Below are 55,367 nucleotides of genomic sequence, written 5' to 3' on the forward strand. Positions count from 1 at the left end.
ATAAGGTTGTGCTTGTGGCAGCGGGGTCGGATTGCCAGCTCGAACGCGATCAAGAGCGAAACTGCACTAGACTAGATTGTGCGCCGCTTGCTCATGACTTCGAGCACGATCTCCGCCGCGCGTGCGCTCGGCGTCTGGTCGCCGGTCGACAGAATGTCGTCGATGCTGGCAAACGCATCGAGCTGGCGCTGTCGTGCAGGCGTGTCGGCAAGTAGTTCGCGCAGTGCCGGCGCGAGCTTCTCGGGCACGCAGTCCTGCTGGATGAATTCCGGCACGACGTCTTGCCCGATCACCAGATTGGCGAGGATCACCGTGCCCGGCCGCACCACCCGGCGGGCGATCCAGATCTCGACGCTGCCGGCCCTATAGGCGGTCACCATCGGCACGCCGGCGATCGCCAGTTCCAGCGTCACGGTGCCGGATTTCGCCAGGGCGGCGCGTGCGCGGCGAAACGCGGCCCGCTTCTCCTGCTCGCCGACGACGATACGCGGCTGCACCTCCCAGCCGGCGACGGCGTCGCGCACCAGCGGCTCGAGGTGCGGTGTGGTCGCCAGGACTGGCTCGAACGCCACGCCTTCGCGGCGGAGTTGTGCCAGCGTTGCGCCGAATGCTGCCGCGTGATGGCGGACCTCGCTGCGGCGGCTGCCGGGCAGCACCAGCAGCATCGGCGGCTCGGCCGCGCGCTGCGCCTGCTCATCGTCGTTCGGCCGCAGCGCTCCAATCTGCGCGGTCAGCGGATGACCGACGTAAGTACATGGTGGGCCGTTCAGCCGGAGATACTCCGCTGGCTCGAACGGCAGCAGCGCCAGCACGTGATCGACATAACCGAGCATCGCGCGGGCCCGACCGGGCCGCCACGCCCACACCGTCGGCGACACGTAGTCGACGATCGGAATCGACGGATCGCGCGCGCGCACCCGCCGTGCGACGCGGTGGGTGAAGTCGGGACTGTCGATGATGACCAGCACGTCGGGTTTGGCGACGAGCGCCGCCTCGGACGCGCGGCGGATCAACTTCACGATGCTCGGCAGCCGCTGCACGACCGCGGCAAAGCCGATGATCGACAGCTCCTCGATCGGAAACAGCGAGATCAGCCCCTCGCCCGCCATCGTGTGACCGCCGATGCCTTCGATCCGAACACCATCGCCGAGCCGCGCGCGCAGCTCGCGCATCAGCGCGCCGCCGAGCCGGTCGCCGGACTCTTCGGTGGCGATCAGATAGATGGTACGGACTGGCTCCGGACGCGCTGCCGCCGTCATGGGCGCAGCCCGATCGCGAACAGACCGGCTCTGTCGGCCGCGGCAATCATCGCCTGCGGCTCGGCCACCACGGTGTGGCCCGCCACCACGGCAACGCCGCCGAGCTGGGCGGCGATCAGGCCCTCGATGGTTTTCGGCCCGAGCGCAGGCAGATCGAAGCGCAGATCCTGTCCCGCCTTCGGCGCCTTCACAAGAACGCCATGGCCAGGCTTGGCGCTGATCCGCCGCGCGACGCGAAGCTGCGCAATGCGGCCCAGCAGTTCGTCGGTGCCGCCGGTGTCTTCGACCGCCACGACATGGCCCTCGATCACCACGCAGCCCTGACCGATATCGAACGGGCTCAGCGCCGCGAGCAGCGCGCGTCCCTTGGCGATATCGGCTTCGACGCTGCTGTCGGGCATCGCACGGGTCAGGCAGCCTTCCGGCATCAGCAGGTCGGGGGCGACATCTCGCAGGCCGAGCAGCCGGAAACCGTGGCGCTCGAACAGGCTGCCGACGCCGGTGAGCAGATGATCGTCGCCGCCGCGATAGGCGGCGAGCAGCGCCGGCAATACCCTGAGCGCGCCCCAGTCGAGCCGCAACTCGGTGAGCGACGGGCGGACCAGCGAGCCGATGAACACGAGGTCGCGGCAATTCTCACTGCGCAACAGCCGCAGCAGCTTGCCGAATGCGCCGAGGCCGAGCCAGTGGTGCCGATACGGCGCCACGCGCGCGTCATCACAGGTGCCCTTCAGCGCGAACAGCACCGGCGTGACTCCCCGCGCGGCCAGCGAGTCGGCGACAGCAAACGGCAGCGTGCCGCCGCCGGCGATGATGCCGACCTTGGCGCCGAGTTGTGGAAGAGAGTCCGTCATGGCCGGAGCGCCGGCCGGTCAGGCGTCGTCGTCGTCGTTGACGCTCGCGCCGCCTTCGCGCGCCATGCACAGCGCGACACGCTGACCGCGGCCGCCGCGGCCCTTGATGTCGTCGATGAAGCCGATGATCTCGGCGATCGCCGGATCGTCAGCCGTGCGCGGGCGCACCCGCTCCAGCCGTTCGGCGAGCGGGCCTGCGCTGTGAAACAACTCGTCGTAGAACGCGCGCACAATCCGCAGCCGCTCCTTGGTGAATTTGCGCCGGCGCATGCCGACGATATTCAACCCGGACAGCTTCGCATAGATGCCGTTGGCGAGCGCATAGGGAATGACGTGATTGCGCAGTCCGGTCATGCCGCCGATCATCACCTGCGGGCCGACCCGGGTGAACTGCTGCAGCACCGTCATGCCGCCTATGAAGGTGAAGTCGCCGATCTCGCAATGGCCGCCGAGCGTCGCCGCGTTGGCGAAGATCACGTCGCTGCCGACGATGCAGTCGTGGCCGACATGACTGCCGGCCATGAAGAAGCCGCGGTCGCCGACCCGCGTCGCGCCGCCGCCGCCGACCGTGCCGGTGTTCATGGTGACGTTTTCGCGGATGGTGCAGGCGTTGCCGATCGAGAGCGTCGTCGGCTCGCCCTTGTAGCCGGTCGATTGCGGGGCGCCGCCGAGCGAGACGAACGGATGGATCGTGCAGCCGTCGCCGATCGTGGTGTGACCGGTGACGTTGACATGGCCGATCAGCTTCGTGCCGGCACCGATCGTGACGTTCGGACCGACCGTGCAGAACGGGCCGATGCTGACCTCGTCACCAAGTATGGCGCCGTCTTCAACTCGTGCGGTGGGATCGATGCTGCTCATTCGGTGCGATCAATCGGCCAGCATCGCGCCGACATCGGCCTCGGCAACGATCTGGCCATTGACCTTTGCCTCACCGTGAAACCACCACATCGTCTTGCGGCGACCGGTGCGGGTCATGTGATACTCCACCGTATCTCCCGGCAGCACCGGCTTGCGAAACTTGCACTTGTCGATCGTCAGGAAGTACACCGCGCGCGGCTGCTCGGTACCAGTCACCGAGAGAATACCGATCACGCCGGCAGTCTGCGCCATGCCCTCGATCATCAGCACGCCCGGATACACCGGCCGCTCCGGGAAATGCCCGAGGAAGGCCGGCTCGTTGTAGCTGACGTTCTTGACGCCGATGCCGCTGTAGTCTTCGCGGATGTTCTTCACACGATCGATCAGCAGGAACGGAAAGCGGTGCGGCAGGGTCTTGAGGATCGTGTTGATGTCCACATCCGCGAAACGTATCGGCGATTCCATCAGCCCCGTCCTTCATCCTTGTCGTGTTCGGGCTGAGACCCGGCCGCGTCCGGGCTGCCGGCCTCGGCCAGCCGCCGCACCGCGAGCATCTCCCGGAACCAGGTCTTGGTCGGCCGCGCGAACATACCACCCCAGCGTTCGCCGGGCGGCACGCTGTCCTTGACGCCGGACATCGCGGCCACCTGGGCGCCATCACCGATCACGACGTGGTTGTTGATGCCGACCATGGCGCCCAGCGCGACGTTGTCGCCCAGCGTCAGGCTGCCGGCAAGGCCGCATTTCGCGGCAATCACACAATGTCGACCAATTGTTACGTTGTGGCCGATCTGCACCTGATTGTCGACCTTGGTGCCCTCGCCGATCACCGTATCACGCAAGCTGCCGCGGTCGACGGTGGTGCCGGCGCCGAGCTCGACGTCGTTCTGGATGATCACCCTGCCGGTCTGTGGGACCTTGGTGTGGCGGCCGGCGAAGATGAAGCCGAAGCCGTCCTGGCCGATGTGGCAGCCGGGATGGATCAGCACGTTGTTGCCAATCAGGGTGTGCTGCAGATGGCTGCCCGGCCCTATGTTGCAATCGCGGCCGATCTTGACGCCCGAGGCCAGCACGGCGCCCGCCCCGATCACCGTGCCGGAGCCGATCTCGACGTCCGGGCCGATCACCGCCAGCGGCTCGACGATCACCTCATCCTCGAGCCTGGCGCTTGGATGGATCACCGCTGTGGGCGCAATTCCGCTCGCGCCGAAATCCGGCTGCGGGCGCAGCGCGTCCGCGTAGATCTGCCGGCTGTAGGCGACGAAGGCGTGGAACGGCCGCTTGCTGCGCAGCACCGCGACATGCGCGGGGACGCGGCCCTCGAATCGCGAGCTGACCAGACACGCGCCAGCACGCGTCGTCGCCAGATCGCTTTCATATCGGAGGTTTTCGAAGAAGCTGAGATGCATCGGCCCCGCCTCGTCGAGCGAGGCGATGCCATTGATGATGACGTCGGCCCGCGCGGGGTCGACCAGCTCCGCCCCCGTCGCCGCGGCAATCTCTGCCAGCGTCGACGAAGGACGCGATTTGAAAAACAAGGTCGAGGTCATCCTGCGGTCGCAGTCCGGACCGCGGGACTTAGAACGAAGTCCCGCCGCCGAATTTGAATTCCTGGACGCGGTCGTACTTACCCTTGGTGATCGGAACCGCGTAGTCGAAGCGCAGCGGACCGAACGGCGAGGCCCAGATCAGGCCGACACCCACCGAGGTACGAACCGTATTGGTGTCGTCGTAGTTCAGGCCGGCACAGGTGCCGAGTGCCGTCTGAGTTGCTTTGACACAACCAGGTGCATTGACCTCGTTGGTGACCGTCCACGACGTCGGGCCCTTGTAGTCGAACAGTGAGCCGGCGTCGGCATACACGGCGCCCTTGAGCCCGACTTCCTTCGGCAGGAACCAGAACGGCATCTGCAACTCGACCGAAGCGCCCCAATAGTTGGTGCCGCCGAGCGCGTCGCCGCCGTAGCCGTAGAAGGCATATTGGCCGATGTCGCGCGGACCGATGCCGTTCGGCGCGAAGCCACGGACCAGGTTCGGACCCATCTGGAAGTGGTCGAGCATGCGCAGCTGGTTGTCGCCATAGCTGCTCAGATTGCCGGCCTGCAGATGGATGATACCGACGACCTCTGAGATCAGCGGAGTGTAGTACTTCGCATCGAACGCGGTCTTCAGGAACTTTACGTCGCCGCCCACGCCAGCGAAATCCTGGCGGAAGTCGACGAGCAGACCGTCGGTCGGGTTCCGCGTGTTGTCGAGGGTGTTGTAGGTCAGGGTGTAGCCGACCGACGACGTCCAGTACGCACCATTGGCCAAACCAATTCGAACAGGCAAGGAAGCTTCGCCATCGCTAAAGCAACCAAGCCCGGGGGTTCCGTTCGGATTGTTAGCAAGGAAATTCATGTACTGCGGCGTCGGATTATAAGCAGCTGTACCGATGTTGTTGTTACAGTTGTTCAAGTACGACGGCAGCGAAATTTCCTGCCGGTACAGCGAGTAGCGCAGCTGCAGCGTCAGGTCTTCGCGCAGAGCGAAGCCGAGGCGCGGGCTGATGCCGAGCGTCTTGGTACCGTAGGAGATGTAGCTGTTGGCGAGCTGCTCGCGCTGATAGATGTCGAGGCCGAGCGCGACGCGGTAGTCGAGCAGATAAGGCTCGACGAACGACAGCGAGTAGCCGCGGGCGTACTGGCCGTACTGCACGGTCGCCTTGGCGAACAGGCCGCGGCCGAGGAAGTTACGCTCCGAGACGCTGACTTCACCAAGCGCACCGTCGCTGGTCGAGTAACCGCCCGAGACCGAGAAGTCGCCGGTCGATTTCTCTTCGAGATTGACCACGAGGATGACACGGTCGCTCGACGAGCCGGGCTCGGTGCTGATCTTCACGGACTTGAAGAAGTCGAGGTTCTTCAGCCGGCGCTCGGCACGGTCGACCAGGGCGCGGTTGTAGGCGTCGCCTTCGGCGATATCGAACTCGCGACGGATGACGTAATCGCGGGTCCGGGTGTTGCCGACGACGTTGATGCGCTCGATGTAAACCCGCGGACCCTCTTCGATCGAGAACACGATCGAGACGGTGTGGGTGTCGAAGTTGCGGTCGCCACGCGGACGAACGGTCGCGAAAGCGTAGCCACGCCGCGACATTTCGATCTGCATCTCTTCGACCGACTTCTCCAGCGCCTCGGCGTTGTAGAGCGAGCCGACACTGACGCGGGAATAGCCGCGCATCGAATTGGCGTCGAAGTTGGCGATGGTGGACTCGAAGCCGACCGACGCGACACGATACTGCTGGCCTTCTTCGATCTTGAAGGTGACCAGGAAGCCCTTGCGCTCCGGATCGTATTCGGTCAGCGCGGCAACGACTTGCACGTCGGCATAGCCGTTCTTCAGGTAGAAGCGGCGAATCAGGTCGCGGTCGGCCTCGACGCGGTCCGGATCGTAGACGTCGCCCGAACCGAGGAAGCTGAGCAGGTTGCTCTCGCGGGTCTTGATGACGTCGCGCAGCCGATAGGCCGAGAACGCGTTGTTGCCGATGAACTCGATCGACTTCACGCCGGTCTTGGCACCCTCTTCGACAACGAAGATCAGGTCGACGCGGTTGTTCGGCTGCTCGATGATCTGCGGATCGACGCGGACGTCGTAGCGGCCCGAGCGGCGATAGATTTCAGCAATGCGCAGCGCATCGGACTGAACCGCCGGGCGGGACAGCGTGCCACGCGGCTTCGACTGGATTTCAGCCTGAAGCTGCTCGTCCTTGATCTTCTTGTTGCCCTCGAACGCCAGGCGACCGATCACCGGGCTCTCGACGACGCTGACGACCAGCCGGCCACCGGCCTGGTTGATCCGGACGTCCTGGAACAGGCCGGTCTCGATCAGCGCCTTGAGGCCGTCGTCGACGCTGCCTTGGTCGAGCCGCCCGCCGGGGCCCGGCTTGAAATAGGAGCGAATGGTATCGGCTTCGACTCGGCGGTTGCCCTCGACCTGAATCGAGGAAGCTGACTGCGCGGCCGCAGGCGACGCCGTGAGAACAGCGGTCGCCGTAGTGGCGATCGGTCCGGCGAAAAACACCAGGGCGGCAGCAAGTAGACCCCCCCGCAACACTCGCATTCCAGCATTCATGCGCTACGCGCCCTTGTCATTCCGTTGCCGACGCGCAGCCCCTGCGCCGACAGAATCCCCAACTTGCCTTGCTTGTAGACAATTTTGCCAAACCGGCAAACGTCCATTCGCAGTGCGATTTCAATTTCATTCCAATACGTTGCCCATTGGCCACGATGGTCCAAAACGTTACGACGATGCCAGATGCAGGATATCGTTGTAGGTCGCAAAAACCATTAACATCAGCACCAACCCCAATCCTATCCGGAAACCCATTTCTTGCGCACGCTCCGACAAGGGGCGTCCCCGTACCGCCTCGATCGCATAGAACATCAGGTGACCGCCATCGAGCAACGGCACCGGAAACAGGTTGAGAAGCCCGATCGAGATCGACAGCACCGCCGCCAGATGCAGCAGCGGCGTGAACCCGATGGTCGCGACCTGCCCAGAGATCTGTGCGATTCGCAACGGACCGCCGAGCTGGTCGGCCGCCTCGCGGCCGGCGAACAGGCCGCCGATATAGGCGAAGGTCCGGTCGACGACGAACCAGGTCTCCTTGATTCCCATCACGAACGCCGACGCCGGGTTGACCCGCTCGGTCGTCACCTCGCCCGCCGCGGTCGACCGGCTGATGCCGAGAATGCCGAGGCGCTGGACGTTGCCGAACCGGTCCTTGATCTCGCGCAGTTCAGGCGTCGCCTTCAAGTCGACCGTCGAGTCGCCGCGCCGCACCGTGAAGCTCAGCTCCCGGCCCGCCTCCGCGCCGACCGTCCGCTGCATGTCGAGGAACGTCTGAATCTTGCTGCCGTCGATCGACAGGATAACGTCGCCCTGCTGGAAGCCGGCCTTCTCGGCGGCGCTGCCCGGCTGGATGTTGTCGACCCGCGGAGACGTGCTCGGCACGCCGAACACCGCGAACAGGAAGGTGAACAGCACGATCGCCAGAATGAAATTGGCGACCGGACCGGCGACGACGATCGCCGCACGGGGGCCGACCTTCTTGTGATGGAAGCTGACCGACCGCTCCGCCGCCGTCATCTGCGACAAAGAGTCGGTCGATGGCGTCGAAGCTTCGCTGTCGTCGCCGAAGAACTTGACGTAGCCGCCGAGCGGAATCGCCGAGATCTTCCAGCGGGTGCCGTGGCGGTCATTGAAGCCGACGATTTCCGGGCCGAAGCCCAGCGAGAAGGTCAGAACTTTCACGCCGTTCCAGCGTGCGACCAGAAAATGCCCAAGTTCGTGGAAGAACACCACGATCGTCAGGACAAACAGAAAAGGCACCACGTAGCCCACGAGTCCGTGGCTCAACGTGTTGAACCCATTCATAAAAAGATCGGCCATTCATTCCTCTCAAGCAGAACCGACGGCCCTGTTCCCAATCCTCTAGGATGCCTTTGCGGCAATTTGAGGCAAGAGGGTGGCAGCCATCTTTCGCGCGCTATGGTCAACGGCGATGGCGTCGTCGGCACTGCCGAGCGGCGCCAGATTGCCGGCGCGCACCCAGCCGTTCATGGTGTCTTCCACCAGCCGGGCAATGGCGCCGAACCGGATTTTCCCGGCGATAAAGGCGGCGACCGCGACTTCGTTCGCCGCATTATAGACGGTGGTTGCGCCGTTTCCGGTGCGAAGCGCGTCGTAGGCCAGGCGGAGCCCCGGAAAGCGTACGAAGTCGGGCGCTTCAAAGGTCAATTGGCCGATGCTGGCCAGGTCGAGCCGGGCTGCACGGCCCGGAATGCGGTCGGGCCAGCCGAGGCAGTGCGCGATCGGGATCCGCATATCCGGCGCGCCGAGCTGCGCTACGACGGAATGGTCGGCGAATTCGACAAGGCCGTGCACGATCGACTGCGGATGCACCAGCACGTCGATCTCGTCCGGCGACAGCGCGAACAGATACGAGGCCTCAATGACTTCGAGGCCCTTGTTCATCATCGAGGCTGAATCGATTGTGATCTTCTGCCCCATGCTCCAGTTCGGATGCTTGAGCGCCTGCGCCAGCGTCGCCTGCTCGATATCCTCGGCCGCCCAGGTCCGGAACGGACCACCCGAGGCGGTGATGATGACCCTGAGAAGTTCGTGGCGATTGCCGGAAGCCAGCGCCTGATAGAGCGCGTTGTGCTCGGAATCCGCCGGCAGAATGCGGGCGTTCGCCGCGACCGCCCGGCTCATGAAGAAGTCGCCGGCGCAAACCAGGCACTCCTTGTTGGCGAGCGCGACAGTGGCGCCGCGATCCACCGCCGCCAGCGCCGGCTTCAGCCCGGCGGCACCGGAGATCGCCGCCATCACCCAGTCGGCCGGCCGCGCCGCGGCCTCGATCAGGGCGCTCTCGCCTGCCCCGCAGCCGATATCGGTGCCGGCCAGAGCCGCACGCAGCTCGCCGAGCCGGGCCGGATCGGCCACCGCGACAAAGCGGGCGTTGAATTCCTTCGCGAGCTTGGCAAGCCCGGCGATGTTGGCGTTACCGGTCAGCGCTTCGACCCGATATTTGTCGGGCGCGGCCCGGATCAGGTCGAGCGTGCTGTCGCCGATCGAGCCGGTGGCGCCGAGGACGCTGACGCTGCGCACGCCATCATGGGCGGGCTGATCATTCTTCAAAGGGACTGCACTCATCGGATCACCACACCATAAGACCGCGGCCAATACCATCCACCGAATCCCGCGCCATCCCGATCAGCGCCGCCAGCGCGACCACTGCGACATAACCGTCGAGCCGGTCGAGCAGCCCGCCATGGCCGGGAATGATGTGGCTGGAATCCTTGACGCCGAACCTCCGCTTGATCGCGGATTCGAACAGATCGCCGAGCTGGGAAACGGTTGAAAGAACTGCCGCAAGAACAAGCAGCGGAAGGAGTTTTCCAAATCCGGCAAGCGCGAAGCCGAGCGCCACCGCTAGGCTGAGAACCAAGCCCCCGATCGCCCCAGCCCAGGTCTTCTTCGGGCTGACGCGCGGCCACAGCTTCGGCCCGCCGATGCCGCGGCCAGCGAAATAGCCGCCGATATCGGTGCCCCAAACGATCAGGAAAATCATCACCAGCGCGACGAAGCCGTAGTCTGGCTCGCGCCGGATCAGCACCGAGGCGATCAGCGCCACCGCCGCATAGCCGAGCCCGCTCGCCGTCCACTGCCGCGGCTGATCATGCAGCACCGCCAGACCGGCAACGCCGAGCACCGCCGCCAACAGCGCCGGCCCCGGCTTGTCGAACATCAGTCCGATCCCGCAAACCGCCAGCGTCAGGCAGCCGATCACCAGCACGCGGAAATCGCGGGCGGCGCCGACGATCGACAGCCATTCGAGGAACAGGCCGATCGCGACGGCGGTCGCCAGCAAGGCCCATGGCCAGCCGCCCACATAGGCGATGCCGATGGCCAGCGGCGCCAGCACGACAGCCGCCGCGACGCGCAGCCAAAAATTCCGGGAGCCCTGCTCGGCCGCCGGCGCCGGCGTCGCCTGATCCTGGCTCAACGTGTCACGATCCTGTTTTCGCGGCCAAGCCGCCGAACCGGCGCTCGCGCCGGGCATATTCGGCGATCGCGCCTTCCAGCGCGGCCTTGTCGAAGTCCGGCCAGTGGATCGGCACGAACACGAGCTCACTGTACGCCGCCTGCCACATCAGGAAATTCGACAATCGTTGTTCTCCGCTGGTGCGGATGATCAGGTCGGGATCCGGGATGTCGGGTGCGTCGAGATAGCGGCCGAGCGTCTCGACATCGATCGTCGCCGGGTCACGCTTGCCTTCGGCGACCTCGCGGGCGAGCCGCTGCGCGGCGTTGGCGATCTCCTGGCGCGAGCCGTAATTGAAGGCGACCACCAGGTTCAGCTTGGTGTTGTTGCGGGTGAGTTCCTGCGCTTCGTCGAGCATCGCGCAAAGGTCGCGGTCGAGCCCCTCGCGTTCGCCGATCACCCGGACGCACACGCCGTCACGGTGCAGCGAGGCCAGATCGTTGCGGATGAACCGGCGCAGCAGCCCGAACAGATCGCCGATCTCGGTGGCGGGCCGGGTCCAGTTTTCGGAACTGAACGAGAAGATGGTCAGATACTGGATGCCGATCTCGTTGGCGGCCCGCACCACCCGGCGCAGCGCCTCGACGCCGCGGCGATGCCCTTCAGCCCGCGGCAGTCCGCGTGCCGCCGCCCAGCGTCCATTGCCGTCCATGATGATGGCGACGTGCGTCGGGATAGTGAGAGGGTCCGATCGGTCGGTCGCGGTAGCGGCAGCTTTCGACATAGGTCCAATCCCGAAGCGTCATCCCGCGAAGAAGTACCCGTTCACCCGCCAGAACTATTTCGGATCAATAAGTTATGGCACCGGCGACCACAAGGCTCCGATGCTGCAGAAGGCTCGTGGCAGTCCACCCTGCCGCACTAGGCCTGATTCGCGTTGCGTAGCGAATTGCAAACTCCGCGGCGAGGCGACGCTTCAGTATCCTCATCAGCGGCCGGAACGAGACCGGCCGCCGGTCCATTGCTCGGTGCCGCAACCCGCGGCGCCGAATGCTAGACGGTCATGATTTCCTTTTCCTTGTTCGCGAGCAACTGATCGATCTCAGCGATCACCGCATCGGTGGCCTTCTGCACTTCCTGATCGAGACGCTTCTGCTCGTCCTCGGAAATCTCGTGAGCCTTCTCGAGCTTCTTGATGGTGTCCATGCCGTCGCGGCGGACATGGCGCACGGCAACGCGCGCCGCCTCGGCGTATTTGTGCGCGACCTTCACCAGCTCCTTGCGGCGATCGGCATTGAGCTCGGGAATCCTCAGCCGAAGCACCGTGCCTTCGGTTGCCGGGCTGAGGCCCAGATTGGAATCGACGATCGCCTTTTCGACGGCCTTGACCATCGACTTGTCCCAGACCTGCACCGACAGCAGCCGCGGCTCCGGCACAGACACGGTGGCGAGTTGGTTGAGCGGCATATGCGTGCCGTAGGCGTCGACCTGCACCGGCTCCAGCATCGAGGCCGAAGCGCGGCCGGTGCGCAAACCGCCGAGCTCGTGCTGCAGCGACTGCGATGCGCCCAGCATCCGGCGCTTCACTTCATTGACGTCGAACTTGTCGGACTGCATGCCAGTCTCTCCTTCCAGAAATCTCATCTTGCGGCGCCAGCAGAGCGCGCGCGCTTAACCTGCCACCACGGTGGCCCTGCCCGCGCCTTCCAGCACGGTGCCGATCGAACCCGCCTCGGCGATGGAAAACACGATGATAGGCAGCGAAGCCTCGCGGGCAAGCGCGAAAGCCGTCGCATCCATGACCTTGTAGTTGCCCGCGAGCGCTTCCGAATGCGTCAGGCTGTCGAACCGCTTGGCATTCGGATCGCGCTTCGGATCGGCGCTGTAGACGCCGTCCACATTGGTCGCCTTCAGCACCGCGCCGGCACCGATCTCGGCGGCGCGCAGAACCGCGGTGGTATCAGTGGTGAAAAACGGATTGCCGGTGCCGCCCGCCAGCAGCGCGATGCCGCCATCGGCCAGCGTCTGCATCGCGGCGGCGCGGGTGTAGAGATCGCAGACTTCCGGCATCAGCAGCGCCGAATAGGTCCGGGCCGGCTGGCCGTGCCGCTGCAGGGCTTCGCCGAGCGCGAGACAGTTCATCACGGTTGCGAGCATGCCCATGGTGTCGCCGGTCGGACGCGACACGCCGCGGGCGGAAACTTCGACGCCGCGGAAGATGTTGCCGCCGCCGACCACCACGGCGATCTCGACGCCGAGCTCGCGGGCAGCGATCAGGTCGCCGGCGACGCGGTCGATGGTGGGCTGATCGATGCCGTAACTCTGGGGCCCGGCGAAATATTCGCCCGAGAGCTTGACCACCACACGACGATAGATCGGCTCACCCATGATGCGGTCGCGTCCTCGGCGGGTTTGCTCCCGGCCGGGCGGCCGGGAGTCCGTCTCGTGAAAAGCGATTACTTCTGGCCCAAGCTACTTCTGGCCCGAGACTGCGGCGACTTCGGCGGCGAAGTCCGAGGTCTGCTTTTCGATGCCTTCGCCGAGCGCGTAGCGGACGAAGCCGGTGATCTTGATCGGCGCACCGACCTTGCCTTCGGCTTCCTTGACCGCCTGAGCGACCGCCTTGCCCTTCTCGTCGTGGATGTAGGCCTGCTCGAGCAGGCAGACTTCCTTGTAGTAGGTCTTCAGGCCGTTCTCGACGATCTTCTCGATCATGTTCTCCGGCTTGCCCTGCTGGCGATACTTGTCGGCCATCACCTCGCGCTCGCGGCGGACCACGTCCGGGTCGAGACCGGCCGAGTCGAGCGCCTGCGGGTTGGCGGCGGCGACGTGCATCGCAAGCTGGCGGCCGAGCGCGGCGAGCTCGTCGGCCTTGCCGGTCGATTCTAGCGCGACGATCACGCCCATCTTGCCGGCGCCGTCGATCACCGCACCGTGGACGTAGCTCGCCACCACGCCCTGCGTCACTTCAAGTGAAGCGGCGCGGCGCAGCGTCATGTTCTCGCCGATGGTGGCGATCGCGTCCGAAATCGCGCCGGCGACGGTCGACGAGCCGACCGGGGCGGCGTTGATCGCGTCGACGTCGGCGCCGACCTTGAGCGCGACCTGGGCGATCATCTTGACCAGGCCCTGGAACTGCTCGTTGCGCGCGACGAAGTCGGTCTCGGAATTGACCTCGATGACGACGCCCTTGATGCCGTCGGTCACGGCGCCGATCAGGCCTTCGGCGGCGACGCGGCCGGCCTTCTTGGCGGCTTTCGACAGGCCCTTCTTGCGCAGCCAATCGATCGCGGCTTCGAGGTTGCCGTCGTTCTCGTTGAGCGCCTGCTTGCAGTCCATCATGCCGACGCCGGTGGTCTCGCGCAGCTCCTTGACCATCGCTGCAGTAATCGTTGCCATGCTCGTAGGTCCTTTGCCTGTCAGGGCGCACCGCACGGCGGGAGCCGACGGCACGCGATCAGGAATTCATCACAGATTTCGACGACCGGAGCATTTCGCGGTGCGCTACTAGGCGCTCCGAATCGAAATGATCGCGATCGATGGATCAGCGCTGCGGCCGGTCGACCGGCCGCAGCGTCGCGCCTTATTCCGCCTCGGCGGTCATGCCCTTGGCCTGGGTGACCCAGCCATCGGCACGGCCCGGCAGACCGACTTCTTCGCCGATCTGGTGCGCGGTCGGCTGATCGAGCTCGGCCAGCTGCCAGAAGTGGAAGATGCCGAGGTCGTTGAGCTTCTTCTCAATCGCGCCGGACACGCCGGTGAGCTTCTTGAGATCGTCCGGGGTGCCGCGCGGACCGGACAGGCCCTGGAAGCCGCTGGTCTGCGCCGGCAGATCTTCACGCAGCGGCTGCGACGCCGCACCGATGTCGAAACCCGAATCGCCCTGGGCGCGCCCGATGCCGTCGATCACCGCGCGGGCGATCAGGTCGCAATACAGCGCGATCGCGCGGCCGGCGTCGTCGTTGCCCGGCACCAGATAGGTGATGCCCTTCGGATCGCAGTTGGTATCGACGATCGCCGCCACCGGGATGCCCAGACGCTGGGCTTCCTGGATCGCAATGTCTTCCTTGTTGGTGTCGATCACGAAGATCAGATCCGGCAGGCCGCCCATGTCCTTGATGCCGCCGAGCGAACGGTCGAGCTTGTCGCGCTCGCGCTGCAGCTCGAGCCGCTCCTTCTTGGTGTAGGCATTGGCGTCGGCCGAACTCAGCACGTCGTCGAGATGACGCAGCCGCTTGATCGAACCCGAGATCGTCTTCCAGTTGGTCAGCGTGCCGCCGAGCCAGCGCGAGTTGACGAAGTACTGAGCCGAGCGCTTGGCCGCATCGGCCACGGCGTCCTGCGCCTGGCGCTTGGTGCCGACGAACAGCACGCGACCACCCTTGGCGACGGTGTCGCTGATCGCCTGCAGCGCGCGGTGCATCAGCGGCACGGTCTGCGCGAGGTCGATGATGTGGATGTTGTTGCGGGCGCCGAAAATGTACTCGGCCATCTTCGGATTCCAGCGATGCGACTGGTGGCCGAAATGGACGCCGGCTTCGAGCAGCTGGCGCATGGAAAATTCAGGAAGTGCCATAGGTGTATTCTCCGGTTGTTCCTCCGGAAGCGCGTGAGCAACGAGCGATGGGACAGGACAATCCTGCCTTCCGGCCCGGTGCCACCGGACGGCTATTAAGCCATGCTTCCGTGTGAGATGGCGCGCGTTATAGCGGGATTCCCCGATAACGCAAGGTGAACCGGCCAGCCCTACGCGAACGCGGCGCCCGAGCGTTGCGTTGGGAACTCCCCCGGCTTAACCCGGGCCGGCTTGATGCCGGCCCTAGGTTCCAATCGTATCCCCGCAACCAAATCGCGGCGGCCGCTCAACATTCTTTGGCTCCGGGGGGACACCTTTTGGGCGGACCGGCCGGCCGCGGCGGCGCGGCGACCCGTGGGGCGACCGGCGGCGGAGCGGCGCGAGGCGGCGCCGGCGGCGCGGCCATCCGCGGCGGAGGTGGCGGCGCCACGCGAGGCGGCGGCGGTGCTGCCATTCGCGGCGGCGGCGGAGCAGCCATCCGGGCTGGCGGCGCCACTCTCGCCGGCGGCGGGGCCGCAATCCGCGGCTCGGGTCGCGGCGGTGGCGCGACACGTGGAGCAACGTGCATGGGCGGCGGAACCGGCCTGGCCACCGTCGGCGGCACCGGACGCGTCACCTGGGGCGGGACCGGCCGCCGTTCTGCTGTGCCGGCCGGCGGGCCCGGCGGCCGCGCCGGCGACACCACTGCCGGCGTCCGACGCATGGCCCCGGCATCTCCGGGGGATGGGGCCGGGTTGGCGGGTGCCAAAGCCGCAGCCGGAGGTGCCGGCGGCGTCGGTCCTGGCGGCTTTCCGCCGGGCGGCGGGGCTGCGGGCGTTTGCGGCGCCCCGGCGCGCGGCGCGGCGGCTGGACCATTGCTGCCCAGCCCCGGCCGAACGGCCGTCGGGCTGGTCGGCGCGCCCGCCGGGGTGCCAACACGCAATGTTTCGGCTGGTGGAGCGCCAAGTGCGGCACTGGGGACCGGCGGCGCACCTTTGGCTCCCGGAACCGGCAGCGCCTGTGCACCCGGGACCGCGACAGTCGGAGAGCCCTGCCCCGGGCGCCCCTGATTTGGAAGCTGCGGAGCGCCAGGACCAGTCGGCCGGCCCGGACTGGCGCCGGGCGCGGTCGTCACCGGCGGCGGCGATGTCACCGGCCCACCCGGCGCTGGCGACGTCTGGGGCGATGCCGGCGGCTGCTGCGCCAGCCGCGGTCCTTGCAACTGCACACCCGGGCGCGCCGCGAAGCCGCCTTGCGGCGCGGTGTTGACCGAAGCGCTCGGCGGCACCGCCGCCTTGCCTTCCTTGATCAGTGCGGCGCGCTGCATCACCGCGGCCGGCAGCGCGGCGCCGATCACGCCGCCAGCGAGCGCGGCCGACGCCAGGCCGGCCCGGCTCGGCACGACGGACGGTGCGCCGCCCGGCGCCGCGACGCCCGGCGGCGTGATCAGCGGCACGGCCGGATTGGCGGCCGGCGGCGGCTGGTTGATCACCTGGTTGATCACCGTGGTGTTGTGGATGTTGGCGAAGATGATGTTGTTCGGCGGCGGCTGGACATAGACCGGCGGCCGCACATAGGCCGGGATCGGCACGAACAGCGGACGCGGCAGATAGAACAGGCCGATCGGCGGCGGCGGTGGCGGCAGCACGACGAAATCGGGCGGCGGTGGCGGCAGGAAGTACACCGGCGCCGGCGGTGGCGGCGCGAAGTCGAACACCGGATCGCTGAACATCAGCACCGGCCGGTCGACATAGACGATCTCGTCCGGCGGCGGCGGCGGTACGTCGTAGTCGATCACCGTGAAGCTCGGCGGCGGCTCCAGCGCCGCGGCGAGGATCGCCAGCCGGCGCCGCGCGTCGGCAGCGTGTGGGCCGCGCGGATAGCGCCGCAGGTACGACCAATACGCGTCCGGCGTATCGACCCGGTAAGTGCGCCGCCAGGTGATCGCCTCGCGCCGCGCCGCGACGATCGCCCTCACCCGCTTGGCCAGCGGATCGTCCGGATAGGCGACGAGAAACTCCTCATAGGCCTGCAACGTGTCGCGATCGAGCGCGGCCGCATAAGCTTCGGACGCGCCGAGATCGCGGATAGGCTTACTCCGCAGCGTCTGATCGACCGCGGCCAGCGGCGGCGCGTCGGGCGCGCGATCGAAGAACATGAAGTTCGACTCGATCGTCCGCGTATCCCACGGCACCTGGGCGCCCTGGGTCGACTCGTTGACGCGCAGGCGAACGCGGTCGAACAGCTGCGGCAACGTCAGGCCGCCGGTCCGGATCATCTCGGCCAGCGCCTGCGCGTAAACGCCGTACGCGCCGCGTTCGTCGGGCGCCACGGTGCCGGGCGCGGCGTTGAAGGCAGTCAGCATCCTGGGATTCGGCTCGACCATCGCCAGCCCCGAAGCGATCGAGCCGGCGGGCACGAACGGCTGCTCGCGCGCCAGATCGAGCGCCACCACGCTCGCCTTCAACGGCAGCGACGCGAGCTGGCGCATGTAGTCGCCGATCCGCAGCCCCTCGATCGGAATGTCCGTGTCGCGAGATATTCGGGAGTCGACCGGGATGAAGTAGTTCTCGCCGGCGTACTGTACGCCGTAGCCGGCGAGATAAATCGCCGCGACGGTGTCGGGTCCCGAGTCCTCGGCCTTCTTCATGAAGTCGCGGAAGGCACCGCGCAGCGTATCGCCGTCGAGGTCGCGGGCGCCGCTGACGTCGAAACCGGCGGCCTGCAGCGTCTGGGCGATCAGGCCGCCGTCATTGGCGGCGGTCGAGAGCGGCGCCTTGGCGTAGGCGGCGTTGCCGATCACCAGCGCAATTCGCTTTTCCTGCTGCTGTGCAGAAGCGCCGTGCGGCGCGGCGATCAGCAAAACGACGAAGGCGGAGAACACCGAGAGGAGCGAAGAACCACGCATGATCGTGACCTGATGCATGAGCGCCATCCGCACCTGCGGATCGCCACGTCGCATAGTTCAGCGCGCCGAAGGATGAATGTCACTTGAACAAAACATGCCCTCACCGCAACGCCAGCGTGCTGCGCCGCACGGACTGCGCACGCAAACCCCGGGGAGATCCTTACAGCGCCTGCACGTCGACCACGCCGGAGACCGCCTTGATGGCGCCGGCGATCTGCGGCGAGACCTTGTAGCGGCCGGGCAGCTTCATCTCGACCTCGGTCTCGAGGTCGAGCATCAGCACCAGCGAGACGTCGCCCTCGCCGCTCGATCGGCCCTGCGCCGGACTGGACGGCGTGGCGCCTTCCAGACGCTTGGCGACCGAGTCGAGGAATTTGGTGTCGCGCAGGAAGATCCGCAGGCCCTTCTGCGCCTTGGCGGCGGCGGCATCGAGCGGCTCGGCGTGCAGCACGCGGGCGCGGACGTCCTCGCCTTGCAGCTCGGCGCCGAGCTGCAGCAGCACCGCCGCGCCGGGCTCGAGCACATCGCGATATTGCGCCAGTCCCTCCGAGAACAGCACCGCCTCGAAATGCCCGGTCGGATCGGACAGGCCCATGATGCCCATCTTGTTGCCGGTCTTGGTGCGCCGCTCCATCCGCGACACTACTGTCGCGGCGACCTTGCCGGCCGTCGCGCCGGATTTCACCGCCTTGCAGAAATCGGCCCACGACTGCACCCGCAGCCGCTTGAGCGCGGTGGTGTAGTCGTCGAGCGGATGGCCCGACAGGAAGAAGCCGATCGCGTCGTATTCGCGGCGCAGCCGCTCCGACGGCAGCCACGCTTCGATCTGCGGCAGCACGATCGACGGCGCATCCGGCAAGCTGCCGAACATGTCGTTCTGGCCGCTGGTGACGGCTTCGTTGGCGCGCTGGCAGGCAGCGACGATCGCATCGGCAGCGGCGGACACGCGCGCGCGGTTCGGATCAATGCAATCGAACGCACCCGCGGCGGCGAGGCATTCGACGACGCGCTTGTTGATGGCGCGCGGGCTGACGCGCGCGGCAAAGTCGGCCAGCGAGGCGAACGGCTTGTCGCCGCGCGCTTCGACGATCTGCTGCACCGCCTGCATGCCGACGCCCTTTAGGCCGGCGAGCGCGTAGTAGATCGTGTTCTCGCCGACCTCGAAGGTTGCGCCCGAGCGGTTGACCGACGGCGCTTCGACCTTGATACCCAGCCGCTGCGCCTCGGCGCGGAATTCCGACAGCTTGTCGGTGTTGTTGATTTCCAGCGTCATCGACGCGGCGAGGAATTCGACGGGGTAATGCGCCTTCATGTAGGCGGTGTGGTACGACACCAGCGCATAAGCGGCCGCATGGCTCTTGTTGAAGCCGTAGTCGGCGAACTTGGCCAACAGATCGAAGATGGTGTCGGCGGCGTCCTTGGCGACGCCGTTCTTCATCGCACCTTCGACGAAGATCGCGCGCTGCTTCTCCATTTCGGCGCGAATCTTCTTGCCCATCGCGCGGCGCAACAGGTCGGCTTCGCCGAGCGAGTAGCCGGCCATCACCTGGGCGATCTGCATCACCTGTTCTTGGTAGATGATGACGCCGAACGTTTCCTTGAGGATCGGCTCGAGCATCGGATGCAGATATTCCGGCTCCTCGTCGCCGTGTTTTCGCGCGCAGTAGGTCGGGATGTTGGCCATCGGGCCCGGACGATACAGCGCCACCAGCGCGATGATGTCCTCGAACCGGTCCGGCCGCATGTCGACCAGCGCGCGCCGCATGCCCTGGCTTTCAACCTGGAACACGCCGACCACATCGCCGCGCGCCAGCATCTGATAGCTCGGCGCGTCGTCGATCGGCAGCGTCGGCAGATCGACATGAATGTCGCGCTGCTTCAAGAGCTTCACCGCGACGTCGAGCACCGTCAGCGTCTTCAGGCCGAGGAAGTCGAATTTGACGAGGCCCGCCGGCTCCACCCACTTCATATTGAACTGGGTGACCGGCATGTCGGATTTCGGATCGCGATACATCGGCACGAGGTCCGACAGCGGCCGGTCGCCGATCACGATGCCCGCCGCGTGGGTCGAGGCGTGGCGGGTCAGGCCCTCGAGCTTCTGCGCGATGTCGAAGGCACGCGCCACCACCGGGTCCTCGTCGCGGAACGCCTGCAGCTTCGGCTCGCCCTCGATCGCTTGCTTCAGCGAGATCGGCGCGGCCGGATTCTGCGGCACCAGCTTGGTCAGCTTGTCGACCTGGCCGTACGGCATCTGCAGCACGCGGCCGACGTCGCGCAGCACGCCGCGCGCCTGCAGCGTGCCGAAGGTGATGATCTGCGCGACCTGATCGCGGCCGTAGCGCTGCTGCACGTAGTCGATGACTTCGCCGCGGCGGTCCTGGCAGAAGTCGATATCGAAGTCCGGCATCGAGACGCGTTCCGGATTGAGGAAGCGCTCGAACAGCAGGCCGAAGCGGATCGGATCGAGGTCCGTGATCGTGAGCGAATATGCCACCAGCGAGCCGGCGCCTGAGCCGCGGCCCGGGCCAACCGGAATACCCTGGGCCTTGGCCCATTTGATAAAGTCCGACACGATCAGGAAGTAGCCCGCGTATTTCATGCGGGTGATGACGTCGAGTTCGAAGGCGAGCCGCTTGCGGTAATCCTCCTCGGTCATGCCCGGCGACAGGCCGTGGACGCGCAGCCGCATCTCGAGCCCCTGCTCGGCCTGGCGGCGCAGCTCGGCGGCTTCGGCAGCGGCGGCCTCCTCGGCGTCGCTGACGTCGGCGCCGACGGTGAACAGCGGCAGGATCGGCTTGCGGGTCAGCGGCCGATAGGCGCAGCGCTGCGCGATCTCCACCGTGGAAGCCAGCGCCTCGGGCAGATCGGCGAACAGCACGGCCATCTCGGCGCGGGTCTTGAAACGGTGGTCGGGCGTGAACTGGACGCGGTCGGCCTCGGCGATCAGCTTGCCCGAAGCGATGCACAGCAGCGCGTCGTGCGCCTCGAAATCGTCGGTCGTGGCGAAATGCGGTTCATTGGTCGCGACCAGCGGCAGGCCGGCGTCGTAAGCCAGATCGATCAGCCCCGCTTCCGCGCGTCGCTCGGAATCAGTGTTGTGGCGTTGCAGCTCGACATAGAGACGGTCGCCGAACGCCTGCGCCAGCCGTTCGCAGCGCAGCCGCGCCAGTGCCGGATCGGACAGCATCGCCAGCGAGATCGGCCCATCCGGCCCGCCGGTCAGCGCGATGACGTCCTCAGTCTCGCCGTCCAGCCAGTCGAACTTGATGTGCGGGGCCTGATTGACCGGCGTTTCCAGGAACGCCCGTGAGTTCAGCCGCATCAGGCTGCGATAGCCGCGCTCGCGCGTCGCCAGCAGCACGATGCGGGACGGCAACGCCAACGCCGCGTTGCGCGAGGTCGGATCCTGATCGCCGAAATCGATCCCGAGTTCGAGACCGACGATCGGCTGGATGCCGCTGCCGGACAGCTTGTCGGAGAATTCCAGCGCGCCGAACATGTTGTCGGTGTCTGTCAGCGCCAGCGCCGGCTGGTGATCGGCCTTGGCGAGTTCCGCCAGCTTGGCGATCTTCATCGAGCCTTTCAGCAGCGAATAAGCCGAGTGAACGTGCAGGTGGACGAATCCGGCTTGGCTCATCGCGCGGCGACTCTCGATCAGGAAAGACGGCAGTCCGGGACGGCCGTCTCACAAAGCATGGGGTGAAGGTGCTCAGCCGGCGCGCGCAGCACAGCCGACTCGGCCTGATGGTGATCCCCGGGAGCCGGCCGCGCAAGCCGGTCGCCTCCCTTGTCCCCGCTATTGCCTCGCCGCCGAGGGTGCGGGTCTGTGCCGTCAGAGCTGCGGAAGCACCTGCGCCCACACCGCAACCATGCTGATGAACAGCACGATCGATGTCAGTACCGCAGCTTCCTGAATGAAAATCTTCAGCATCGTCCGCCTCCCTCTGACTTCGTGAACATATGCAGAACATAGTTCTTCTTTTGTTCTTGAGTCAAGCGAACGGATGCGAGCCGCCCTCGAAGCCCTAACAACTCGTAAACGCCGAGAGGTTGTCCCCGCTTCCCACCGATTGACGGGAACGGCAACACGGCGCACGGGTTGGCGGTCGGAGCCGGCGAGCCCACCGCCTGCGCGCCTCAACCGATTTCAGGCTGGAGATCCATCATGCGCGTTCAATCGATGATTTTGCTGGCGGGCCTGGCGTCGCTCGCCCTGCCCTCGGCCGCCTCGGCGCAGCCGACCGACAACTACCCGGTCTGTCTGCGGGTCTATGGCCCGGTGCGCTACGACGAGTGCCGCTATGTCTCGATCGAGCAGTGCCGGCCCTCGGCCAGCGGCATTGCCGGCCAATGCGTCACGAATCCCTGGTATCAACCACCGAGCGCCCCCGCCCGGCGCCATCGCGGGCGTTGAGCCCGCGGCAACTCATTGGGGTTCGATATGCGCTTCACCATCCTGAGCGGAATGCTCGTCGGTCTCGCTGCGACGTTCGTCGCAATGCCGGCCGCCCAGGCCCGCGACTATCCGGTCTGCCTGCGGGTCTACCTGAACTATCACGACTGGTACGACGAGTGCAGCTACGACACCATGGCGCAATGCCGGATGTCCGCCTCCGGCCGCGCCGCCGACTGCATGACCAACCCGTGGTACAAGGGACCAGAGCCACGCAAGAAGCCGCGGCGGCAACCGCGCAAGAGAGACTGAGGCGCGCCCCTCTCCAAGGTCATCGCCCGGCTCGACTGGGCGACCCTGTATTCCAGAGCTCCGCGTTAAGTAATAGCCGCTGTGGATACTGGATCACCCGCATTCGCGGGTGATGACGGTGATTTGTAACCGCCTATTCCAGCTCCACCACCACGCCGTCTTCAATCGACACGCGGCGGTCCATGCGGCCGGCCAGTTCCATGTTGTGGGTGGCGATCAGCATCGACACCTGGGTGGCGCGGACGAGCTGCATCAGCGCCTGGAAGACATGGTCGGCGGTGTGCGGGTCGAGGTTGCCGGTCGGCTCGTCGGCGAACAGGACACGCGGCGCGTTGGCCACCGCGCGGGCGATCGCGACGCGCTGCTGCTCGCCGCCCGACAGTTCAGCGGGGCGATGGGTGATGCGGTCGCCGAGGCCGAGATAGGCCAGGATTTCCTTGGAGCGGCTGATGGTTTCGCTGCGCTTCAGGCCGCGGATCATCTGCGGCATCATCACGTTTTCCAGCGCGGTGAATTCCGGCAGCAGCCGGTGCGACTGGTAGACGAAGCCGATATCGGTACGGCGGATCTGGGTGCGCTCGGCGTCCGACAGGCCCGACGTCGCGGTGCCGCCGACATAGACCTCGCCCTCGTCCGGATGTTCGAGCAGGCCGGCGATGTGCAGCAGCGTCGATTTGCCGGAGCCCGACGGCGCCACCAGCGCCACCGACTGCCCGGCCCACAGCGCCAGCTTGGCGCCGTTGAGGATCGTCAGATGCGCCTCGCCCTGAACGTATTGGCGTTTGATGTCGTGCAGATACACGACCGGGATGTCTTCCGCGCCCTGCTCCAGATCCTGCGCCATGTCCGCCGCCTCACTCATACCGGAGCGCATCCACGGGATCGAGCCGCGCCGCGCGCCACGACGGATACAGCGTCGCCAGGAACGACAGCGTCAGCGCCATGATCACGACCGCGCTGGTCTCGGCGAAATCGACCTCGGCCGGCAGCTTGGACAGGAAGTACAGCTCCGGCGAGAACAGTTCGGTGTTGGTGACCCAGGACAGGAATTGCCGGATCGACTCGATGTTCATGCAGATCAGCAGGCCGACCGCGAAGCCGGTCAGCGTGCCGACAACGCCGATCGCCGCCCCGGTGATCAGGAAGATCCGCATGATCGAGCCCTGTGTCGCTCCCATGGTGCGCAGGATGGCGATGTCGCTGCCCTTGTCCTTCACCAGCATGATCAGGCCGGACACGATGTTGAGCGCCGCCACCAGCACGATCAGCGTCAGGATCAGGAACATCACGTTGCGCTCGACCTGCAGCGCGTTGAAGAAGGTCGAATTGCGCTGCCGCCAGTCGACCAGGAACACCGGCCGCCCCGCCGCCTCGGTGACCGCCTTTCGGAAGACGTCGATGCGGTCCGGATTGGTGGTGTAGACCTCGATCGCGGTCACGTCGTTGTTGCGGTTGAAGTAGGCCTGCGCCTCCTTCAGCGGCATGAACACGAAGGTCGAGTCGTATTCCGACATGCCGATCTCGAACACCGCCGCCACCTTGTAGGGCTTGATCCGAGGCGTGGTGCCCATCGGCGTCACGGCGCCGCGCGGCGCCACCAGCGTGACGCTGTCGCCGGCGTGCAGCGACAGCTGATCGGCGAGCCGGCGGCCGATTGCGACGCCCTGCCCATCGTCGAAGCCTTCGAGCGAGCCCTGCTTGATGTGGTTGGCGATCGACGACAAATTGTTGAGGTCGTCGGCACGGATGCCGCGCACGAACACGCCCGAAGCGTTGAACGGCGATGACGCCAGCGCCTGGCCGTCGACGACCGGCGCCGCCAGCTTGATGCCGGACACGCCGCTGATGCGGTCCGCGACGTCCTTCCAGTCGGTCAGCGGGCTCTCCAACGGCTGCACCAGCAGGTGGCCGTTGAGCCCGAGGATCTTGTCGAGCAGTTCCTTGCGGAAGCCGTTCATCACCGCCATGACGATGATCAGCGTCGCCACGCCCAGCATGATGCCGAGGAACGAGAAGCCGGCGATCACCGAGATGAATCCCTCACGGCGGCGCGCACGGAGGTAGCGCCCGGAGAGGAGCCATTCGAATGGCGCGAAGGGGGGAGTTCGAACTGGCTCAGTCATGCTGTGATCCATGCTCCGAATTTCACACGATTCGGGCTAATTTCAGCCGAGCCGCCAGTGGATATCTTACGGCGCCAGTCGCGCCGCCGCCTCCGCCAGCGCGACCGACTCTTTCGATCCGTCACTGCGCCGCTTGAGTTCGATCTTGCCTTCGGCCAGCCCGCGCGGTCCGACATGGACCTGCCACGGAATGCCGATCAGGTCCGCGGTCGCGAACTTGGCGCCGGCGCGCTGGTCGGTGTCGTCGTACAGCACATCGACGCCCTTGGCGGTCAATTCCTTGTAGAGCTGCTCGCAGGCCGCGTCCGTCGCCGCATCGCCCTGCTTCAGATTGAGGATGGTGACGCGGAACGGCGCCACCTCCTCCGGCCAGATGATGCCGTTGTCGTCATGGCAGGCCTCGATGATCGCGCCGACCAGCCGCGACACGCCGACGCCGTAGGAGCCGCCATGGATCGGCGTATCGGTTCCGTCCGGGCCGGCCACATTGGCCTTCATCGAGTCGGAATACTTGGTGCCGAAGTAGAAGATCTGGCCGACCTCGATGCCGCGGGTCTGCAGCCGGTTGGCCTCCGGCACTTCGCTCTCGTAGCGCGCGGCCTCGTGGACGTCCTCGGTCGCCGCATAGACCGAGGTCCACTGCTTGATGATCGGGGTCAGGTCGCCGTCGTAGTCGACGTTCTGGTCCGGCACCGGCAGGTTCAGCACGTCCTTGTCGCAATACACGCCGGACTCGCCGGTCTCGGCCAGCACGATGAATTCGTGGGAAAGATCGCCGCCGATCGGGCCGGTCTCGGCGCGCATCGGGATCGCCTTCAGGCCCATGCGGGCGAAGGTCCGCAAGTAAGCGACGAACATCTTGTTGTAGGATTTGCGCGCTGCCGCTTCGTCGACGTCGAACGAATAGGCATCCTTCATCAGGAATTCGCGGCCGCGCATTACGCCGAAGCGCGGGCGCTGCTCGTCGCGGAATTTCCATTGAATATGATAGAGGTTGAGCGGCAAGCTCTTGTAGGACTTCACATAGGCGCGGAAGATCTCGGTGATCATTTCCTCGTTGGTCGGCCCGTACAGCAGCTCGCGCTTGTGGCGGTCGGCAATGCGCAGCATCTCAGGACCGTAGGCGTCGTAGCGGCCGCTTTCGCGCCACAAATCGGCGAGCTGCAGCGTCGGCATCAACAGCTCGATCGCGCCGGCGCGGTTCTGCTCTTCGCGCACAATCTGCTCGATCTTCTTCAGCACCCGATGGCCGAGCGGCAGCCAGGCATAGATGCCGGCGGCTTCCTGCCGCAGCATGCCGGCGCGCAGCATCAGCCGATGCGAGACGATCTCGGCCTCCTTCGGGTTTTCCTTCAGGATCGGCAGGAAGTAACGCGACAAACGCATGGGATTTGCTCGAGAATCAGGGGAAGCTGGATTTGCCGTCAGTGAAACCGGATCGGGCCGCAAAACACAAGGGCGCCGCATGCAACTTTGCGAAAACCGCCGGTTTCACGCTGTCGCCGCAGGCGGACGAAGGATAGCGCCGCCCCCTTTACCGGATCACCACCGGCCCCTCGATGCTGACCTTTTCGAAATCCGAGATCAGGATGCCGAGCGTCAGCGTCCAGTTGCCCGGCAACGGCGCCGACATCCGGACCTGCCACGCCCCATCGGGCTGGCGCCGCGCCTCGGCGCTGGCCGGCTCGATGCCGGCAACCGGGTTGGCCAACGTTACGGTCAGCCCCTGCGCGGCGAGCGGCGCTTCGTCGGCCGTTTGAAGGACGATGCTAAACTCCACGGGCCCGGCGCGGTCCGGCGTCAACGTGACTCCAGCCATCGCCCGCTCGCCGTGAATGTGCACAAACGCACTGTTCGTCACGACCTTGCTGGCGGAGAGGTCGTGGGGCGGAGGCGTGAAGCGCCACACTCCGACCAGCCCCAGAATTCCCACCACCAGCACAAGCTCCGCCGCGATGGTCCGGCGCAGCGCCGAAGTGGCCTCGGGCGCACCAGCGTATAGTCGCGGAGTCAGGCGGGCGCGATTCCACAGCGCGATCAGCAACAGCACCGTGACCAGCACGAGCTTGGCGAGCAGCACGCGGCCGTAGTCCGAGCCCCAGAGCGCTTCGACGCGGCCGAGCTGCAACGCGCTCAGCACGATGCCGCTGATCAGCAAGGCCGCGATGGCCGGCGGGATCGCCCGCGAGAACCGGCGCAATGTTCGCTGCGCCGCCTCCCCGCGAAGGCTCGCCGCCAGCGGCAGCAACGCGCCGATCCACAGCGCCAGGCTGGCCCCGTGGATCAGCACGGCGGATGCCGCCAGCGCCCGCGGCTCGGCTGTCGCGGCATGGCCGCTGACGGCCAGCGCAGCGCCGAACGCGGTGACCGCGCCGAGTGACAGCAGTCGCGCCCGCTTTCGAAGTGACAGCAGCGTCAGTGCGAGCGCGACGGCTGCGAGCAGCGCCGCCGCGCCGAACGATCCGGACATCCCAGCCCGCCACACCGCAAGGCTGGCGAGCCGTGCGAACGGCACGTCGAGCACGTCGAGGCCTTGCAGGCCGACGGACAGCGCCAACGCAGCCAAGCCTATCATTGATGCAGCCGCGCAGGTCACGACCATGCCGGTTGTCGCCGCCGAGGCTGTCATCCAGGCGAGGAAGAACGCGCCGCCGGTCGCGATCAGCAGTGCGAACTGCAGCGCCACGCGCGTCACCCAGATCGCGGTCCGCCGCGCCGGATCGTCGGGCACAATGATCGCTGGCAGCGCCGATCCCGGCGCGCCGACCCAGAACGTCAGCGAGCCGCCGATCGGGTGGCCATCGGCCGAGATCACCCGCCAGCTCAGCACATGGCCGCCCGCGCCCAGTTTCGCTGGCGGCGCGAAGCGCAGGCTAGCGCCGTCGCGCGTGATATCCGTGATGGCGTGCGAGCCGCCCTGCGCGTCGATGAGCGCGAGCGCCAACGGCTCGACCGGTTCGTTGAAGGTCAGCGACAGCGTCGCCGGCGCAGTCGGCAGCACTGCCTCGGCGGCCGGATCGCTGGCGACCAGAGCGGCGTGGGCATGCGCGAGCGCGGGCAGCAGCAGCACGATGGCAAGCGCGGCCAGCCAGCTCCGCCAGTCGATGGGACGGGATCGGGCCATCCGCCCGATCCCGATCGCTTCGCGCACAGCGCCTGCGTTCACGGCGCTTTGGGCTTGAGCCGCAGCCCTGGCGCCGGTTCCTTCAGCGCGTCGGCGGCCTGCTTGGCCGCCGGCAGTTCGATCCAGCGATGCACGCCCTTCTCGCACTCCTGCACGACCGGGAAGTACAAAGTCTTTCCGGCCGCGTCCGGCAGCTTCATCACCAGGCCGAAGGTGTCGTAGAGGTTGTCGGGCAGCGGCCCGCCCCGCCACGACACTTCGTCGACGGTTTCGGAGATGGTCTTGCCGTGCATCTTGGGCTGTTCACCCTCGATCTTGCGGGTCTTGATCTCGACCGTCCAGCCGGGCTTCATCTGCGGCTTGACCGACAGCACGCCGTCCGGGATCTTGACCCGGACCGCGACCGTAGCGGCGCCGTCGCAGCCGTGCGGCACGCTGAGTGCGGTCTGGAAGTAGTTGCCCGCGACGGCCTCGCTCGGCTGCAGCGAGACGTGGGCCAGCGACGGCGTGGCGCCGAGCGCAGCGGCCACGCAGGCCGCCGCGCTCCATGCAACATGCGCGCGCATCACTTCTTCATCCCGTGGCCGCCATGATCCATCGTGCCGTGGTCGATCTTCTTCATGCTGCCGCCCGTATCGCCCGCGGCCTTCGCGCCGACGCCCTCGACGTCGAAGGTCACCTGCACGTTGCCGGCCTTCTCGAACTGCAGCGTCACCGGCAGCTTCTCGCCCTCCTTCAGCGCGCCCTTCAGATCCATGAACATGATGTGGTAGCCGCCCGGGGCCAGCTTGACGGTCTTGCCGGGCTCGATCGGCAGGCCCTTCTCGAGCATCCGCATCTTCATCACGCCGCCGTCCATCGACATCTCGTGGATCTCGACCTTGCCGGAAACGTCGGCGGTGGCCGACACCAGCCGGTCGGCAGCCGTGCCCTTGTTTTCAATGGTGAGATAACCGCCGGCGACTTTGGCGCCGCCCGGCGTGGCGCGGCTCCAGGCCTGGTCGATCACCAGGTCGCCGGCCTTGACCTCGGCGGCCTGCGCCGTGGCGGCAGACAGCAGACCGATGATGGCGGCGGACGCGAAGGTGCGGATGAGTTTGGTCATGATGTGTAGTCCTTGAATGGGAATCACTGAGAGATAAGCCTCGACCGCGTGGCGCCGTGGGCGCCCTGCGGGGTCGGTCTGAATGTGTCTGGTAGAGACGATGCAGCGCGGCGGCTGCGAGCGCGTGACTTCAGACCACGCCCGGCGGAGCGCGCGGCTGGGCATGCGCGCTGAGGCGCTGGGCCGGCGGCTCTGGTTCGCGGTGCGGCCATGAGAACGACTGATAGGTCCTCTCGATCGTAGCGTGAGCGGGCGGCGCCGCGGCGGGAGCTGGCGCACCGCCGAGACCTACGGCGCAGATTGTGCAACAGCCGCCATCATGCGGCAAACCGGAGGCACCCCCGCCGCCCTCGTCGGACGCCATTGCGGAGCACAGGTGGGCGGTGGCGAGCGGGTCGGCGGCCGCGGCGGCGACGAATCGGATGGCGCCGATCGGCGACAGCAGCTGCACCAGCAGCGCCAGCGCGAAGACTGGAATCACCTGCCTCACACATCTGCGCATCGCGGCCCGTCCTCCACCCTGGCGAATTATCATGCAGCAATACCGCTGTCGATCGTGGCTCGGAAGGCGTCGCAGGACGGTTCGCCGGCAAAAAGTGACTGCAAATCAAATGCAGACGGTGAGTTTCCGTTCATTTCACCCCGTGCCCGAAATTTGAACATTCGTTGCCGTAAATGGTGACAAGTCAAAAAACTTCGGCTACCAATACGACAACAGACTTAGCCGTATGCGAAAGTCTGGGTGGTCCAAGTCTCGGGAGGAACCCTGACGCGCAACAATGCCGCGTCGCCCGTCAAACAAAACAATAAAACAAAATAATTCGGGATAATATTAGGGTCGACAAGTTTTCAGCAGGGCGGAAGCCCTGCTTTTTCTTTTCGGGGACATGTACATCGGCGTTCTTCTGGCGAGCGCATCATCGATCCGCGTAGTAGCTCCCGGTTCGGCAGGCAGCGCAGACGGCTCGAGAGCCTGACTGCTGACTCAGGGCCTGCCCTCTTGCTCATCCTTAGAGTCCGACTCAAAATCCGAACTGAACGCTAAGCGACCTTCTAGATCGCTTAGTATGCCTATCCATTCCGTCATGGCCGGGCTTGTCGATCACACCGTCACGGAGTGATCGGCCATGCCTTCGGTGCCGAAGATTTTCAGATAGCGCTGGACTTCGGAGTCCGGGCCGGTTGCCTTGGTCGGGTTGTCGGAGAGCTTCACGGCCGGCAGTCCGGCCGCTTCCACCACCTTGCAGACCAGCGAGATCGGATCGAGGGCATTGCCGCCGTTGGGTGCGCAGCCGCGGAAGTCGTTAGTCAGGTTCGTGCCCCAGCCGAAACTGACGCGGACGCGATCCTTGAAGTGCTGGAAGGATTGTTCGATCGAGTCGATATCCATGCCGTCGGACAGGACGAGCAGCTTCTCCTTCGGATCCCGGCCCTTGGCCTTCCACCACGCGACGAATTCATCGCCGCCCTCGATCGGCAGCTTGCTGTCCGGGCGCGCGCCGGTCCAATCCGCCACCCAGTCGGGCGCGTTGCGCAGGAACGATGTCGTCCCGTAGGTGTCCGGAAGGATCACCAGCAGATTGCCGTCATACAGGTTACGCCAATCGTCGAGCACCGTGTAGCGTGAGGCCGCGACGAGCTCATCGTCGTCGCCGGCCAGCGCCGCATAGACCATCGACAATTCGTGCGCGTTGGTGCCGATCGCCTCCGAGCCGATTTCCATCGCGACGTGGACGTTGCTGGTGCCGATGAAAGCGTCGCCGATGCCTTCCTGCAACGCCTCGCAGCACCACCTCTGCCACAGATAGCCATGCCGGCGGCGGGTGCCGAAATCGCCGATCTTCAGCCGCCCGTTCTCTTTCAGCCGCTGCAGCCGCTCGACCTTGCCCCACAGCTTCGCCTTGGCGCGCGCATAGAGCACGTCGAGTTCGAAACGCCCCATGTTGCGCATCGCCTTGCGGGCGCGCAGCTCGTTGATGATCGACAGAGCCGGAATTTCCCACATGGTGGTCAGCGGCCATGGCCCGGCGAAGCGAAGTTCGTACTGGCCGTCGCGAACGTCCACCTCGTAGTCCGGAAGCGCGAAGGTCTCGAGCCACGACAGAAATTCGGGCCGGAAGATCTGCTTCTTGCCGTAGAAGGTGTTGCCGGCCAGCCAGATCATTTCCCGCTTCGAAAGCCGAAGCGTCCGCGCGTGGTCCAGTTGTGCCCGCAGCTCGCCTATGTCGATCTCATCGGCAATCCGGATCGCCTTGGATCGGTTGATCACGCCGAACGTCACCGGCGTGTCGCGGTGCTTCATCCAGATCAGCTGCAGCATCAGCAGCTTGTAGAAGTCGGTGTCGAGCAGCGTGCGGACCACCGGGTCCATCCGGTAGTTGTGGTTGTGGACCCTGGTGGCGATATCGGTGAAACTCATCTGGGAAGCCCTTGGTAGTCGGGGCTGGCGCTGCCGCATTGCGCAGATCGAGCCACCCCGATCGATCCGCTCCCTTGTCGAGATCCACTCTAGAACCCGAATCTACCAGATTTGAGAACGTGTCAGCGAGTCGGAGATTCGAACCGTTGGTATGAGAGCGTCGACAGGCGAAACCTCGCGCGCCTACAGCGGAATGCCCATCAGCTTGACGAGCCGATCGACGCCGAGCCAGCCGGCCCGATAGGCATACAGCGCGACCGCGAAGATCACCGCCGAGACCAGCGTGGTCCACAGCGCCTTCCGCAGCATCAGCGCCGAGACCGGCGCGCCCGGATCGGTGCCGTCGATCTCCTCACTGTGCCCGGCTTCGGCGCGATTGCGAACGCCAAACGGCAGGGCCACGAACAGCACGACCCACCACAGCACAAAGTAGATCGCCAGCAGACTGCCGATCTGACTGATCATGCTTACGACTGCTCGATCTCGACCAGCGCGCCCGAGAAGTCCTTCGGATGCAGGAACAGCACCGGCTTGCCGTGAGCGCCGATCTTCGGCTGACCGTCGCCGAGCACGCGGGCGCCCTCCTTGATCAGCGTATCGCGCGCCGCGATGATGTCCGGCACTTCGTAGCAGACGTGATGGATGCCGCCGTCGGCATTGCGATCGAGAAACTTGGCGATCGGCGAAGCTTCGCCGAGCGGCTGGATGAACTCGATCTTGGTGTTCGGCAGCGTCACGAACACGGTGATGACGCCGTGCTCCGGCAGCGGCACCGCGTCGGAGATCTCGGCCTGAAAGGCGCCGCCATAGATCTTGGCGGCCGAAACCGCATCCTTCACCGCAATCGCCACGTGATTGAGCCGCCCGAGCATCGCACCGTCTCCGTCGTTACTTCTTGTCGTTGAGGTTTCTTGTCGCATTCGCTGCCTTCGGTTCTGATCGAATCAGCCCCGAAACTCCAGCCCTTATTTTGTCGCGTAACCGGTGCGGTCGGGACGCTCCCGCAATGCGGAAATCGACAGTCCTCCAGGGGATTCATGGCCGGGCTCGTCCCGGCCAGCCACGCCTTCTCTTGGAATATCGGCCGGTCGGCGTGGATGCCCGGGACAAGCCCGGGCATGACGGGCGAAGCTAGGCCGTCAGCACGTGGACGACGCAGAGCGGCTTCTTGCCCCAATGCTGCTGCACGATCGAACGCACGGTGCGGCGGACGGATTCCGCGACCGCCTCCGGATCACGCCGCTTTGCCCGTGGCAGGCCCTCGACCGTTGCCACGATGGCGTCGAACACGATGTCCTCGAGCGGCTCGCCGGCGCTGGTGTTCTCCGGAACGCCGATCAGATCGACGTCCGGATCGTCCACCAGCTCGCCCGCCTCGGTCATCGCCAAAGCCACGAAGGCACAGCCGGCGAACGCCAGCTTGCGGCGCTCACCAACCGCGCGCGACTTCTCGTCTTCGAGGATGTTGCCGTCTTTGTAGAGACGACCGGACGGCAGCTTCTCGACGACCGCGGGCTCGCCCGGGCCGAGCCGGATCAGATCGCCGTTGCGGCAGGTCATCACCTTCGGCACGCCCATCTGCCGCGCCAGCTTGGCGTGCTCGTTCAGATGCAGCGCTTCGCCGTGCACCGGGATCAGCAGTTCCGGCCGCACCCACGAGATCATCTCGCGCAGCTCCTCGCGGCGCGGATGGCCGGACACGTGAACCAGGTGGTCGCGATCGGTGATCACGTCGATGCCCTGATTGACCAGGCCGTTGATGATGGCGCCGACCGCCTTTTCGTTGCCCGGAATGGTGCGCGAAGAGAAGATCACGCAGTCGCCCTTGTTGAGGGTGACTTCGGGATGGTCATCGCGCGCGATCCGTGCCAGCGCGGCGCGTTGCTCACCCTGGCTGCCGGTGCACAGCGCCAGCACCTTGTCGGGCGGGAAATGGCCGTAGTACTCGGGCCCGCGAAAGCTCGGCACGCCATCGAGGTAACCGCACTCGCGGGCGACGTTCGACACCCGGTCCATCGCCCGGCCGACCAGCACCACCTCGCGGCCTGCCGCTTTGGCGGCATCGGCGACGGCGCGGATGCGGCCGACGTTCGACGCGAAGGTCGTCACCGCGACGCGGCCCTTGGCCGACTTGATCAGGCCGGTGAGCGACACGCCCACTTCGGATTCCGACGGCGAGCGGCCGTCGCGCACCGCGTTGGTGCTATCGCCGATCAGCGCCAGCACGCCCTCGTCGCCGATCTCGCGCAGCCGCTTCTCGTCGGTCGGCGGACCGACGACCGGCGTCGGATCGATCTTCCAGTCGCCGGTGTGCAGCACGGTGCCGACCGAGGTGCGGATCGCCAGCGCGTGCGATTCCGGGATCGAATGCGCCACCGGAATGAATTCGACGCTGAACGGACCGAGATCGATCCGGCCACCCGACGGCACTTCGGTGATGGGGATCTTCAGCGTGGTGCGTTCGGCCGCGAGCTTGGCGGCGAACAGCGAGGCGCTGAACTTGGTGGCGTAGATTGGGCATTTCAGCTTCGGCCACAGATCGATGATGGCGCCGAAATGATCCTCATGGGCGTGCGTCAGCACCAGCCCGACGAGGTTCTTCTTCTCTTTCTCGAGGAAGCGGATGTCCGGCATGATCAGATCGATGCCGGGCAGATGCTCCTCGTCGCCGAACGACACGCCGAGGTCGACGGCGAGCCAGCTGCGCTGCTGGCGATTGCCGAGGCCATAGATCGACAAATTCATGCCGATCTCCCCGACGCCGCCCAGTGGCGCGAAATAGAGTTCGTCGGGTCGTGCCATTAATCTGCAGCCTTTGCTGAAGCCGCATCGCCGAAATAGACGTCGCCGGCCGCGATCGGAATGCGTCTCCGATCCGACGTTATCAGGACCATGCAGCCTGTTTCATCGATGGTGTCGAATATCCCGGAAACCACCGACGAGCCTGACCGGATGGAAACCGTCTGACCAAGCCCTGCGGCCCGTTCCAGCCAGAGATCACGGATCTTGGCGAAACCACGTCCGTCATCCCAGATGCCGCGCATCTCGTGCCACGAATCCGACAGCGCCGCAAATACGTCTTCCGCGCTAGCCGTCACGCCGAGCTTGCTCAGGCATGTCACCGCGGTTGGAAGCCCCTCGGGGGCAGCGACCACGTTCGTGCCCATCCCGACCACGACTCCCAGTCGTCCGTCCGGCAATGCCTCGGCTTCGAGGTTCATTCCGACAAGCTTCGATCCGCCTGCCAGGATATCGTTGGGCCACTTCAGCCGATAGTCGTTCGCGGCCGAGTCGGGTGACCGCATCGCAGCCTCGACACTCACCTCCCGCAGCGCCTTCACGAGCGCGACGCCTGCAGCAAAGCCGAGCGTGGCCGCAACCGGAGGGGTGACGTTGAAACACTCGAAGACGGAGCTGGCCAAGTTGCCACGAGGAGCCACCCAGGCCCGGTTGCGACGACCGCGTCCCGCAGTCTGCATCGTCGTCACGAACCAGCAAGGCGTCCGCCCCCCCGCTCGGGCGTACGCCATCGCGTCGGTGTTGGTGGAGCCGGTCTCGTCGAACACCTTCAGGCCGAAACCGGCCGCCCGCGCCTTCGGTCCGAGTGCGAACGCCACCTAGAACAGCGACTTGGCTGCCGCCGTCGCTGCATTCACCAGCGGCGCGGGATAGATGAAGAACAGCATATTGAACAAGGCGGCCACAGCGAGCACGCCGCGCAGTTCGAGCCGCACCCGGTCGATGCCCGGGGCCGGCTCGTCGAAATACATCACCTTGATGATCGCCAGATAGTAGTAGGCGCCGACCACGCTGGTGACCACGCCGATCACCGCCAGCGCGAACAACCCGGCCTTGATGGCCGCCATGAACACGTAGAATTTGGCGAAGAAGCCGGCGAGCGGCGGGATGCCGGCCATCGAGAACAGCAGCATGGCGAAGAAGAACGCCAGCACCGGACTGGTGCGCGACAGGCCGGCGAAGTCGCTGATGTTCTCGACATGCAGCCCGTTGCGGCGCATCGACAGGATCACCGCGAACGCGCCCAGCGTCATCGCCACGTAGATCGAGATGTAGACGATCACACCCTGCGCGCCTTCGACCGTGCCGGCCGACAGCCCGACCAGCGCGAAGCCGATGTGGCCGATCGCCGAATAGGCCATCAGGCGCTTGATGTTCTTCTGGCCGATCGCCGCGAACGAGCCCAGCGCCATCGAGGCGATCGCCACGAACACCACGATCTGCTGCCACTGCGGCACGATGCCGGGGAACGCCGTCAGCGTCACGCGGGTGAAGATCGCGAGGCCAGCGACCTTCGGGGCCGAGGCGAAGAACGCGGTGACCGGGGTCGGCGCGCCTTCGTACACGTCCGGCGTCCACATGTGGAACGGCACGGCCGAAACCTTGAAGCACAGCGCGGCGAGCAGGAACACGAGGCCAAACACCAGCCCGATGTTGCCGTCCTTGGCCGCCGCGGCGATGCCCGAGAACTGCACCGTGCCGGTGAAGCCGTAGATCAGCGAGGCGCCGTACAGCAGCATGCCGGACGACAGCGCGCCGAGGATGAAATACTTCATGCCGGCTTCGTTGGACTTGGCGTCCTCGCGATTGCTGGCGGCCACGACGTAGAGCGCCAGGCTCATCAGCTCGAGGCCGAGATACAGCATGATCAGGTCGCCGGCCGAGATCAGCAGCATCATGCCGACCGACGACAGCAGCACCAGGATCGCGTATTCGAACATCCGCTTCGACGGATTGGTCAGGTTCTCGGCCGACAGGATCAGCGTCACCGCGGAGCCGATCAGCGCCAGCACCTTCAGGAAGCGGGCGAAGTCGTCGACGATGAAGCTGCCGCCGAAGGTGACGAGCTTGCCGGCCGGCAGCATCACGACGAGCGCCCCGGTGACCACCAGCAGCACGACGGCGAGCGTCGCGACCAGCCCTGTGGTGCGCGGGCCGCGATAGGCGCCGAGCATCAGCAGCAGCATCGCGCCGACCACCAGCACGAGCTCCGGCAGGATCGGGACCAGCGAATAACCGGCGATATCGATATTCATAGCGTGTAGTCCTTGCCGGTTACGGAAGCGCGGCTGCCTTCACGGCAGTCACGGCGGCGGCGTATTGGTTGACGAGGTGTTGGACCGAGGCGGCCGACATATCCAGCACCGGCTTCGGATAGAAGCCGAACAGGATGGTCAGCACAACGAACGGCGCGAGGATGACCGACTCGCGGAGCGTCAGGTCCTTGATCGAGGCGAGCGCCGGCTTGGTCAGCGCGCCGAACACCACCTTGCGATACAGCCACAGCGCATAGGCGGCCGACAGGATCACGCCGAGCGCCGCGAAGGTCGCGGTCGGGATGTTGGTCCGGAAGGTGCCCATCAGCGTGAGGAATTCGCCGACAAAACCCGAGGTGCCCGGCAGGCCGACATTGGCCATGGTGAAGACCAGGAACACGAAGGCGTAGATCGGCATCCGGTTGACGAGGCCGCCATAGGCGGCGATCTCGCGGGTGTGCATCCGGTCGTAGATCACGCCGACGCAGAGGAACAGCGCGCCCGACACGATGCCGTGCGAGATCATCTGGAACACGCTGCCGGCGACGCCCTGGGTGTTGCCGGCGAAGATGCCCATGGTGACGAAGCCCATATGCGCGACCGAGGAGTACGCAATCAGCTTCTTGATGTCCTCCTGCATCAGCGCGACCAGCGAGGTGTAGACGATCGCGATGACGGAGAGCGTGTAGACCAGCGGCGCGAAATACAACGACGCGTCGGGGAACATCGGCAGCGAGAAGCGCAGGAAGCCGTAGCCGCCCATCTTCAGCATGATCGCGGCCAGCACCACGGAGCCTGCCGTCGGCGCCTCGACGTGCGCGTCGGGGAGCCAGGTGTGCACCGGCCACATCGGCATCTTCACCGCGAACGAGGCGAAGAATGCCAACCACGCCCAGGTCTGCAGGTTGCGCGGCAGCGCGGTGGTCATCAGCGTCGGGATGTCGGTGGTGCCCGCCGTCCAGTACATCGCCATGATGGCCAGCAGCATCAGCACCGAGCCGAGCAGCGTGTACAGGAAGAACTTGAACGACGCGTAGACCCGCCGCGGGCCGCCCCAGACGCCGATGATCAGGAACATCGGGATCAGGCCGCCTTCGAAGAACAGATAGAACAGCACCAGATCGAGCGCCGAGAAGGTGCCGATCATCAGCGTTTCCAGCACCAGGAACGCCATCATGTATTCGCGGACCCGGAACGTCACCGACTTCCAGCTCGCGAGGATGCAGAACGGCATGATCGCGGTGGTGAGGATCACGAGCGGCAGCGAAATGCCGTCGAGACCCATGTGGTAGGTGATCGTGTTGCCGAGCCAGGGCGCCTTTTCGACGAACTGGAAGCCCGGGTTGGACGCATCGAACCGCGCCACAAGGATCAGCGACACCGCGAAGGTGATCAGCGTGGTCCACAGCGAGATCCAGCGTGCGTTGCGACGCGCGGCCTCGTCGTCGCCGCGGGCCAGATAGACCAGCATCGCGCCGACCAGCGGCAGGAAGGTGACGACCGACAGGATCGGCCAAGTCATGATTGAAGCCGACATTACCGGCCTCCCCCGCCGAGCATGAACCAGGTGATCAGACCGGCCACGCCGATCAGCATCGCGAACGCGTAGTGATACAGATAGCCGGTCTGCAGCTTGACGACCCCGCGGGTGACGTCGAGCACGCGGGCCGAAATGCCGTCGGGGCCGAACCCGTCGATCAGCATGCCGTCGCCCTTCTTCCAGAGCTGCCGGCCGATCCACTTCGCAGGCCGCACGAAGATGATGTCGTACAGCTCATCGAAGTACCACTTGTTGAGCAGGAACCTGTAGAGCAGCGGATGCTGGCTGGCGAGCTCCACCGGCAGATACGGCCGGCGGATGTAGAACAGATACGACACCAGGAAGCCCACCACCATCATCACCGTTGGCAGATAGGCGATTCCGGCCGGGATGTGGTGCATCTCCTCGATGATGCCCGGGTGCATCTTCAGCGAGTCGCGGAAGAACTCCTCGATGCCGTGCCCGGCGAACACTTCCTTGAACGGATAGCCGGCCGCCAGCGCGCCGAAGGCTAGCACGAACAGCGGGATCGTCATCGTCAGCGGGCTCTCGTGCGCGGCTTCGTAGTGCTTACGATCGGCCGGCTCGCCGTGGAACGTCTTGAAGATCAGACGCCACGAGTAGAACGAGGTCAGCAGCGCCGCGACGACCGTCATCAGGAAGCCGTAGAACGCCATCGGATTGTGCGAGACGTAGGCCGCCTCGATGATCGCGTCCTTGGAGAAGTAGCCGGCGGTCAGCGGGAAGCCGGTCAGCGCCAGGGTGCCGATCACCATCACCGCATAGGTGAACGGGATGCGGTCCTTCAGGCCGCCCATGTGGCGGATGTCCTGCTCGTGGTGCATCGCATGGATCACCGAGCCGGCGCCCAAGAACAGCAGCGCCTTGAAGAAGGCATGCGTGAACAGATGGAACATACCGACCGAATAGGCCCCAGCCCCCAACGCCACGAACATGTAGCCGAGCTGCGAACAGGTCGAATACGCCACGATCCGCTTGATGTCGTTCTGCACCAGACCGATCGTCGCCGCGAACAACGCGGTGGTGCCGCCGAAGAACATCACCACGGCCTGCGCGGTCGGGGCCAGTTCGAACAGCGGCGACATCCGGGCGACCATGAAGACGCCCGCGGTGACCATGGTGGCGGCGTGGATCAGCGCCGACACCGGGGTCGGGCCTTCCATCGCGTCCGGCAGCCAGGTGTGCAGCAGGAACTGCGCCGACTTGCCCATCGCGCCCATGAACAGCAGCAGGCAGGCCAGCGTCAGCGCGTCGGCGTGCCAGCCGAAGAAGTTGATGGTCTTGCCGGTGAGCCCAGGCGCGGCTGCGAAGATGGTGTCGAAATCGGTCGACGCGACCAGCACGAAGATCACGAAGATGCCGAGCAGGAAGCCGAAGTCGCCGACGCGGTTGACGACGAAGGCCTTGATGGCGGCGGCGTTGGCCGACGGCTTTTGATACCAGAAGCCGATCAGCAGATAGCTCGCCAGACCGACGCCTTCCCAGCCGAAGAACAGCTGCAGTAGGTTGTCGGCCGTCACCAGCATCAGCATGGCGAAGGTGAACAGCGACAGGTAGCCGAAGAACCGCGGACGATGCGGGTCTTCGTGCATGTAGCCGATCGAATACAGATGGACGAGCGACGACACCGTCGTCACCACCACCAGCATCACCGCGGTCAGCGTGTCGACGCGCAGCGTCCAGGCCACCTGCAGATCGCCCGAATTGATCCAGGGCATCACCGGAACGCGGATGTCGTGGTGCATGAAGCCGACGTCGACCAGCGTCACCCAGGACAGCGCTGCCGAGATCAGCAGCAGCGTCGTGGTGACGATCTCGGCCAGACGGGAGCCGGCGGCAGCCGGTTCGACCGGGCCGTGGGCGTGATCGTCATGAGCGTGGCCCCCATGAGCGTGGTCGTCGTGACCATGCGCCGCGTGCGCGTGGGCGTCGTGGCCGACCGGCTCGGAATGGGTCTCGTGGATCACCGCGGCGTCGCCGCCGACGGGCGCCGCGTGACCATGACCGTGTCCGTGGTCGTCATGATGTTCGACGGTGTCGCCGCTCGGGTTGCGGGCGTGCGCACCGACCAGCGCAATGACGGCCGCGATCAGCGCGCCGATCAGCGGCAGGAATACGATAGCCTGGATCATGCGCGCGCCTTCGCCTTGAGCCGGATCGCGTCGCGGGTCAGCGACGGGTGATGGACGATCATGCCCTAGCCCTTCATCAGGTTGATATCTTCAACCGCGATCGTGCCGCGGTTGCGGAAGAACACCACGAGCACCGCGAGGCCGATCGCGGCCTCGGCCGCGGCCACGGTCAGCACCAGAAGTGCGAACACCTGCCCGACGATGTCGTTGAGAAAGATCGAGAACGCCACCAGGTTGATGTTCACGGCGAGCAGGATCAGCTCGATCGACATCAGGATGATGATGACGTTCTTGCGGTTGAGGAAGATGCCGAGGATGCCGAGCGTGAACAGGACGGCGGCGACCGACAGGAAGTGACCCAGACCGATCTCGTTCATCGCACCCACTCCGCGGAGTCGCTTTCGGACAGTCCCTGCCCCGGCTTCACCTGACGGATCGCCATGGCGGTTTCCTTCGACCGGGCGTTCTGCTCGGAGATGACCTGCCGCTTCACCGACTTCTTGTGGCGCAGCGTCAGCACGATCGCGCCGATCATCGCCACCAGCAGGATCAGACCCGAGATCTGGAAGTAGTGGATGTAGCGGGTGTACAGCACCAGGCCGAGCGCCTCGGTGTTGGTGACGTCCGTCGGGATCGGCGCCGTGATCGTCTTGGTGACGGTCGGCGTGATCACCCAGCCGCCGGCGAGCAGCAGCAGCTCGGCGAGGAAGATGAAGCCGATCAGCAGGCCGAACGGCAGATATTCGAGGAAGCCCTCGCGCAGCCGGCTGAAGTCGACGTCCAGCATCATGATCACGAACAGGAACAGCACCGCGACGGCGCCGACATAGACCACGATCAGGATCATCGCCAGGAATTCGGCGCCCATCAGCACGAACATGCCGGCGGCGTTGACGAACACCAGGATCAGGAACAGCGCCGAGTGCACGGGGTTGCGCGCGAACACCACCATGACGGCGGCGGCGATCGCGGCGCCGGCGTAGAGATAGAAGAACAGGACTGGCATGGACATGGCGTCAGCTCACCGGTACGGCGCGTCGAGTTCGATGGACTTGGCGATCTCACGCTCCCAGCGATCACCGTTCGCGAGCAGCCTGGCCTTGTCGTAGTACAGCTCTTCGCGGGTCTCCGTGGAGAACTCGAAGTTCGGCCCTTCGACGATGGCGTCCACCGGGCAGGCCTCCTGGCACAGACCGCAATAGATGCACTTCACCATATCGATGTCGTAGCGCACGGTGCGGCGAGTGCCGTCGTTGCGCCGCGGACCGGCCTCGATGGTGATCGCCTGCGCCGGGCACACCGCTTCGCACAGCTTGCAGGCGATGCAGCGCTCTTCGCCGTTGGGATAGCGGCGCAGCGCGTGCTCGCCGCGGAAGCGGGGCGAGATCGGATTTTTCTCGAAAGGATAATTGATCGTCGGCTTCGGCTTGAAGAAATAGCGCATGGCGAGGAAGAACGCCGATACGAATTCCGTCAGCAGCAGCGAGCGCGCGGTTGCGTTGATATTCATCAGGGCCTCATTTCGGCGCGAGCCCGCCAAATTGCAGGACGGCGGCGACGATCACCACCATCGCCAGCGACAGCGGCAGGAACACCTTCCAGCCGAGCCGCATCAGTTGGTCGTAGCGGTAGCGCGGCACGATCGCCTTCGCCATCGCGAACATGAAGAACATGAACAGGACTTTGAGCGCGAACCAGACGATGCCCGGCACCCAGGTGAACGGGGCGTAAGGCACCGGCGGCAGCCAGCCGCCCAGGAACAGGATCGTGCCCATCGCGCACATCGTGACGATGGCGACGTATTCGCCGAGCATGAACAGCAGATACGGCGTCGACGAGTATTCGACCATGAAGCCGGCGACCAGTTCCGATTCCGCTTCGACGAGATCGAACGGCGGGCGGTTGGTCTCGGCCAGCGCCGACACGTAGAACACCACGAACATCGGGAACAGCGGCAGCCAGTACCAGCCGAGCATGCCCCACTTCGAGTTCTGCGCCTCGACCACTGCGGTCAGGTTCAGCGAACCGACGCACAGCAGCACGCAGATCACCACGAAGCCGATCGAGACCTCGTAGGACACCATCTGCGCGGCCGAGCGGAGCGCCGCGAGGAACGGATACTTCGAGTTCGACGACCAGCCGGCCATGATGATGCCGTAGACCGACAGCGACGACACCGCGAGGATGAACAGCACGCCGACATTGATGTCGGCGATCACCCAGCCGGCGCTGACCGGGATGACGGCCCAGGCCGACAGCGCCAGCACGCAGGTGACCAGCGGCGCCAGCAGGAACACGCCCTTGTTGGCGCTGTCCGGAACCGTCGGCTCCTTCAGCACGAACTTGAGCAAGTCCGCGAAGGATTGCAGCAGGCCCCAGGGGCCGACCACGTTCGGGCCGCGCCGGATCTGCACCGCCGCCCAGATCTTGCGGTCGGCGAGCAGGATGTAGGCGATCGAGATCAGCAGGATGACCAGCAGCAGCACGCTCTGGCCGATCACGATGATCAGCGGCCACAGGTTGGTCATGAAGAAATCAGCCATCGGTCCTGCCTATTCCGCCGCCGTCAGCATCTGGCCCGAGGCGAGACGGGAGCATTCCGCCATCACCGCGGAGGCCCGCGCGATCGGGTTGGTCATGTAGTAATCCGCAATCGCCGGCTTGAGCGGCGCCTTGTCGATGCTGCCGCCCGCGGCGGCTAGCGTGCGCACGGCACCGGCGTCGCCGGCCTCGATCTGGTCGACCCGCATCAGATGCGGCGCGGCGGCGAAGATCGCCTTGCGCAGCGCCGCGAGCGAGTCGAAGGGCAGCTTGGCGCCGAGCGCCTCGGACAGCGCGCGGATTATCGCCCAGTCCTCGCGCGCGTCACCCGGCGGGAACGACGCGCGATTGGCGATCTGCACCCGCCCCTCGGTGTTGACGTAGGTGCCCGACTTCTCGGTGTAGGCCGCGCCCGGCAGGATCACGTCGGCGCGGTGCGCGCCGCGGTCACCGTGGGTGCCGATATAGACGACGAAGGCGCCGTCCGGCAGCTTCACCTCGTCAGCACCGAGCGAGAACACGACATCCATCGCGTCCTGCGTGGTCATCTGCGCCAGGTCCTTGCCGCCCTCGCTTGGCACGAAGCCGATGTCGAGCGCGCCGACGCTGGAGGCGGCCGGATGCAGCACGGCGAAACCGTTCCAGCCGTCCTTGAGCGCGCCGATGTCGGCCGCGAGCTTGGCGGCCGCCGCCAGCAGCGCCGCGCCGTCGCGCCGCGAGGTCGCCGCAGCTCCGATCAGCACGATCGGGTTCTTGGCGTTCTTCAGCGTCTCGGCGAACGAGTGCTTGCCGGCCGCCAGATCCGCGAGCGTGTCGGCGCCGGCGCCGAGATAGTCGTACGAATAGGTCAGCTCGGACTGCTCGCCGATCACGCCGATCGCCAGCTGGCCGGTCCGCCAGCGCTTGCGGATGCGGGCGTTGAGGATCGAGGCTTCCTTGCGCGGGTTGGAGCCGATGATCAGCAGCGCATCGGCCTGCTCGATGCCGGCGATGGTCGGATTGAAGATGTAGGACGCCCTGCCCGCCTTCGGGTTGAACGCCGCGACGCTCTCGGCCGCCAGGTTCGACGAGCCGAGCTGCGCCAACAGTTGCTTCAGCGCGAACATTTCCTCGACCGCGGCGAGATCGCCGGCGATCGCGCCGATCTTCTTGGCGTCGGCATTGGCGATCCTGGCCTTGATCAGGCCGAACGCCTCCGGCCAGCTCGCCGGGCGCAGCTTGCCGCCGCCGCGGACGTAAGGCTGATCGAGTCGCTGCGTGCGCAGGCCGTCGACGATGTGACGGGTCTTGTCGGAGATCCACTCCTCGTTGATCGCCTCGTTGACGCGCGGAAGGATGCGCATCACTTCGCGGCCGCGCGTATCGACGCGGATCGCCGAGCCGACGCCGTCCATGACGTCGACCGACTGGGTCTTGCCGAGCTCCCACGGCCGCGCCGCGAAGGCGTAGGGCTTCGAGGTCAGCGCGCCCACCGGGCAGATGTCGACGAGGTTGCCCTGCAGCTCCGAAGTCAGCGCGCTCTCGAGATAGGAGGTGATCTCCATGTCCTCGCCGCGACCGGTCGCGCCCATCTCCGGCACGCCGCAGACTTCGGCGGCGAAGCGCACGCAGCGGGTGCACTGGATGCAGCGGTTCATCGAGGTCTTGACCAGCACGCCGAGATACTTGTCCTCGACCGCGCGCTTGTTCTCGGCGAACCGGCTGGTGTCGACGCCGTAGCCCATCGCCTGGTCCTGCAGGTCGCACTCGCCGCCCTGATCGCAGATCGGGCAGTCGAGCGGATGGTTGATCAGCAGGAATTCCATCACGCCCTCGCGGGCCTTCTTCACCATCGGAGTCTTGGTGTTGATCTCCGGCGGCTCGCCGTTCGGGCCCGGACGGCAGTCGCGCACGCCCCAGGCGCAGCTCGCCACCGGCTTCGGCGTGCCCTTCAGCTCGACCAGACACATCCGGCAGTTGCCGGCGATCGACAGCCGCTCGTGATAACAGAACCGCGGAATCTCCGCGCCGGCCTGTTCGCAGGCCTGCAGCAGCGTGTATTCCGGCGGGACCTCGACTTCCTTGCCGTCGACGATGAGTTTCATCACTTGCTTGTCTTCCATCTTTCGCATTCCGCGAAACGACTACTAGCATCTCGGCGCGTTATCGCGACCAACTCCTGAACCTGTTCGCCATAAGTAACAAGGTCAACATCCGCAAGCGTTTCGCAAAGATATTGAGAGTGCTCGCCCATCCGAGATTGGCAAGCAGACCTCCAGCCTTGTTCGTCACCCATCGCAATAAGCACCTCTTCGCAGGTATAGAGGAGATGCGTAACGAATGATGTGTACTGGCCGAAATCAACACCGCCACTTCGCTTCAGATGGCGATAATCAGGCTCGGCTAGATTTGGATACTTCAGCTCAATCTCAATATGCGACCGAAACATCTGCCGCGCCGCCGACTCTCGTGCCTTTTGAGCCGAGTCACGATTGTTAGTTTTGATCGTCTGCAGTTGCGACCAAACAACCGCAAGAGCAACCCCAGCGATCGCCGCCGAAGCAATCTGCGAATAATTGCCCCTCCGCTGCCAAGGTTGATCGGGCGACCCCAGAGTCATCGCGTTACTCCGCCGCCACCATATGCGCCGGATCGAGCACGCCCTGGTCGTCGAGCGTGGCCTTGCGCGAGAAATCGTCGATGCGGCGCTCGATCTCCGGACGGAAAGCGCGGATCAGGCCCTGGATCGGCCAGGCCGCGGCGTCGCCGAGCGCACAGATGGTGTGACCTTCGACCTGCTTGGTCACTTCGAGCAGCATGTCGATCTCGCGCTTATGGGCGCGGCCCTCGACCATGCGGCTGAGCACGCGCCACATCCAGCCGGTACCTTCGCGGCACGGCGTGCACTGGCCGCAGCTCTCATGCTTGAAGAAGTAGCTGATGCGGGCGATCGCGGCGACGACGTCGGTGGACTTGTCCATGACGATGACGCCGGCGGTGCCGAAGCTCGACTTCACCGCGCGGGTGCCGTCGAAGTCCATGATCAGCTCTTCGCAATCGGCCGCCGGGATCAGCGGACAGGATGCGCCGCCGGGAATGATCGCGAGCAGATTGTCCCAGCCGCCGCGAATGCCGCCGCCGTGCTTCTCGATCAGTTCGCGGAACGGAATGCTCATCGCCTCTTCGACGACGCACGGCGTGTTGACGTGGCCGGAGATGCCGTAAAGCTTGGTGCCAACGTTGTTCGCCCGGCCGATCGAAGAGAACCACGCTGCGCCGCGGCGCAGAATGTCCGGCGCCACCGCGATCGACTCGACGTTGTTCACCGTGGTCGGGCAGCCGTACAGGCCGACGTTCGCCGGGAACGGCGGCTTCAGCCGCGGCTGGCCCTTTTTGCCTTCGAGGCTTTCCAATAGGGCGGTTTCTTCGCCGCAGATATAAGCGCCTGCACCGTGCGCGACATACAGATCGAACGGATAGCCGTGGACGTTATCCTTGCCGATCAGCTTGGCCTCGTAGGCCTGATCGATCGCCGCCTGCAGATGCTCGCGCTCGCGGATGAATTCGCCGCGCACGTAGATGTAGCCGGTGTGCGCGCCCATGGCGCAGCCGGCGATCAGGCAGCCCTCGACCAGCGTATGCGGATCGTGCCGCATGATCTCGCGGTCTTTACAGGTGCCCGGCTCGGATTCGTCGGCGTTGACGACGAGGTAGCTCGGACGGCCGTCGGCGTTGTCCTTCGGCATGAAGGACCATTTCAGGCCGGTCGGGAAGCCGGCGCCGCCGCGGCCGCGCAGTCCCGACGCCTTCATCTCGTTGATGATCCAGTCGCGACCCTTGTCGATGATCGCCTTGGTGCCTTCCCACTGGCCGCGACGGCGCGCGCCCTTGAGGCCCCAGTCGTCGAGGCCGTACAGGTTCCGGAAGATGCGGTCCTTGTCGTCGAGCATGGCTTGCGACGTTCCCTGTCAGCGATTCGATTGCATGTAGGCGAGTCCGGCAGCGCATCCCCCGAAGGTGAGCGCCCAGATCAGGCTCGACTCGAATGTCGCGCTGAGCGCGTAGCGCTGCAGCACGAAGATGAAGACGGCCGCGATGACGGCGTGCATCGCGATGTAGAGCGGCTTGCTCATCGGTACGATCCCCTCGGCCCTGCTCCGGCCGACTCCCATCGGCGTGATCATGGCGGGTTCTTTTCGGTCGCGTCGGCGGCCGGTGCCTTCGGCGCAGGACGCTCCTGCACGTTGGCAGCTGCGCCGGAGCGCTTCGGCTCATGGTCGGTCAGCGCCGGCCCATCATTGTTGCCTGGCTCGGAATTGTTGCCTGGCTCGACGTTGATGCCACCGGTCTTCAGCGTCGTCGGGCCGGTGATCGGCGCGGCGTATTGCCGGCCGTTCTGCGGACCCGGCTTCGGCGGATTGCCGGCAGCGAAGCCGTCGATCACCTTGTTCAGCAGCTCCGGCGTCAGGTCCTCGTAGGTGTCCTTCCAGATCTGCACCATCGGCGCGTTCACGCAGGCGCCGGCGCACTCGACCTCTTCCCACGAGAAGTCGCCATCGGCGGACAGATGGAAGGGATCGTGATGAATGCGATTCTTGCAGACTTCGATCAGTTCGCCGGCACCGCGCAGCATGCAGGGCGTCGTGCCGCAGACCTGGACGTGCGCCTTCTTTCCGACCGGATTGAGCTGGAACATCGTGTAGAAGGTCGCGACTTCCAGCGCGCGGATGTAGGGCATCTCGATCATGTCGGCGATGACACGGATCGCAGCTTCCGGCAGCCAGCCGCCGCACTGCTCCTGCGCCCGCCACATCATGGCGATCACCGCCGAGAACTGCCGGCCGGGCGGATATTTGGCGATCTCGCGCTGCGCCCAGGCGAGGTTGTCCTCGGTGAAGGCGAAGCTGGCGGGTTGCTGCTCTTTCGGAGCCAGACGACGGACGGACATGATCAGTTTCTCATCGCGCGCTTGGCCGCGCTCGCATTCAGGTTTTCGATTCGGGCCTGCCAGAACGCGCTCGCAGTGCCGACGACGTTGTAGCCGACATTCGACGCGACCTTGATCCGGTCGAGGATGGCGAGGTCGACGACGGCCTCGAACTTGTTGCTGCCGGGGTCGTAGACCACCAGCTTCAACGGCGTATTATCGAGGATGAAGCGCGATACGGTGTGTGCCCGGTCGCTGCCGTGTTCCTCGCAGAGAATTGCGGTGTCGCCCTGCAGCAGTCGCTCGCCGCCGCGGATCGCGTCGATCTCGACGCCTTCGACGTCGAGCTTGACCAGGTACTTGCCGCCGACGGCGAGCCGACCGTCGTCGATCAGGTCGTCAAGCCGGATCACCGGCACTTCCTCGCCGCCAGCGTCGTCATGACCGACGATACTCAGCGCCTCGTGCTTGGTGCCCGACAGCCGCGCCGTGCCGCGCGTCGCCCCGATCGCGCATTTCAGCGTTTCGAAGCGGCTTCCATTGATCTTGGCGTTGTTCGCCAGCCGCGCGTAATTGGCCCGCGACGGCTCGATCGCGATGGTGCGATGCGCCCCGAACGGACGGCTCGACACCAGCACCGACCAGTAGCCGTAGTTCGCGCCGCAATCGACGAACGTGTAGTCGACGTCGGACGAATGAGCGAACAGCAGATCGAGCTCGATCTCGTAGCGATACGACCGCTCGAGCAGCTTGCTCCAATAGCCGTCGCCGTACGGGAACACGAAGGTGGCGTCGGGATTGAGCTTGATCGCAATGTCACGCTCCGGCAACGCTTTGCGCATCAGGTTCGCCGCGGCGTTGTAGCCGCGATACGAGAACGTCGACGAGACGCGAGCGCCCATCACCAGTGCGCACGCGGCCATGCGCTCGAGGGCGCTTGCCCCCTCGAGAGCGCCGGTCGCGCGGTCGAACTGGATGGGCGCGGGCGGCATCACCGATCGACCTCTCCGAACACGATGTCGAGCGAGCCGAGGATGGCCGACACGTCCGCCAGCAGGTGGCCGCGGTTCATGTAGTCCATCGCCTGGAGATGCGCGAAGCCCGGCGCGCGGACCTTGCACTTGTACGGCTTGTTGGTGCCGTCCGAGACCAGGAACACGCCGAACTCGCCCTTCGGCGCCTCGACCGCGACGTAAACCTGACCGGCCGGCACGTGGAAGCCTTCGGTGTAGAGCTTGAAGTGATGGATCAGCGATTCCATCGAGCGCTTCATCTCGGAGCGGCGCGGCGGGAAGATCTTGTTGTCGTCGACCGCGACACGGCCCTGCCCGTCCGGCGCGCGCAGCTTGGCGATGCACTGCTTCATGATCTTGACCGACTGGCGCATCTCTTCGACGCGGATGCAGTAGCGGTCGTAGCAGTCGCCGTTCTTGCCGATCGGAACGTCGAATTCCATCTCGGCGTAGCACTCGTAGGGCTGCGCCTTGCGCAGATCCCAGGCGGCGCCCGAGCCGCGCACCATCACGCCGGAGAAGCCCCACTTCCAGGCGTCGTCGAGCGAGATCACGCCGATGTCGACGTTGCGCTGCTTGAAGATGCGGTTGTTGGTCAGTAGCGTTTCGAGATCGTCGACGGTCTGCACGAAGTTGTCGCACCAGACGTCGATGTCGTCGGCCAGCTGCTTCGGCATGTCCTGATGCACGCCGCCGACGCGGAAATACGCCGCGTGCATCCGGCTGCCGGAGACACGCTCGTAGAACATCATCAGCTTTTCGCGCTCTTCGAAGCCCCACAGCGGCGGGGTCAGCGCGCCGACGTCCATCGCCTGGGTGGTGACGTTGAGCATGTGCGACAGGATGCGGCCGATCTCGCAATACAGCACGCGGATCAGCTGGGCCCGGCGCGGCACCTCAATGCCGAGCAGCTTCTCGGTTGCCAGGCAGAACGCGTGTTCCTGATTCATCGGCGCGACGTAGTCGAGCCGATCGAAATACGGGATCGCCTGCAGATAGGTCTTGGCTTCGATCAGCTTCTCGGTGCCGCGATGCAGCAGGCCGATATGCGGATCGACGCGCTCGACGACTTCGCCGTCGAGCTCCAGCACCAGGCGCAACACGCCGTGCGCCGCCGGATGCTGCGGACCGAAATTGATGGTGAAGTTGCGGAGACCTGCGGCCTCGGTCGCGGCGTCAGCCATGGGGCAAGCTCCGCTTGCTGGCGAATAGCGAATGGCGAGTAGCGAATGGCGTCACGGCTTCACCCCGGCCTTTTCGTCTCCCGGAAGGACCGGATAGTCGGCGCCTTCCCAGGGCGAGAGGAAATCGAACTTGCGGAATTCCTGGTTGAGCCGCACCGGCTCGTACACCACCCGCTTCTGGTCGTCGTCGTAGCGCACCTCGACGAAGCCGCTGAGCGGAAAGTCCTTGCGCAACGGATGGCCGTCGAAACCGTAGTCGGTCAGGATCCGGCGCATGTCCGGATGGCCGGTGATGACGATGCCGTAGAGGTCATAGACCTCGCGTTCGAACCAGTCGGCGCCCGGGAACTCGGTGATGATCGACGGCACCATCGTGGTCTCACCGACCTGCCCGACCAGCCGCACCCGTTCGTTCAGCGTCGGCGACAGGAAGTGATATACCATGTCGAACCGCAATTCGCGGCCCGGATAGTCCACGGCGGTCACGTCGATGACGCTGATGAAGCGGAACCGCGGATCGTCGCGCAGCACCCGCACGATATCCACGACCTTCTGCGGATCGATCGTGACCTCGAGCTGGCCATGCGCAACCGAGTGACCGATCGCTGCGCCTGGCAAGGCGGCCACGATCGTCTGACCAAGGGTGTCGAGCCCGTTGTCGTCCATGAAGCAGCCTTCTCAGCGTTCGATCGTACCGGTCCGGCGGATCTTCTTCTGCAACAGCAGCATGCCGTACAGGAGAGCCTCGGCGGTGGGCGGGCAGCCCGGCACGTAAATATCGACCGGAACCACGCGATCGCAGCCGCGAACGACTGCATAGGAATAGTGATAATAGCCGCCGCCATTGGCGCACGAGCCCATCGATATGACGTAGCGCGGCTCCGGCATCTGATCGTAGACCTTGCGCAGCGCAGGCGCCATCTTGTTGGTCAGCGTGCCGGCGACGATCATCACGTCGGACTGGCGCGGCGAAGCGCGCGGCGCGAAGCCGAATCGCTCGGCGTCGTAGCGCGGCATCGACAGCTGCATCATCTCGACCGCGCAGCAGGCGAGACCGAACGTCATCCACATCAGCGAGCCGGTGCGCGCCCAGGTGATCAGGTCGTCGGTCGCGGCAACGAAGAAGCCCTTGTCGGACAGCTCGCGATTGACGTTCTGGAAAAACGGATCGTCGGCACCGATCGGCTTGCCGGTGTTCGGATCGATGATGCCGCGCGGCGCCGGTGCGATCAGCGGCTGAGCGCCGACCGGGCCGGCCGAAGGCGTCTGCTGCATCGAGGCTGGCCTCAATCCCATTCGAGTGCACCCTTCTTCCACTCATACGCGAAGCCGACGGTGAGCACACCGAGAAACACCATCATCGACCAGAAACCGGTCGCTCCGAGCTTCCCGAACGTCACGGCCCAGGGAAACAGAAACGCGACTTCGAGATCGAAGATGATGAAGAGGATCGCGACCAGATAAAACCTCACATCGAACTTCATGCGGGCGTCGCCGAAAGCGTTGAACCCGCATTCATAAGCTGAGAGTTTTTCCGGATCAGGCTGCTGATAGGCGACGGCAAAAGGCGCCACCAGGAGCACGAAGCTCAGACCAGCTGCTACGACGATAAATACCACGATGGGCAGATAGCTCGGCAGAATGCCGCTCATTACCGTTCCCTATCCCGCGGTTTGCACCGCCGCAGACTCGTTTGCATTTGAATTGTTCTACCGCTTAGCGCAGTGCAACAGGGGGCGCAAGGCAAGCTGTGTTGACAACGGGGTTGCGGCCTATCCTGACAAGACATGGGTTCTCCCGGACACATGCACAAACTGCGGTTCACATCTTCACGTCTCTCTCGGCGCTGCGGTTCACCGCACCTCGGCGTACGCTCGAACTGACTGAACGACCGTCCGCCGTTCAGGCTCCAGAGCCGCCCCGGCAATCCAATGAACACCGCCCCCGCCGCTGCTGGGCAACCACTGTCCCAGAGATGACGATCAAGCGCGAGCGCCGCGGAACCTGGATCCCCGCATTTCTGAGTTGATCAGGGAATCGCCGGGCGCTCCACGGCCTTCCGCCCCGTATACGGGCCGGAAACCATATCCGCAGACCACGAAACCATTTCCAATCCCGGCGAAACTATCCTGAAACACACGTCTCGTAAGACTCCCGCCATCGAAGCAGCAGCAAGCTCCTTCGTGGGAGGCGGCAGATGAATCACTCCATTCATTCGGCGGATCGTGCGACGCACCTGAAGATCGTGGTGGTGGCCCTGGTGGCCGGCATTGCGGTCGCAGCGTTCGGAATTTCCGCGCGGGTCACCTCCGACTACAGCCAGACTGCCCATGTGGTGAAAGCCACCAAGCAGATCACCGTCACCAGCTCCGAAACCTCGACGGTGAGATAAGCGCGCAGATCGTTCCGCGCATCGCGCCTCACGCAGGGTTGACGGCGGCCGCCCAACGGGCGGCCTTTTTGTTGGTTGATTGCGGGCCGAGGAGCACCGCCTGATCGCCTCGGGCCGATTCTGATCGCAACGCGACACATCGGCGTCCCCAACTTCTCCGCAACATGCTGAACGAAATGCAAAGACGCCCTCGCGGGCAACACGGGCCGTTGGCGGCATGCGTTCGCGTCCGCGGATCATGCCGATCCTCAGCCAATCACAGCCAGCGCAAGGCCCAGGACGCAGCACACAATGCAGCGCGGTTCGGCAGCGAAGAATTCAGACGACAGCGATTTCGGTGATTTCTGCGGTTTCGCCAAACGCCTGACTTAACAAGGCTGAATGGCGCGAGAGACGGGGCTCGAACCCGCGACCTCCGGCGTGACAGGCCGGCGCTCTAACCAACTGAGCTACTCCCGCGTGGTTTGCGTCCCGCGCAGGCGGTCGATCTACCGGGGCGCCATCCGCAAGTCAAGCCGATTGCGCGAAGGTTGTGGGTTGATGCGCGATGTATTGCAAATGTCCTTTGCTGCCGGCGGTTTTTGAACAGCCAATGCGAAAAATGCACTGTTTTCAGGCCAAACAGCGGATGCAGGCGCCACCCGAATCGTTTAAGCCCTGCTACGTCTTAGTTTCCTAAGCCGCTAGAAAACCCGGAGGGCTAAATATGGCGAAGAAAGCAGTCGCGAAAGCCGCGACCCCCACGACCGTTACCCTGAAGCATCTCGCCGCCGCGCTGGCCGAAGAGCACGAGCTGTCGAAGAAGCAGACCGAAGCGATTCTCGGCGACATGGTCGCCCGCATCACCAAGCACCTGAAGAAGGGCGAGCGCATCCGCATCGTCGGCCTCGGCATCCTCCAGGTCCGCAAGCGCGCCGCCCGCACCGGCCGTAACCCGGCCACCGGCGAAACCATCCAGATCAAGGCCAGCAAGAAGGTCGCGTTCCGCGCCGCCAAGGAACTCAAGGAAGCCGTCTAAGCTTCCGCCTATAGGGTTTCCCTTTACGACCCTCGCCATCCCGGGCGGCTCAGCGGCCGCCCGGGATGGCGATCCTAAGCCCGATTGGCGGGCGCAGATGAATGATTAAGTCCGGCGGTCCCCGACGTGAGCGATTCACCGACCCGCACCCCCTTCTTGAGCAACGACGCCTTCAGCCACGGCGTCATCGAACGCTTCCTGCGCTACGTCGCGATCGACACCCAGTCCGACCCCGCCTCGCCGACCTGCCCCTCGACCGACAAGCAGAAGAATCTCGGCGCCCTGCTGGCGCAGGAGCTGCGTGACCTCGGCCTCGCCGATGCGCATCTCGATGAGCACGGCTACGTCTATGCGACGATCCCGGCGACCACCGACAAGCCGAACGTCCCGGTGATCTGCTTGTGCTCGCATATGGACACCTCGCCCGATTGTTCAGGCGAAGGCGTCAAGCCTCAGATCGTGAAGAATTATCAGGGCGGCGACATCGTCCTGCCGGCGGATCCGAACCAGGTCATTCGCTTTGCCGAGCACCCGGCGCTGGCGCAGCAGATCGGCCACGACATCATCACCACCGACGGCACCACTTTGCTCGGCGCCGACAACAAGGCCGGACTCGCCGAGATCATGGACGCTGCGGCATTCCTGATCGCGCATCCACAGATCAAGCACGGCCCGCTCAAGATCCTGTTCACGCCCGACGAGGAGATCGGCCGCGGCGTCGACAAGGTCGACCTCAAGAAGCTCGGCGCCGACTTCGCCTACACGATGGACGGCGAGACTGCCGGCAACATCGAGGACGAGACCTTCTCGGCCGATGGCGCGGTCGTCACCATCACCGGCGTCAGCGCCCATCCGGGCTTTGCCAAGGGCAAGATCGAACACGCCATCAAGATCGCCGCGGCGATCGTCGAGCGGCTGCCGAAGGATACCTGCTCGCCCGAGACGACCGAAGGCCGCGAAGGCTTCCTGCATCCGATCGGAATCACCGGCACGCTGGAGCAGGCCACGCTGAGCCTGATCGTCCGCGACTTCGCCGAGGCTGGCCTGCAGGAGAAGGCAGCGCTGCTGCACCGGATCGTCGACGAGGTGATGCGCGGCTACCCGCACTCCACCGCGACGGTCGAGATCAAGCCGCAGTACCGCAACATGAAAGAGGTGCTCGACCGCCACCCCGAACTGGTCGAAAACGCCCGCGAAGCGATCCGCCGCGCCGGCCTCGAGCCGGTCACCACCGCGATCCGCGGCGGCACCGATGGCTCGCGGCTGTCCTTCATGGGCCTGCCCTGCCCCAACATCTTCGCCGGCGAACACGCCTTCCACTCCCGCCTCGAATGGGTCAGCCGCCAGGACATGGAGGCCGCGGTGCGAACCATCGTGCACCTGGCGATGATCTGGGAAGAGCGGGCGTAGCGGGCACTGTCTCGTCATGCGTGACGTGCTGGGTGACGACCCATCGACACCAGAAGGCGCACCATGGTTGTGACCCGAATCGTCGCGAACGTTGCTACTACGCAGTTGGATGCAGCCAAGGCGTTCTATGGGGATATCCTTGGCATGACGGTCGCGATGGATCACGGCTGGATCGTCACCTTTGTCGGCCACGGCTCCGCGACGCCCCAGATCAGCTTCGCCGCCGAGGGCGGCTCCGGCACGCCAGTGCCCGACCTGTCGATCGAGGTCGAAGATCTCGCCGACATCCATCGGCGCGTTGTCGCGGCAGGCTACGCGATCGAATATGGCCCCGCCGATGAACCGTGGGGCGTCCGACGCTTCTACGTGCGCGATCCCTTCGGCCGGCTGCTGAACATCCTCAGCCACGCCTGAGTGGCGTCTGGTGACAGAGCGAGGGTGGCAGAGCGAGGGTGCGGCGCTACGGGGCAGCGCGTGGTGGGCGGCGAGAGATTCGAACTCCCGACCCTCTCGGTGTAAACGAGATGCTCTAACCAGCTGAGCTAGCCGCCCGCCCCGTCTGTTTACCCTCTCGGCGGGACGCGATGCAAGGTCACCCGCTTGATCGGCGGCCCCGGCTCGGCAACCCTCCGCCGTCCCCTTCCCCTCGCTTGATGTCGGACCTGACCTCCCCCCCCCCCCCCCCCCCCAACCCCCCCCCCCCGGGGGGGGG

The 55,367-nt window shown here is 65.4% G+C and carries 51 protein-coding genes and 2 tRNA genes; 6 read left to right on the forward strand and 47 right to left on the reverse strand.

Annotation, left to right across the window (positions count from 1 at the left end; genetic code table 11):
• Positions 1 to 71: 71 nt before the first annotated feature.
• The 16 genes from lpxB to dnaE form a co-directional block, all read right to left on the reverse strand.
• Positions 72 to 1,259 carry a lipid-A-disaccharide synthase gene (gene lpxB / locus LPW26_RS19775; RefSeq protein WP_238737339.1) on the reverse strand — a complete coding sequence of 396 codons (1,188 nt, stop codon included), beginning with the start codon at positions 1,257 to 1,259 and terminating at the stop codon, positions 72 to 74.
• Positions 1,256 to 2,113 carry an LpxI family protein gene (locus LPW26_RS19780; protein WP_238737340.1) on the reverse strand — a complete coding sequence of 286 codons (858 nt, stop codon included), beginning with the start codon at positions 2,111 to 2,113 and terminating at the stop codon, positions 1,256 to 1,258. The genes lpxB and LPW26_RS19780 overlap by 4 nt, the downstream gene beginning before the upstream one ends.
• 18 nt (positions 2,114 to 2,131) lie before the next feature.
• Entirely contained in the window at positions 2,132 to 2,974 is an 843-nt protein-coding gene (gene lpxA / locus LPW26_RS19785) for an acyl-ACP--UDP-N-acetylglucosamine O-acyltransferase (RefSeq protein ID WP_238737341.1), read from the reverse strand.
• Positions 2,975 to 2,983: 9 nt separating this feature from the next.
• Positions 2,984 to 3,439: a 3-hydroxyacyl-ACP dehydratase FabZ gene (gene fabZ, locus LPW26_RS19790; RefSeq protein ID WP_238737342.1), complete on the reverse strand. Its 456-nt coding sequence runs from the start codon at positions 3,437 to 3,439 to the stop codon at positions 2,984 to 2,986.
• Entirely contained in the window at positions 3,439 to 4,524 is a 1,086-nt protein-coding gene (gene lpxD / locus LPW26_RS19795) for a UDP-3-O-(3-hydroxymyristoyl)glucosamine N-acyltransferase (RefSeq protein WP_238737343.1), read from the reverse strand. Before lpxD ends, fabZ begins: the two co-directional genes overlap by 1 nt.
• Positions 4,525 to 4,552: 28 nt before the next feature.
• The gene (bamA, locus tag LPW26_RS19800) at positions 4,553 to 7,087 is read right to left on the reverse strand and encodes an outer membrane protein assembly factor BamA (protein WP_238737344.1); all 2,535 of its coding nucleotides are present in this window, start codon (positions 7,085 to 7,087) and stop codon (positions 4,553 to 4,555) included.
• A 168-nt stretch (positions 7,088 to 7,255) separates the two neighbouring features.
• On the reverse strand, positions 7,256 to 8,407 hold the full coding sequence (rseP, locus tag LPW26_RS19805) for an RIP metalloprotease RseP (RefSeq protein WP_238737345.1): 1,152 nt from the start codon (positions 8,405 to 8,407) through the stop codon (positions 7,256 to 7,258).
• 42 nt (positions 8,408 to 8,449) lie between these two features.
• Positions 8,450 to 9,673, reverse strand: coding sequence for a 1-deoxy-D-xylulose-5-phosphate reductoisomerase (gene dxr, locus LPW26_RS19810; RefSeq protein WP_238737346.1), 1,224 nt, complete (start codon positions 9,671 to 9,673; stop codon positions 8,450 to 8,452).
• Between the two features lie 4 nt (positions 9,674 to 9,677).
• On the reverse strand, positions 9,678 to 10,526 hold the full coding sequence (locus tag LPW26_RS19815) for a phosphatidate cytidylyltransferase (protein ID WP_238737347.1): 849 nt from the start codon (positions 10,524 to 10,526) through the stop codon (positions 9,678 to 9,680).
• Positions 10,527 to 10,530: 4 nt separating this feature from the next.
• A complete protein-coding gene (locus tag LPW26_RS19820) occupies positions 10,531 to 11,289 on the reverse strand; it encodes an isoprenyl transferase (RefSeq protein WP_238737348.1) in 759 nt (252 codons plus the stop codon).
• 269 nt (positions 11,290 to 11,558) lie between these two features.
• Positions 11,559 to 12,122 carry a ribosome recycling factor gene (frr, locus tag LPW26_RS19825; RefSeq protein ID WP_238737349.1) on the reverse strand — a complete coding sequence of 188 codons (564 nt, stop codon included), beginning with the start codon at positions 12,120 to 12,122 and terminating at the stop codon, positions 11,559 to 11,561.
• Between the two features lie 54 nt (positions 12,123 to 12,176).
• Positions 12,177 to 12,893: a UMP kinase gene (gene pyrH / locus LPW26_RS19830; RefSeq protein ID WP_238737350.1), complete on the reverse strand. Its 717-nt coding sequence runs from the start codon at positions 12,891 to 12,893 to the stop codon at positions 12,177 to 12,179.
• 84 nt (positions 12,894 to 12,977) lie between these two features.
• A complete protein-coding gene (gene tsf, locus LPW26_RS19835; RefSeq protein ID WP_238737351.1) occupies positions 12,978 to 13,904 on the reverse strand; it encodes a translation elongation factor Ts in 927 nt (308 codons plus the stop codon).
• 184 nt (positions 13,905 to 14,088) lie between these two features.
• Positions 14,089 to 15,081, reverse strand: coding sequence for a 30S ribosomal protein S2 (locus LPW26_RS19840; protein WP_238737352.1), 993 nt, complete (start codon positions 15,079 to 15,081; stop codon positions 14,089 to 14,091).
• Between the two features lie 286 nt (positions 15,082 to 15,367).
• On the reverse strand, positions 15,368 to 17,968 hold the full coding sequence (locus tag LPW26_RS19845) for a caspase family protein (RefSeq protein WP_238737385.1): 2,601 nt from the start codon (positions 17,966 to 17,968) through the stop codon (positions 15,368 to 15,370).
• A 160-nt stretch (positions 17,969 to 18,128) separates the two neighbouring features.
• Positions 18,129 to 21,605: a DNA polymerase III subunit alpha gene (gene dnaE / locus LPW26_RS19850; protein ID WP_238737353.1), complete on the reverse strand. Its 3,477-nt coding sequence runs from the start codon at positions 21,603 to 21,605 to the stop codon at positions 18,129 to 18,131.
• Between the two features lie 528 nt (positions 21,606 to 22,133).
• Here dnaE and LPW26_RS19855 point away from each other — a divergent pair.
• Both LPW26_RS19855 and LPW26_RS19860 read left to right on the forward strand, forming a co-directional pair.
• On the forward strand, positions 22,134 to 22,382 hold the full coding sequence (locus LPW26_RS19855; protein ID WP_238737354.1) for a DUF3551 domain-containing protein: 249 nt from the start codon (positions 22,134 to 22,136) through the stop codon (positions 22,380 to 22,382).
• Between the two features lie 27 nt (positions 22,383 to 22,409).
• Positions 22,410 to 22,673, forward strand: coding sequence for a DUF3551 domain-containing protein (locus LPW26_RS19860; RefSeq protein WP_238737355.1), 264 nt, complete (start codon positions 22,410 to 22,412; stop codon positions 22,671 to 22,673).
• Positions 22,674 to 22,806: 133 nt separating this feature from the next.
• Here the strand turns inward: LPW26_RS19860 and LPW26_RS19865 are convergent, their stop codons facing one another.
• From LPW26_RS19865 to LPW26_RS20005, 29 genes are all read right to left on the reverse strand, one after another.
• Positions 22,807 to 23,505, reverse strand: a complete 699-nt coding sequence (locus tag LPW26_RS19865) for an ABC transporter ATP-binding protein (protein ID WP_238737386.1) — start codon at positions 23,503 to 23,505, stop codon at positions 22,807 to 22,809.
• Positions 23,506 to 23,527: 22 nt separating this feature from the next.
• Positions 23,528 to 24,808 carry a lipoprotein-releasing ABC transporter permease subunit gene (locus tag LPW26_RS19870; RefSeq protein WP_238737356.1) on the reverse strand — a complete coding sequence of 427 codons (1,281 nt, stop codon included), beginning with the start codon at positions 24,806 to 24,808 and terminating at the stop codon, positions 23,528 to 23,530.
• A 54-nt stretch (positions 24,809 to 24,862) separates the two neighbouring features.
• A complete protein-coding gene (gene proS, locus LPW26_RS19875; protein ID WP_238737357.1) occupies positions 24,863 to 26,182 on the reverse strand; it encodes a proline--tRNA ligase in 1,320 nt (439 codons plus the stop codon).
• 148 nt (positions 26,183 to 26,330) lie between these two features.
• Positions 26,331 to 27,920 carry a copper resistance CopC/CopD family protein gene (locus LPW26_RS19880; protein WP_238737358.1) on the reverse strand — a complete coding sequence of 530 codons (1,590 nt, stop codon included), beginning with the start codon at positions 27,918 to 27,920 and terminating at the stop codon, positions 26,331 to 26,333.
• Positions 27,921 to 27,958: 38 nt separating this feature from the next.
• A complete protein-coding gene (locus LPW26_RS19885; RefSeq protein WP_238737359.1) occupies positions 27,959 to 28,486 on the reverse strand; it encodes a YcnI family protein in 528 nt (175 codons plus the stop codon).
• Positions 28,486 to 29,025, reverse strand: coding sequence for a copper chaperone PCu(A)C (locus LPW26_RS19890; protein WP_238737360.1), 540 nt, complete (start codon positions 29,023 to 29,025; stop codon positions 28,486 to 28,488). The genes LPW26_RS19885 and LPW26_RS19890 overlap by 1 nt, the downstream gene beginning before the upstream one ends.
• A 130-nt stretch (positions 29,026 to 29,155) precedes the next feature.
• The gene (locus tag LPW26_RS19895; protein ID WP_238737361.1) at positions 29,156 to 29,506 is read right to left on the reverse strand and encodes a DUF2946 family protein; all 351 of its coding nucleotides are present in this window, start codon (positions 29,504 to 29,506) and stop codon (positions 29,156 to 29,158) included.
• 621 nt (positions 29,507 to 30,127) lie between these two features.
• The gene (locus tag LPW26_RS19900; RefSeq protein ID WP_238737362.1) at positions 30,128 to 31,444 is read right to left on the reverse strand and encodes a nicotinate phosphoribosyltransferase; all 1,317 of its coding nucleotides are present in this window, start codon (positions 31,442 to 31,444) and stop codon (positions 30,128 to 30,130) included.
• Positions 31,445 to 31,627: 183 nt separating this feature from the next.
• Positions 31,628 to 31,909, reverse strand: coding sequence for a DUF1467 family protein (locus LPW26_RS19905; protein WP_238737363.1), 282 nt, complete (start codon positions 31,907 to 31,909; stop codon positions 31,628 to 31,630).
• A gap of 2 nt (positions 31,910 to 31,911) precedes the next feature.
• Positions 31,912 to 32,316, reverse strand: a complete 405-nt coding sequence (gene mce, locus LPW26_RS19910) for a methylmalonyl-CoA epimerase (RefSeq protein WP_238737364.1) — start codon at positions 32,314 to 32,316, stop codon at positions 31,912 to 31,914.
• 259 nt (positions 32,317 to 32,575) lie between these two features.
• Positions 32,576 to 34,246 (reverse strand): ribonuclease J, encoded by a 1,671-nt coding sequence (locus tag LPW26_RS19915; protein WP_238737365.1) that lies wholly within the window; start codon positions 34,244 to 34,246, stop codon positions 32,576 to 32,578.
• Positions 34,246 to 35,061: a biotin--[acetyl-CoA-carboxylase] ligase gene (locus LPW26_RS19920; RefSeq protein WP_238737366.1), complete on the reverse strand. Its 816-nt coding sequence runs from the start codon at positions 35,059 to 35,061 to the stop codon at positions 34,246 to 34,248. The genes LPW26_RS19915 and LPW26_RS19920 overlap by 1 nt, the downstream gene beginning before the upstream one ends.
• Entirely contained in the window at positions 35,062 to 36,498 is a 1,437-nt protein-coding gene (gene nuoN, locus LPW26_RS19925) for an NADH-quinone oxidoreductase subunit NuoN (protein WP_238737367.1), read from the reverse strand.
• A gap of 19 nt (positions 36,499 to 36,517) precedes the next feature.
• Positions 36,518 to 38,035 (reverse strand): NADH-quinone oxidoreductase subunit M, encoded by a 1,518-nt coding sequence (locus LPW26_RS19930; RefSeq protein ID WP_238737368.1) that lies wholly within the window; start codon positions 38,033 to 38,035, stop codon positions 36,518 to 36,520.
• Positions 38,035 to 40,191, reverse strand: a complete 2,157-nt coding sequence (gene nuoL, locus LPW26_RS19935) for an NADH-quinone oxidoreductase subunit L (RefSeq protein WP_238737369.1) — start codon at positions 40,189 to 40,191, stop codon at positions 38,035 to 38,037. Before nuoL ends, LPW26_RS19930 begins: the two co-directional genes overlap by 1 nt.
• 65 nt (positions 40,192 to 40,256) lie before the next feature.
• Complete coding sequence (nuoK, locus tag LPW26_RS19940) at positions 40,257 to 40,568, reverse strand: NADH-quinone oxidoreductase subunit NuoK (protein WP_054160652.1); 312 nt, start codon at positions 40,566 to 40,568, stop codon at positions 40,257 to 40,259.
• Positions 40,565 to 41,203 (reverse strand): NADH-quinone oxidoreductase subunit J, encoded by a 639-nt coding sequence (locus LPW26_RS19945; protein ID WP_238737370.1) that lies wholly within the window; start codon positions 41,201 to 41,203, stop codon positions 40,565 to 40,567. The genes nuoK and LPW26_RS19945 overlap by 4 nt, the downstream gene beginning before the upstream one ends.
• A gap of 9 nt (positions 41,204 to 41,212) precedes the next feature.
• Positions 41,213 to 41,701 carry an NADH-quinone oxidoreductase subunit NuoI gene (gene nuoI, locus LPW26_RS19950; RefSeq protein WP_238737371.1) on the reverse strand — a complete coding sequence of 163 codons (489 nt, stop codon included), beginning with the start codon at positions 41,699 to 41,701 and terminating at the stop codon, positions 41,213 to 41,215.
• 7 nt (positions 41,702 to 41,708) lie between these two features.
• The gene (gene nuoH / locus LPW26_RS19955) at positions 41,709 to 42,734 is read right to left on the reverse strand and encodes an NADH-quinone oxidoreductase subunit NuoH (protein ID WP_238737372.1); all 1,026 of its coding nucleotides are present in this window, start codon (positions 42,732 to 42,734) and stop codon (positions 41,709 to 41,711) included.
• Positions 42,735 to 42,743: 9 nt separating this feature from the next.
• Positions 42,744 to 44,819, reverse strand: a complete 2,076-nt coding sequence (nuoG, locus tag LPW26_RS19960; RefSeq protein WP_238737387.1) for an NADH-quinone oxidoreductase subunit NuoG — start codon at positions 44,817 to 44,819, stop codon at positions 42,744 to 42,746.
• Positions 44,816 to 45,331 carry a hypothetical protein gene (locus tag LPW26_RS19965; RefSeq protein WP_238737373.1) on the reverse strand — a complete coding sequence of 172 codons (516 nt, stop codon included), beginning with the start codon at positions 45,329 to 45,331 and terminating at the stop codon, positions 44,816 to 44,818. Before LPW26_RS19965 ends, nuoG begins: the two co-directional genes overlap by 4 nt.
• 4 nt (positions 45,332 to 45,335) lie before the next feature.
• A complete protein-coding gene (nuoF, locus tag LPW26_RS19970) occupies positions 45,336 to 46,661 on the reverse strand; it encodes an NADH-quinone oxidoreductase subunit NuoF (RefSeq protein ID WP_238737374.1) in 1,326 nt (441 codons plus the stop codon).
• Positions 46,662 to 46,679: 18 nt separating this feature from the next.
• Positions 46,680 to 46,844, reverse strand: coding sequence for a hypothetical protein (locus tag LPW26_RS19975; RefSeq protein ID WP_406677966.1), 165 nt, complete (start codon positions 46,842 to 46,844; stop codon positions 46,680 to 46,682).
• Between the two features lie 47 nt (positions 46,845 to 46,891).
• A complete protein-coding gene (nuoE, locus tag LPW26_RS19980) occupies positions 46,892 to 47,659 on the reverse strand; it encodes an NADH-quinone oxidoreductase subunit NuoE (protein WP_238737375.1) in 768 nt (255 codons plus the stop codon).
• Between the two features lie 2 nt (positions 47,660 to 47,661).
• Entirely contained in the window at positions 47,662 to 48,630 is a 969-nt protein-coding gene (locus LPW26_RS19985; RefSeq protein ID WP_238737376.1) for an FkbM family methyltransferase, read from the reverse strand.
• Positions 48,630 to 49,835, reverse strand: coding sequence for an NADH-quinone oxidoreductase subunit D (locus LPW26_RS19990; RefSeq protein WP_238737377.1), 1,206 nt, complete (start codon positions 49,833 to 49,835; stop codon positions 48,630 to 48,632). The genes LPW26_RS19985 and LPW26_RS19990 overlap by 1 nt, the downstream gene beginning before the upstream one ends.
• A gap of 51 nt (positions 49,836 to 49,886) precedes the next feature.
• Positions 49,887 to 50,501: an NADH-quinone oxidoreductase subunit C gene (locus LPW26_RS19995; RefSeq protein WP_238737378.1), complete on the reverse strand. Its 615-nt coding sequence runs from the start codon at positions 50,499 to 50,501 to the stop codon at positions 49,887 to 49,889.
• A gap of 12 nt (positions 50,502 to 50,513) precedes the next feature.
• On the reverse strand, positions 50,514 to 51,110 hold the full coding sequence (locus LPW26_RS20000) for a NuoB/complex I 20 kDa subunit family protein (protein ID WP_238737379.1): 597 nt from the start codon (positions 51,108 to 51,110) through the stop codon (positions 50,514 to 50,516).
• Between the two features lie 11 nt (positions 51,111 to 51,121).
• Positions 51,122 to 51,487, reverse strand: coding sequence for an NADH-quinone oxidoreductase subunit A (locus LPW26_RS20005; RefSeq protein ID WP_238737380.1), 366 nt, complete (start codon positions 51,485 to 51,487; stop codon positions 51,122 to 51,124).
• Positions 51,488 to 52,032: 545 nt separating this feature from the next.
• Here LPW26_RS20005 and LPW26_RS20010 point away from each other — a divergent pair.
• Positions 52,033 to 52,227, forward strand: a complete 195-nt coding sequence (locus LPW26_RS20010) for a hypothetical protein (protein WP_238737381.1) — start codon at positions 52,033 to 52,035, stop codon at positions 52,225 to 52,227.
• A 382-nt stretch (positions 52,228 to 52,609) separates the two neighbouring features.
• On the opposite strand, the gene LPW26_RS20015 is transcribed toward LPW26_RS20010, so the two are convergent.
• A tRNA-Asp gene (locus LPW26_RS20015) sits at positions 52,610 to 52,686 on the reverse strand.
• A gap of 247 nt (positions 52,687 to 52,933) precedes the next feature.
• Between LPW26_RS20015 and LPW26_RS20020 the strand changes: the two genes are divergently transcribed.
• From LPW26_RS20020 to LPW26_RS20030, 3 genes are all read left to right on the forward strand, one after another.
• The gene (locus LPW26_RS20020; RefSeq protein WP_238737382.1) at positions 52,934 to 53,245 is read left to right on the forward strand and encodes an HU family DNA-binding protein; all 312 of its coding nucleotides are present in this window, start codon (positions 52,934 to 52,936) and stop codon (positions 53,243 to 53,245) included.
• A gap of 126 nt (positions 53,246 to 53,371) precedes the next feature.
• The gene (gene pepT / locus LPW26_RS20025; RefSeq protein ID WP_238737383.1) at positions 53,372 to 54,655 is read left to right on the forward strand and encodes a peptidase T; all 1,284 of its coding nucleotides are present in this window, start codon (positions 53,372 to 53,374) and stop codon (positions 54,653 to 54,655) included.
• 63 nt (positions 54,656 to 54,718) lie between these two features.
• Positions 54,719 to 55,069, forward strand: a complete 351-nt coding sequence (locus LPW26_RS20030) for a VOC family protein (protein WP_238737384.1) — start codon at positions 54,719 to 54,721, stop codon at positions 55,067 to 55,069.
• 61 nt (positions 55,070 to 55,130) lie between these two features.
• On the opposite strand, the gene LPW26_RS20035 is transcribed toward LPW26_RS20030, so the two are convergent.
• Positions 55,131 to 55,207 (reverse strand) — tRNA-Val (locus LPW26_RS20035).
• Positions 55,208 to 55,367: the final 160 nt, after the last annotated feature.

Source organism: Rhodopseudomonas infernalis, assembly GCF_022271405.1.
GTDB lineage: Bacteria > Pseudomonadota > Alphaproteobacteria > Rhizobiales > Xanthobacteraceae > Rhodopseudomonas > Rhodopseudomonas infernalis.

Excerpts from the sequence above, each read along its gene's own strand:
- lpxB (WP_238737339.1), bottom strand. The coding sequence starts at position 1,259 with ATGACGGCGGCAGCGCGTCCGGAGCCAGTCCGTACCATCTATCTGATC.
- LPW26_RS19780 (WP_238737340.1), bottom strand. The coding sequence starts at position 2,113 with ATGACGGACTCTCTTCCACAACTCGGCGCCAAGGTCGGCATCATCGCC.
- lpxA (WP_238737341.1), bottom strand. The coding sequence starts at position 2,974 with ATGAGCAGCATCGATCCCACCGCACGAGTTGAAGACGGCGCCATACTT.
- fabZ (WP_238737342.1), bottom strand. The coding sequence starts at position 3,439 with ATGGAATCGCCGATACGTTTCGCGGATGTGGACATCAACACGATCCTC.
- lpxD (WP_238737343.1), bottom strand. The coding sequence starts at position 4,524 with ATGACCTCGACCTTGTTTTTCAAATCGCGTCCTTCGTCGACGCTGGCA.
- bamA (WP_238737344.1), bottom strand. The coding sequence starts at position 7,087 with ATGAATGCTGGAATGCGAGTGTTGCGGGGGGGTCTACTTGCTGCCGCC.
- rseP (WP_238737345.1), bottom strand. The coding sequence starts at position 8,407 with ATGGCCGATCTTTTTATGAATGGGTTCAACACGTTGAGCCACGGACTC.
- dxr (WP_238737346.1), bottom strand. The coding sequence starts at position 9,673 with ATGAGTGCAGTCCCTTTGAAGAATGATCAGCCCGCCCATGATGGCGTG.
- LPW26_RS19820 (WP_238737348.1), bottom strand. The coding sequence starts at position 11,289 with ATGTCGAAAGCTGCCGCTACCGCGACCGACCGATCGGACCCTCTCACT.
- frr (WP_238737349.1), bottom strand. The coding sequence starts at position 12,122 with ATGCAGTCCGACAAGTTCGACGTCAATGAAGTGAAGCGCCGGATGCTG.
- pyrH (WP_238737350.1), bottom strand. The coding sequence starts at position 12,893 with ATGGGTGAGCCGATCTATCGTCGTGTGGTGGTCAAGCTCTCGGGCGAA.
- tsf (WP_238737351.1), bottom strand. The coding sequence starts at position 13,904 with ATGGCAACGATTACTGCAGCGATGGTCAAGGAGCTGCGCGAGACCACC.
- LPW26_RS19840 (WP_238737352.1), bottom strand. The coding sequence starts at position 15,081 with ATGGCACTTCCTGAATTTTCCATGCGCCAGCTGCTCGAAGCCGGCGTC.
- LPW26_RS19845 (WP_238737385.1), bottom strand. The coding sequence starts at position 17,968 with ATGCGTGGTTCTTCGCTCCTCTCGGTGTTCTCCGCCTTCGTCGTTTTG.
- dnaE (WP_238737353.1), bottom strand. The coding sequence starts at position 21,605 with ATGAGCCAAGCCGGATTCGTCCACCTGCACGTTCACTCGGCTTATTCG.
- LPW26_RS19855 (WP_238737354.1), top strand. The coding sequence starts at position 22,134 with ATGCGCGTTCAATCGATGATTTTGCTGGCGGGCCTGGCGTCGCTCGCC.
- LPW26_RS19860 (WP_238737355.1), top strand. The coding sequence starts at position 22,410 with ATGCGCTTCACCATCCTGAGCGGAATGCTCGTCGGTCTCGCTGCGACG.
- LPW26_RS19870 (WP_238737356.1), bottom strand. The coding sequence starts at position 24,808 with ATGGATCACAGCATGACTGAGCCAGTTCGAACTCCCCCCTTCGCGCCA.
- proS (WP_238737357.1), bottom strand. The coding sequence starts at position 26,182 with ATGCGTTTGTCGCGTTACTTCCTGCCGATCCTGAAGGAAAACCCGAAG.
- LPW26_RS19880 (WP_238737358.1), bottom strand. The coding sequence starts at position 27,920 with ATGGCCCGATCCCGTCCCATCGACTGGCGGAGCTGGCTGGCCGCGCTT.
- LPW26_RS19885 (WP_238737359.1), bottom strand. The coding sequence starts at position 28,486 with ATGCGCGCGCATGTTGCATGGAGCGCGGCGGCCTGCGTGGCCGCTGCG.
- LPW26_RS19890 (WP_238737360.1), bottom strand. The coding sequence starts at position 29,025 with ATGACCAAACTCATCCGCACCTTCGCGTCCGCCGCCATCATCGGTCTG.
- LPW26_RS19900 (WP_238737362.1), bottom strand. The coding sequence starts at position 31,444 with ATGAGTTTCACCGATATCGCCACCAGGGTCCACAACCACAACTACCGG.
- LPW26_RS19905 (WP_238737363.1), bottom strand. The coding sequence starts at position 31,909 with ATGATCAGTCAGATCGGCAGTCTGCTGGCGATCTACTTTGTGCTGTGG.
- mce (WP_238737364.1), bottom strand. The coding sequence starts at position 32,316 with ATGCTCGGGCGGCTCAATCACGTGGCGATTGCGGTGAAGGATGCGGTT.
- LPW26_RS19915 (WP_238737365.1), bottom strand. The coding sequence starts at position 34,246 with ATGGCACGACCCGACGAACTCTATTTCGCGCCACTGGGCGGCGTCGGG.
- nuoN (WP_238737367.1), bottom strand. The coding sequence starts at position 36,498 with ATGAATATCGATATCGCCGGTTATTCGCTGGTCCCGATCCTGCCGGAG.
- LPW26_RS19930 (WP_238737368.1), bottom strand. The coding sequence starts at position 38,035 with ATGTCGGCTTCAATCATGACTTGGCCGATCCTGTCGGTCGTCACCTTC.
- nuoL (WP_238737369.1), bottom strand. The coding sequence starts at position 40,191 with ATGATCCAGGCTATCGTATTCCTGCCGCTGATCGGCGCGCTGATCGCG.
- nuoK (WP_054160652.1), bottom strand. The coding sequence starts at position 40,568 with ATGAACGAGATCGGTCTGGGTCACTTCCTGTCGGTCGCCGCCGTCCTG.
- LPW26_RS19945 (WP_238737370.1), bottom strand. The coding sequence starts at position 41,203 with ATGTCCATGCCAGTCCTGTTCTTCTATCTCTACGCCGGCGCCGCGATC.
- nuoI (WP_238737371.1), bottom strand. The coding sequence starts at position 41,701 with ATGAATATCAACGCAACCGCGCGCTCGCTGCTGCTGACGGAATTCGTA.
- nuoH (WP_238737372.1), bottom strand. The coding sequence starts at position 42,734 with ATGGCTGATTTCTTCATGACCAACCTGTGGCCGCTGATCATCGTGATC.
- LPW26_RS19965 (WP_238737373.1), bottom strand. The coding sequence starts at position 45,331 with ATGACTCTGGGGTCGCCCGATCAACCTTGGCAGCGGAGGGGCAATTAT.
- nuoF (WP_238737374.1), bottom strand. The coding sequence starts at position 46,661 with ATGCTCGACGACAAGGACCGCATCTTCCGGAACCTGTACGGCCTCGAC.
- LPW26_RS19975 (WP_406677966.1), bottom strand. The coding sequence starts at position 46,844 with ATGAGCAAGCCGCTCTACATCGCGATGCACGCCGTCATCGCGGCCGTC.
- nuoE (WP_238737375.1), bottom strand. The coding sequence starts at position 47,659 with ATGTCCGTCCGTCGTCTGGCTCCGAAAGAGCAGCAACCCGCCAGCTTC.
- LPW26_RS19985 (WP_238737376.1), bottom strand. The coding sequence starts at position 48,630 with ATGCCGCCCGCGCCCATCCAGTTCGACCGCGCGACCGGCGCTCTCGAG.
- LPW26_RS19990 (WP_238737377.1), bottom strand. The coding sequence starts at position 49,835 with ATGGCTGACGCCGCGACCGAGGCCGCAGGTCTCCGCAACTTCACCATC.
- LPW26_RS19995 (WP_238737378.1), bottom strand. The coding sequence starts at position 50,501 with ATGGACGACAACGGGCTCGACACCCTTGGTCAGACGATCGTGGCCGCC.
- LPW26_RS20000 (WP_238737379.1), bottom strand. The coding sequence starts at position 51,110 with ATGCAGCAGACGCCTTCGGCCGGCCCGGTCGGCGCTCAGCCGCTGATC.
- LPW26_RS20005 (WP_238737380.1), bottom strand. The coding sequence starts at position 51,487 with ATGAGCGGCATTCTGCCGAGCTATCTGCCCATCGTGGTATTTATCGTC.
- LPW26_RS20010 (WP_238737381.1), top strand. The coding sequence starts at position 52,033 with ATGAATCACTCCATTCATTCGGCGGATCGTGCGACGCACCTGAAGATC.
- LPW26_RS20020 (WP_238737382.1), top strand. The coding sequence starts at position 52,934 with ATGGCGAAGAAAGCAGTCGCGAAAGCCGCGACCCCCACGACCGTTACC.
- LPW26_RS20030 (WP_238737384.1), top strand. The coding sequence starts at position 54,719 with ATGGTTGTGACCCGAATCGTCGCGAACGTTGCTACTACGCAGTTGGAT.